Origin of the sequence: Cobetia sp. 29-18-1 (assembly GCF_029846405.1) — a bacterium.
Taxonomy (GTDB): domain Bacteria; phylum Pseudomonadota; class Gammaproteobacteria; order Pseudomonadales; family Halomonadaceae; genus Cobetia; species Cobetia amphilecti.
In genome coordinates this window covers 114,453-171,221 of record NZ_JARWKS010000007.1, presented here as the reverse complement: position 1 = coordinate 171,221, position 56,769 = coordinate 114,453, and the positions used below count along the sequence as shown (strand labels likewise).

Genomic DNA, 56,769 nt, shown 5'->3' with positions numbered 1-56,769 from the left:
ACGCCGGGTATTCGCCCGAGCTTCGCGCAGGCCGGTGATCAGCGGCGCACCATGACGCCCGGTGAAGCCATGGCGGCCGGTAGCACCCATCTGGTGATCGGGCGTCCTGTCACCCAGGCGGAGGATCCCCTGGCGGCGCTGGCGCTGATCGAGCAGGAGCTGGGCGCCTGATCGGCTGATTGTCTGCCTCATGGGCAAAAAAAGACGCCAGTCGCAGACTCTGCGGCTGGCGTCTTTTTCATGGCAGTGATCACTGCTGCTGATCACTCGCTCACGTTTTGCGCGACTGCCTCAATCGGCAGACTCGATATGCCAGCTGACCTGAACGCTGCTCTCGAGGCTCAGCTCGCCGGGGCGGTATTCGCTGCCGCTGCTCTTGGCCTCTGCCATGTCGGCACGCATTGCCATCATCTGCGGGCGCGGGCTATGTGAGGACTCATTGATCGACTGCACGCTGCCCAGGGTCGCGCCGAGGGTCTCGGCCATCAGTTGTGCCTTGTGGCGTGCCTTGGTCAAGGCTTCCTGCAATACCTTGTCTTCCAGGGCGTCCCGTTCACTGATCTGATACTGCACACCGGCCAGTTGATTGACGCCAGCGCCCAGCAGCAGGTCGATGACTTCCGGTACCTTGTCCAGGTCATCGAGAGAGAGGCTGATCGGGCGTTCGAGGTGTGTACGGCGCCATTGCTGGGGCTGCTGCTGACCATTGTTGCGCTCGTAGTACTGCTCAGGACGCAGGTTGAGGCTGCCGGCGCTGATCTGACGGCTGTCGATACCCGCTGTCTCCAGTGCCTGAATCAGTGTCGTCATGCGTGATTCCAGTGACTCGCGCGCCTTGCGGGCTGCCTGGCCCTCGGCCTTGCTGTCGGGAGCCTTGTCATCCACCTTGCGCGCGGGCGTCTTCTCCCACAGGCGCGCCTGGATGGTTGCCTTGTCGGGCGCCGCCTCCAGGCTGGCGCTGGCGCTGACATGCACCAGAGCCGGTGCGGGCGTCTGGTCGGCGCGGGCCAGGTGTGTGGCGCTGGTGGTGCATAGCGCCAGGCCGCATAGCATGGCGGTACGACGCAGGCGCTGGGCGAGGGGGGCGGGGCCTCTGGTGGCGTAGTTCATCAGCATGGGAATTCCCTTGAGTAAAGTGGCAACATTGTTGCCTGGCGCTTGGTGAGGGGCATGAATGCGGGCGCGATAGGCTTGAAAGTATCAGCAATGGGGGCGATGCGTGAAGGTACACGAGAGACTGCGCTGGATACGTGGCGCTGCACAGGCAGTGTTGGTGCTCGTCATGACATTGCTGATGGCGCTGCCTGCCCTGGCCGCAGGGCGTGAGGTGATCGACGATGCAGGCGACGTCGTGACGCTGTCACAGCCAGCGCAGCGGGTGGTCACGCTGGCCCCGCACGCGGCCGAGCTGGTGGCGGCGGCGGGAGGCTTGCCGGCCTTGATCGGTGTGAGCCAGGGCAGTGATCATCCCCCTGCGGTCAGCGAGCTGCCGCGCCTGGCCAGCTATCACGGGCCCAACCTGGAGGCGCTGCTGAGTGCGCGGCCTGACCTGATCGTGGCATGGGGCAGTGGGCTTTCCGATGAGATGCATGAGCTTCTGACAACGTTGGGGATGCCCGTCTTCATCAGCGAGCCCGCCACACTCGACGACGTGCTGTCCAATATCGCTCGGCTTGGCGCCTTGCTGGGCACCCGCGATATCGCGGATACGCGTGTGGCGGCGCTCGCAGCGCGAATCGAGCAGTTGGAGCGCTCCCGCGACAGCGCCCCCTTGCCGGTCTTCTTCCAGCTGGGGGAGAGCCCGATGACGACATTGGGTGGCAATCACCTGGTCAATGAGCTGATTCGGCGCTGCGGCGGTGAGCCGCTGCTGACGGACTCACCCGCCGTGGTGCCGCAGATCAACCGGGAAGCCTTGTGGCTGGCCAGGCCGCGCCTGATTCTGCATCCGGTCGCGAAGGGGCCGGCGCGCGAGGAGTGGATTGCCGCCTGGCGTGCAGATGAGGGGCCACTTTCCGAGGTGGCACTGGCGGGTCTGACTCCTGACCTGATCAGTCGTCCCGGCCCGCGCAGTGTCGAGGCGATGGCAGAGGTCTGCGCTGCCATCGCGACGGTGCAGGCGCCGGACTGAGGCATCGGAATAAGCGCGTCGGGCGCTCAGAAATCTATGCCGCGCCGCGCCTTGAGGCCATGCTTGAAGCCGTGGCGAATCTCGCTCATCTCGGTGACGGTATCGGCACAGGCAACGATCTCACGATTGGCATTGCGCCCGGTGATGATGACGGTCTGCTCCGCAGGACGATTCTCGAGTGCCGTCATCACTTCCTCCAGCGGCAGATAGCCGAACTTGACCATGTAGGTCAGCTCGTCGAGCACCACCAGATAGACGCTGTCATCGCGCATCAGGCGCTGCGCTTGCTGCCAAACGGCCTGACAGGCAGCGGTATCGGCATCACGATTCTGGGTGTCCCAGGTGAAGCCGGTGGTCATGGCATGCACTTCGAGATTGGCATCCTCGGCGAGCCGTTCGCGCTCGCCGCATTCCCAAAGCCCCTTGATGAACTGGATGACACCGACCTTGTAGCCATAGCCCAGCGCGCGGGTGATGGTGCCCCAGGCGGCGGTCGTCTTGCCCTTGCCATTGCCGGTGAACACCAGCAGCTGGCCGCGCTCCTCAGTGGCCTGTGCCACCTTGTCATCGACATGCGACTTGAGCTTTTCCATCGCGGCCTTGTGGCGGGTATTGCGGTCCGTCATGCATATGCTCCGTGAGTCAAAGGCACAGCACCGTCCCGGGGGCGGTGCTGTGATCGGTGCTGTGGTATGTGTGGCTGCTTGTCGCCCGAGGCTCTTCAAAAGAGGCATCCCGGGAAAGCCGATCAGAAGAAGAAGGTGACGCCGCCTTCTACATAACGGCCCTGGGTGTTGTAGCCATTGACCAGCTGATATTCGCGATCGAAGACGTTATCCAGCTTGGCGCTAAGCTTGACGTTCGGCATCACCTGCCAGCTGGTGCGCAGATCGACCACGCCATAGCCGGCAGTGCGCGTGTCGGTGTAGGTGTCTGCGTCAGTATCGCTGCGGCTGGCGCTGCCACGCAGCGTGGCACCGAAGCTCCAGTCGTCGAGTGCGTAATCGGCGTCCAGACGCGCAAAGCGCTGGGCGCGGCGCTTCAATTGCTCACCGGTATCGCGGTCCTCCGGGTCCTGCCAGGTCATGGCAAGGTTCACGCTCAGAGCCTCGCCTTGCCAGCCACTGCTCAGCTCGACGCCGCGGATACGTGAGCGATCGATATTGATCGGTGAGAAGTCGACTCCTTCGTAGCTGATCAGGTTGTCGATATCGGTCTGGAAGGCATTCAGGCCCAGATGCCAGTGATGTTGCTGCAAGCGCCAGAACAGTTCGGTCGTGGTGGATGTCTCGGCATCGAGGTCCGGATTGCCGGAGCCGTAGGGGCTGTAGAGGTCGATCAGGTTCGGTGCCTTGAATGCGCTGGAATAGCTGGCCCCGAGCTGTTGCGCGGCCGTCAGATCATAGGCGTAGCTGGAGCCGCCCGTCATCTGATGGCCATAACGATTGTCGTCGTCATAACGCAGGCTGGTCGTGACGTGGTGACGCTGTTGCTGAAGATGCCAGCTGCCGTAGACGCCGGTGGCATAGCGGCTATCGACGCTGTAGCCCTCGGCGGTGAAGTAGGGGCCATCGGCATCCAGGCTTTCCTCGCGATGGTCCACCCCCAGGCTGAGCGTGCCGAGGTCGGTGTAGAAGTCGTGGCGCAGGCCGACCTCGTTGCGGGTGCTGGCGACACGTCCGGCATCGCTGCCGGCTTCGGTGTTCTCGTACTCATCCCGCGTGCGCGTCACGCTGACCGTCATGTCCCAGTTCGGGTTCAGGTGCGTCAGCAGGCTGGCATCCAATACCATCTGGCTGCCCTCGCCGTGGCAGTCTTCCGAGGCACTGAAGCTGCTGTCGTAGCAGTCGTCATAGTCGTAATCGGTCTCGGTGTTGGCGACGCCGAGGCTGAGCGTGGCCTGCTGACCGAAGTCGTGGCCAAGACGCAGTTCGGCGCCCGTGGCCTCGTAGCCATCATCTTCACTGCCGGTATCGCGGGCCGAGAAGCCATCGCTCTCATCATGATGGAGATTGGCCGAGAGGCGCGTGTCGTCTTCCACCGAGCTGAACTGGGCGTTCTGGCGGAAGGTGCCATCGCTGCCGGCACGCAGGGTGACTTCTGCATGCTGACCGACTTCGTTGCCGCCACGCGTGATCAGGTTGATCACACCGCCGATGGCATCGGCGCCGTAGACGCTGGCACGCGGACCACGCACGATCTCGACACGCTCGACGGCGGCGAGTGGCAGGAACTCGAAATGCGCCAGGCCATCGGCACTGTTGGCAACACGCTGGCCATTGACCAGAATCAAGGTGTGGTCGGACTCGGTACCGCGCATGAAGAGGCTGGTCTGGCTGCCCATCGGGCCGCTGCGGGCGACCTCGATACCATTGCGTGATTGCAGCAGATCGACCAGCGAATTGGCCTGCAGGCGATCGATCTCGTCACGCGTGATGACGTCGGTGCTGGCCAGCACATCATTCTGCAGCTGCGGAATGCGATTGGCGGTGACCTGGACGGTGTCCAGGTCCTCGGATGAATCGGTGGTCAGCGCATCAGCAGCGACGGCGGGCGGGGTCAGCAGCAGGCTACCGACGAGGGTGAAGCTGGCCTGCGCGGATGCGCGACCACGAGTGTTGTTGTGTTTCATGAATGATCCTCAAGCGTCAGACGCAATGAGGAGGACAGCGTGACAGGGTGCGCGAGCACACGTCCCCCGCGCGCGCCCTGATCAAGCAGGCCCGTCGCGGGAGACTTGCCACTGGTGAGGCCCTCCGCATCAACCAGTGTGGAAGCGAGGGCCGGTCTCCGGACTGACGCCTGGTGGACTCCAATGGCAGGAGTCTCACCCCCTCATGCGCCTTCCCACCTCCTTCCCTTGGGGGAGGCCCGAATGACAGGTCCTCCCGGAGGCAGTGGCTGGCCGTGTCGATCCTGTCGATCGTGGTCGACCTGCATGAGCGTTGCGATCACCGTTGCGGGGGCAGTACGGGGTTTTCACCCGTTTCCCGAACACCCTGGCTTCAACGTGAACCATTGTCTGGGGCGGGGGGGAGGGAGTCAATCGGCAAACCGGCGTTGCGCTGACTGCCACCCAGGGCCGCTCAGGAGGGGGCATTCAGGGGGAGAAGTCAGAAAGCAAGTCTCAGGTTGTGCCAGATACGACAACGCCCGCACGGGGCGGGCGTTGTCGAGATGACGGTCTGGCCAGTTGGCGGTGTCTGCTCCATGGAAGCTCGTGCTACAGAAGCCAGCTCTCTGGAGACTGGCTCACAAGCGAGCGTCTCTAGAGAGACAGGAACAGGCCGGCAAGACTCGCTGACATCAGGTTGGAGAGCGTGCCGGCGAGAATCGCCTTCATGCCCATCTGCGCGATATCACCGCGACGGTTCGGTGCCATCAACCCCAGACCGCCCATCAGGATGGCGACGGAGGACAGGTTGGCGAAGCCGCACAGTGCGAAGATGATGATGGCTTCAGAGTGCTCGGACAGCTTGATCTGGTGGCTGGCGAGGTCGGCGAAGGCGACGAACTCATTGAGCACCAGCTTCTGACCGATGAAGCTACCCGCCTGGATGGCTTCGTGCCACGGCACGCCGATGACCCAGGCCACCGGGGCGAAGGCATAGCCCAGCAGCAGCTGCAGTGTGATGTCTTCATAGCCGAACAGGCCGCTGACCCAGCCGACGATGATGTTGCCCAGCGCGATCAACGCGATGAAGGCCAGCAGCATGCCGCCGACATTGATCGCCAGCTGCACGCCAGAGGCCGCGCCGGAGGCGGCGGCATCGATGACGTTGGTCGGGCGATCGATGTCCTTGCCCAGCGCTTCTTCGACGCTCTGGGTCTTGGTCTCGGTCTCCGGAATCAGCATCTTGGCCATCAGCAGGCCACCCGGCGCCGCCATGAAGGAGGCTGCCAACAGGTACTTGAGGTCGATGCCCAGCGAGGCATAGCCCACCAGGACGGAACCGGCCACCGAGGCCAGGCCACCGGTCATCACGGCGAACAGCTCCGAGCGGGTCATGCCGGCGATGAACGGGCGCACGACCAGCGGGGCTTCGGTCTGGCCGACGAAGATGTTGGCGGCCGCGGACAGGGACTCCGGACGGCTGGTGCCGAGCACCTTCGACAGGCCGCCGCCGAGCACGCTGATCACGACGTTCATCACGCGCAGGTGATAGAGCACCGCGATCAGTGAGGAGAAGAACACGATGATCGGCAGTACGCGCAGCGCGAACACGAAGCCGCCGCCGCCGAAGACTTCGAACATCTTGTCGCTGACCAGGCCGCCGAACAGGAAGTCCATGCCGACGTTGGCACTGGACATTACGGCCTGTACACCTTCGCTGAGCCCAAGCAGCATGCTCTTGCCGGCAGGCACGTAGAGCACGAAGATCCCCAGCATCGCCTGGATGGCAAAGGCACCCAGTACGGTGCGCAGGCTGATGGCGCGACGGTTTTCAGAGAGAAGGAAGGCAATCCCCAGCAGGGCGAAGACGCCCACCAGGCCCATGACGATCTGCATCAAGCAGCTCCTGAATGCGTAGGTGTTACGTTGAGGACAAGGCAATAGCGCTGGCCACAGGACGTATGGCCAAAACTGGCGCGTACTCTACCAGTATTTTTGCCCTCTGTCGGAGTCTGCCACTAACGTTTGACGCATTTTTTGTGAATCGCGCGAGGCGTGCCTGCGTCAACACGCACGAGGCCCGCCATGAGCGAGCCGCGTACCTTCCGTCGTGATGTTCCGACGTGATGCCGAGTCTGCCCGCTGTCAGGTGCCGGCGCCCGGCAGGCGGCTGGCCGGCAGGGGGCCTGACCCCGAGCCCGGCGGCGTCTGTGATGACTTGCTGGCCGCGCCCTTGTCGGCCTGGGGAGCGTCGGCCTTGTCGGTCCTGGGCTGGGAAGACTTGTTCAGCTCCGGCGAGTCGGCATGGATCAGGCTGATCAGCGTCTCGCCGGCCTTGGGTTCCAGCGCCACGGCCGTGTTGGCGATCCGGATGCGACCCTGACTGCTGATGCAGAACAGCGGCAGCAGGCGCTCTTCATGAATCCTGCGGTAATCCTCGAGGCTGAAGCTCTCGGTGATACGCGCACGCCGGAACTGAGCGCCCTGAGAGAGCAGGCTCGCCAGCTTGGCATAGGTGATCTTGCCATCGAACAGCAGCGGCAGATGCCCCAGCGCCTGGTCCTGCTGGCGCTTGGCATTCTTGCCATTGTCCTCGGCGAGTCGGAAGACACGCCCATGACCCAGGATGTGCTCGAAGTGCAGCGCGGCCAGGCTATTGAGTTCGCGATAGGGCGACAGCGGCATCAGGTGGCCGATGCCGGTCAGCTCGAGATGCTGGGCGGCATGCTCGGAGAGCGGATTGCCGTAGTAGACCGGCAGGCCCGCCATGCGCGCTTCCTGCACGGCGTCCCAGTTGGTATCGGTCAGGCGCACCGAGAAGCCGGCATCGACCAGTTCACGGGCGACCTGGCGCGACACCGAGTTGGCGCCCAGGATCAGGAACCCCGAGGGCGGTGGCTCGCCGACGCCCAGCACCTTGACGATGGGACGCGACAGCAGACTCTGGACCACCACGGTGCCGATGATGACCAGGAAGGTCATCGGCACCAGCATCTCGGCGCCCTCGATGCCCTGGGATTCGAGCTTGAGGGCGAACAGCGAGGCGACCGCTGCCGCGACGATGCCACGCGGTGAAAGCCAGGCCAGCAGGGCCTTCTCGCGCAGCGTCAGCCCGCTGCCCAGGGTGCACAGCCAGACCGTCAGGGGGCGTGCGACCCACATCAACACCGCCAGGAAGATCCACGCCGGCCACGACAGCAGGGACAGCTGCTCGACGGTCAGGCGCCCCGCCAGCAGCAGGAACAGTCCCGAGATCAGCAGGACCGTCAGGGTCTCCTTGAACTCTATGATCTGCTGGGTCGGCACGCCGCGCATGTTGGCCAGCCACACGCCCATCACGGTGACGGTCAGCAGGCCGGATTCATGGAACAGGGTGTTGGAGATGGCGAACAGCCCCAGCATCACCATCAGGGTGCCGAAGTTGTGCAGCTTCTGCGGCAGCCAGAAATGACGCAGCACCAGCCCCCAGCACCAGCCACCCAGTGCCCCCATGCCGAGCCCGAGGCCCACCGTCTGGGCGAACAGCAACAGGGTATGCGAGGCCGCATTGCCGGTCATGCCGAGCGCGACGTACTCATAGACCAGCACCGCCAGCAGCGCGCCGACCGGGTCGATCATGATGCCTTCCCAGCGCAGGATCTGGGTCAGGTTGCCGCGCGCGCGCAGCGTCTGCAGCAATGGCATCACCACCGTCGGACCTGTCACCACCAGCAGGGCACCGAGCACGGCGGCCATCTCCCAGCGCATGTCGAGCAGATAGTGGGCGGCCACGGTGCCGATCACGCCGGTGATCACCACGCCGGTGGTGACCAGTCGCCTGACGATATGGCCATGGCCGCGCAGGTCCTTGAAGTCCAGCGTCAGGCTGCCCTCGAACAGGATGACCGCCACCGCCAGCGAGACCAGCGGGAACAAGAGATCGCCGAGCAGCTCATCCGGCTTCAGCCAGCCCGTGACGGGGCCGGCGAGGATGCCGACGATCAACAGCGGCAGGATGGCGGGCAGACGCATGCGCCAGGCCAGCCACTGGCAGCCGAGGGCCATCAGACCGATCAGGGTCAGGGCCAGAGCAGGTTCGGTCATCGGGTGTCTTCCTTGGAGTCAGCGAAAATGAGCGGTGCCACTGTTGCGGTCACCGCTCATCGTTTCGTTGTGTCTCAGCCGTCTGCCAGTGGCCCTTGTCCCTGCTGGTCTGTACAGGCTTGAAGCAGGGGGCAGGCGCCACTCAGCTGCCGCGCGGCAGGCCGAAAGGGCGCAGCCTAGCGATTGATTCCGTGGTATGCAACGTCGCGTTGCCTTATCGCGCTCTCCTCATTTCCTTTCTCTCTCGTGCCCGCGTGATGGCGTCGGGCAGACGCGATCACTCATTGGGCGCGACGCAGCAGCGGCAGCAATGCCTGCAGCGGATGCGGCAACTGGCTGCCGGAGAAACGCTTGCTCTGACTGCGGCACGAATAGCCACTGGCGACCAGCTTGCCCTGATTGGCGTCGTCTTCGACCACGGCCTTCCACGACAGGTCATAGATGGCACGCGAGGTCTCGAGATTGCGCGCTTCGTGGCCGTAGGTACCGGACATGCCGCAGCAGCCGGTGGCGATGGTCTCGAGCTTGAGGCCGAAGGCGGAGTAGACCTGCTGCCAGGCCTTGGCCGAGCCCGGGGCATTGGTGCTCTCGGTACAGTGGCTCAGAAGCTTCATGCCCGGGTCCATCTTGCCCAGTACTGTCTTGGTGACGCCGACCGGCAGCAGCTTGCGCAGGCTGATCAGCCATTCCTGCAGCAGCAGGACATCGGGGACCGCGTCCGGGCCGAGGGTCTTCACGTACTCCTGACGATAGGTCAGGGTCATCGCCGGGTCGATGCCGACCAGCGGCACGCCGAAGTCGGCGATCGCCTTGAGACGCTCGGCCTGGGTACGCGCGGTACGCTGGAAGGCGCCGGTGAAGCCCTGCACCTGCAGCGGCTTGCCGTTGGGGGCAAAGGGCGCGACGAAGACATGGATGTCGAGTCGCGACAGCAGCTCGATGATGTCGATCACCAGCTGGGCCTCGAAGTGGCTGGTGAAGGCGTCCTGCACCAGGATCACGCTTCTGGCCTTCTGGGATTCGGTCAGGCGGCCCAGCTGGGTCGGCGTCGCCTCGGACACGCCCCAGCTCTTGAGCTGTCTGCGCAGGCTGGCGCGTGACAGGCGCGGCGCATCGACCATGCCGATCGGGCCTTCCAGCAGACGATTGACCAGCTTGTTGGTCAATAGGCCGTTATAGAGCGGCGTGACGCGCTCGGCCCACGGCAGCACGAATTCGAGGCTGCCGATCAGGTAATCGCGCAGCGGACGCTGATAACGATGGTGATAGACCTCAAGGAAGCGGCTGCGGAAATCGGGCACGTTGACCTTGATCGGGCACTGGCCCGCGCAGGACTTGCACGCCAGGCAGCCGGACATGGCTTCATAGACCTGCTGGTCGAAGTTGGCGTCAGACTGACCCTCAGCCTGTGCGGTGCCGGCACGGCGTGCCTTGAGCGAGGCGCTGATGCGCGCCGGCAGACGCGCCAGCCACATGGCGGTGCCCTTGAGGCCCGGGGTACGCGCGGCCTGGGCTTCGGCGATCACGTCGCGTCCGGCGTTGCCTTCCAGGCGCAGCCACTCACGCATCAGGCTGGCACGTCCCTTGGGCGAGTGGATGCGCTGGCGGGTCGCCTTCCACGACGGGCACATGGCGTCGTTGGGGTCGTAGTTGTAGCAGGCGCCATTGCCATTGCAGTAGACGGCACTGGCGTATTCCTGCCACACGCGCTCATCGATCTGACGGTCGAGATCGCCGCGCATGGTCACGTCATCGATGCGCATCAAGCGGGGATCGAAGGCTTCGACGGCGCTGTCAGCGTGATCACGCTTGTCGCTTTCGCTGCTCCCTTCGCTGCCCCCTTCGCTGGCGCCAGCGTCACGCGTGCCAGCGTCGTCGACCAGCGCCACTGACAGGCGCGGGGAGGCGATCTTGCCCGGATTGAGCTGGTTGTGCGGGTCAAAGGCTGCCTTCACGTCCTGCAGCGCGCCGTAGAGACTGCCGAAGAAGCGAGGCGAGTACTCGGAGCGCACGCCCTTGCCGTGCTCGCCCCACAGCAGGCCACCGTACTTGTGGGTGAGGGCGGCGACCTCATCGGAGATCTCGCGGATCATCGCCTGCTGGGCGGGGTCCTTCATGTCCAGCGCCGGGCGCACGTGCAGCACGCCGGCATCGACATGCCCGAACATGCCATAGCGCAGGCCACGGGCATCCAGCGCGGCGCGGAATTCGGCGATGTAATCGGCCAGATGCTCCGGCGGAACGGCGGTGTCCTCGACGAAGGGCAGCGGGCGGGCTTCGCCGTCGACATTGCCCAGCAGGCCCACCGAGCGCTTGCGCATGCCATAGACACGACCGATCTGCGCGCGACCGCGGGCTTCGGTGAAGCCGAGACGCTCGACGCTGGTATCGCTGGCCAGGTGCTCGCTGAAGGCGCGGACCTTGGCATCCAGCACCTCTTCGCTGTCGGCATTGAATTCGATCAGGTTGATGCCGCCGATGGCCGGGGTGCCTTCGGCGCTGGCCGGGAAGAATTCCTCGACGCTGTCCCACACGAAGTCCTGCATGGCGAGGTTGAGCACGGTGTCATCCACCGTCTCGATGGAGGTCGGGCGATTGCCCTCGACCGCCATCAGCGCCTTGGCGTCGCGCAGTGCATCCATGAAGCTTGCGTAGCGCAGGTTGATCAGCGTCGAGCAGGGCGCGATGGGCAGCGCATTCAGCTCGGCCTCGACCACGAAGCCCAGCGTGCCCTCGGCGCCGCACAGCAGGCTGTTGAGGTTGAAACGCCCATCGGCCTCGCGCAGGTGGGCGAGGTCGTAGCCGGTCAGGCAGCGGTTGAGCGGCGGGAAGATGTCGGCGATTTCCTCGGCGCGCTCATCGGCGATCGCGCGTGCGGTGCGGTAGACCTCACCGACGCGGTCATCACGTGCGCACAGTGTCTCGAGCTCGGCATCATCGATGGCATGGCTCGACAGCCGTGTCCCGTCGAGCAGAACGCTGTCGAGCGCCAGCACGTGATCACGCGTCTTGCCGTATTCGCAGCTGCCCTGACCGGAGGCATCGGTATTGATCATGCCGCCAATGGTGGCGCGGTTGGAGGTCGAGAGCTCCGGGGCGAAGAACAGGCCATGCGGCTTGAGCGCGGCATTCAGCTGGTCCTTCACCACGCCGGCCTCGACGCGCACGCGGCGGTTCTCGACATCGATCTCGAGAATGCGGTTCATGTGCCGCGAGACGTCCACCAGCACGCCGTCATTGAGCGACTGGCCATTGGTGCCGGTACCGCCGCCGCGTGGCGCCAGGGTGACGCCCGAAAAGCGTGGCTCGTGGGAGAGGCGCGCGATGCGCTGGACATCCTCGGCATGGCGCGGGTAGACCACGGCCTGAGGCAGCACCTGATAGAGCGAGTTGTCGGTCGACAACACGGTGCGGTTGGCATAGTCCGGACTGATGTCACCGGCAAAGCCTGCATCTCGCAGGGCGGCCAGGAAGTCCAGATAGAGGGAATCGACGGGGGCGGGCATATCCAGCAGGCGTTCGGTCATGATCTCGCTCGGGCAGTGAGTCGCGTCAGGCAGGCATCCAGGGCCAATGGGCCTAAGCTTACCTGAGCTGGGCGTGTGGCCCCAGCCCAGCGCGGCATTGCGTCACTCGCGAGACGGGAATTCAGGTGAAAGGAGTGAGGAATGACTACGCTGTGAGGAGTCATCAAATCAAGGCGTGTGCGCCCGAATGCAAGCAGCAAGGGGGATGATGTGCACATGCTGCGGGCGATTGTCAGGCGTCAGTCGCCGCTTCAGTGGTACCGTCAGCCATCGCAAGGCAGGCCGTCATGGCGTATCCCCTCCGTTTCTTCCCTTGAAGCTGTCTTCCCTCTTCCGCTGAGTCATCAGGAGTTAGCTCATGGCATCGTCCACCTATTCCTCGACCTCCACCTGTCATCGCGAGTCTCGCCAGCCGCCCACGCGATTGGGAGTGCTGGGGGTGGGGGAGTTGGCGGAGTCATTGCTGGTCGCGTTGGCGCGCGGTTGTCAGCGCGAAGGCCGCTCGCGGCATGATCTGGAATTTCATCTCTCGCCGCGCAACGACGTGCGCAGTCACCGTCTGGGCTGGCGTTTCGGTGCCATCCGCCACGCAAGCAACGTCGCGGTGTGTGAATCGAGCCTGTGCCTGCTGGTCGGGGTGCGACCAGAGCAGCTCGAGGCACTGGCAAGTGAACTGCGTGAAAGCCACGCGCTGAGCAAGGACCATCACCTGATGGTGCTGGCGGCCGGGGTGCCACTGCAGCAGCTGCAGCGCTGGTTCGCGCCGGCGCGAGTGGTGCGGGTGATGACGGGGCTGGCGGTCTGTGAAGGGCAAAGCGCCCTCACGCTCTATCCGGAAGACCCGCTGACGCGCGACCTGCTCGGGCCGGCGGTCCGGCAGATCATCGCCTTCGATGATGAAGCGGCCTTCGAGGCCAGCATGCTGGCGGTCTGCGTGAATGCCTGGCAGATGGCGCAGCAGCAGGCGTTGCTCGACTGGTTCCAGACGGTGCCCGGCATGAGCGGCCCCCAGGCGCGCCTGTTGCTGATGGCGCAGTTGCGTGATGCGCTGGCCTTGATGGAAGCCCACCCCGATACCCCGCCCGGCGAGCTTGCCTCGCGTATCGGCACCCCCGGCACCTGGACGGCACGCGGTCTGGAGCAGCTCGGGGGCAAGGAAGGCGCGCATCGCCAATGGCAGCATGTGCTGGAGCAACTGCGCGCGGAGATCGAGCAGGGCAGTGTGTCCCCCGGCAGTGAATGAGTCGCTCTGACGCCTGATGCCTTTCGCTCTCAGCCACCCTCAGACACCCGCGATGCCCATTGGTCAGGAGGCGCATCGCGGGTGTCGTGCTTTGTTCAACCTGCCTTTCGTGAGTCGTGGATTCCCCGTGGCTGGCGATTTTCCTACAATGGAGCGCTAGGCGGCACCCTCGGGTGCCAGAGTGGCTGGCGGCCGATCCATGGCGTTGCCCAGCGCTCACTCGCAATGAATCGAGCACGGGGCATACAAGGCACATGGGAACCTGGTTGGCAGTAGCAGCGGGCGGCGCCATCGGGGCGCTGGGACGGTATCTTGTCAGTGGCTGGATCGTCGGCGCCGCCGGGCGTGGTTTCCCGTGGGGGACCCTCGGCGTCAATCTGATCGGCAGCTGCCTGATGGGGTTCCTGTTCATCTGGGTGACCCAGGAGCTCAAGCTGGCCCCCGTCTGGCAGGCGATCATGGTGGCCGGCTTCACCGGCGCCTTCACCACCTTTTCCACCTTTGCCCTCGAGGCGCTCAATCTGATGATGAGCGGACGCATGCTGGCGGGGCTGGTCTATGTCGCCGTCAGTGTGGTGGCGTGTCTGGGCATGGTCGCGCTGGGCATGAAGATCGCACGCGTTCTGCTGTGATTCCCGCGCCCGAGCGCGCCATCCTGTCGCCTGGGCGGCTGCGAAGCAGGGCATGGCTGAGGTAGACTAGTGCGCATAACCTTTCCGCGCCGCGATGCGGCCTGAGTGATCCGACGAGAGAGCCTTCCCACATGCTGGACCCGAAACTTCTGCGCGCTGATCTTGAAGCGACTGCCGAGCGCCTCGCACGTCGTGGCTATCAGCTGGATACCGAAGCCTTTGCCGCGCTGGAAGCGCGCCGCCGTGACCTGCAGGTCGAGACGGAATCCCTGCAGAACGAGCGCAACACCCGCTCCAAGTCCATCGGTAATGCCAAGGCACGCGGCGAAGACATCGCGCCGCTGCTGGCAGAAGTCAGTGATCTGGGCGAGCGTCTCGACGCCGCCAAGTCCGAGCTCAATGAGCTGCAGGCCAAGGCCGACGCCATGGCGGCCAGCCTGCCGAACCTGCCGGACGCCGAAGTGCCGGAAGGCGCTGACGAAAGCGACAACGTCGAGCTGCACCGCTGGGGCACGCCGCGTGAATTCGATTTCGACGTGCGCGACCACGTCGACCTCGGTGAGCTCAAGGGCCAGCTGGACTTCGAACTGGCGGTCAAGATCACCGGTTCACGTTTCGCCGTGATGCATGGCTCCATCGCGCGCCTGCACCGTGCGCTGGTGCAGTTCATGCTCGACAAGCAGACGCTGGAGCATGGCTACGAAGAATATTACGTACCCTATATCGTCAACCGCGACTCCCTGATGGGCACCAGCCAGCTGCCCAAGTTCGAGGAAGACCTGTTCAAGCTCAACGACGATCGTGATTTCTTCCTGATCCCGACCGCCGAAGTGCCGCTGACCAACATGGTGCGTGACGAGATCATCGACGCCGGCAGTCTGCCGCTCAAGTTCACCGCCCATACCCCGTGCTTCCGCAGTGAAGCCGGTGCCTATGGCCGTGATACCCGCGGCATGATTCGCCAGCACCAGTTCGACAAGGTCGAGATGGTGCAGGTCGTCGCGGCGGAGAAGAGCGACGAAGCCCTCGAAGAGATGCGCGGCCACGCCGAAGCCATCCTGCAGGCGCTGGAACTGCCGTACCGTGCCGTGACCCTGTGCACCGGCGACATGGGCTTTGCCGCCGCCAAGACCTATGACCTGGAAGTCTGGCTGCCGAGCCAGGCGACCTACCGCGAGATTTCCTCCATCTCCAACTGCCGTGACTTCCAGGCGCGCCGCATGCAGGCGCGTGTGCGTGTCGAAGGTCAGAAGAAGCCGCAGCTGGTGCATACCCTGAATGGGTCCGGTCTGGCCGTGGGCCGCTGCCTGGTCGCCGTGCTGGAAAACCATCAGAACGCCGATGGCTCCATCACTGTGCCGCAGGCGCTGCGTGGCTACATGGGCGGGGTGGAAACCATCAACGTCTGAGGTGCGTGAATCGCCGTAGTGGATTCTCGTAGTCAAGGCCCCCGCTTTCCCATGGAAGCGGGGGCCTTCGTTTATCGCGGAGACAGAGGCCTCGCCCGATCGCACCACTCGTTATTCCCTCTGCGCGACTACAACGTAGCATCAGGGTTGTTATTCTTATTGGTTATTTTAGAGAGTGGTTTTTATGCTCTAAAATGCGACCCATCGAAGGCTGCTCCCCAGCCTCGCCGCGTTTGTGGATGTGCCCCATGGAATTTCTCAATCTCTCCTGTGACCCCTCACGACTCCAGCTGTGCCTGATCGGTGGCGGCCAGGAGGCTGTCGCGCTGGCCGAGCGTTTCGCCGGTCTCGGTGCAGACCTGTGTGTCTACGGTGATGCCCGCATGCCGATGCTGGAGACCCTGTGTGGTCGTGAAGGTTGGGAGGTTGCCGATACCCTGTTACCCGTGCCGGCCCCCGGCCAGCTATGGCTGGTCGCCACCGGCAGCGAAGGGCGCGATCGCGGCATCCTGCGTCATGCGCGCGAGCAGCACGTGATGGTGTTCGCGCCGAGCCACCCCCGGGACTCCAGCGTGCGCCTGCCGCCGCGTCTGGTGGCCGGCGAAGCGGTATTGCCCGTGAAGGAGGAGGACCGCTTCACGGGCACGCATGGCCAGGTGGCGTTGGTCAGCGCGGGGCCGGGTGATCCGGAGCTGCTGACGCTCAAGGCGCTGCGCCATCTGCAGCAGGCCGATGTCATCATTCATGATCGCCTGGTCAGTCACGAGATTCTGGCGCTGGCCAATCCGGAGGCGCGTCGCCTGTATGTCGGCAAGGCGCGCAGCGATCACAGCGTGCCCCAGGAAGGCATCAATCAGGCGCTGGTGGATTACGCCCGCGCCGGGCATCGCGTGGTGCGCTTGAAGGGCGGTGACGCCTTCATCTTCGGACGCGGCGGGGAAGAGCTCGAGACCCTGGCCGGCGCCGGCATCAGCTTCGAGGTGGTGCCGGGCATCACGGCGGCTTCCGGTTGCGCGGCTTACGCGGGTATCCCGCTGACTCATCGCGACCACGCCCAGTCGGTGCGCTTCGTCACCGGCCACTTGAAGGATGGCAGCTGTGACCTGGATTGGGAGGCGCTGGCGCGTCCGGCCCAGACGCTGGTCTTCTACATGGGACTTGGCAGCCTGGGGCTGATCTGTGAGCAGTTGATCGCCAATGGTCTGGCGGCGTCTACGCCGATTGCGCTGGTCGAGCAGGGCACCACCGCGCGTCAGCGTGTGCATGTGGCAACGCTGGCCGACATGCCGGCGCAGATCGCTGGTCAGGGCCTCAAGCCGCCGACGCTGATCATCGTCGGGGATGTGGTCAAGCTGCACGATTCGCTCAAGTGGTTCTCGCCGAATGCCAACAGCAGCCTGGGGTGGGAAGATGGCAAGCACCCGACGCCGCTGGCCAATGTGGTATCGGTCTAGAGCGACCGTAGCGAAAGCGCTAAAAGCAGCGACATGAGCAGTGACAAGACGCCGCCTCGGTAACTCCGGGGCGGCGTCTTGCGTTGTTGGACTGGTTATCGCGGGCCTGATCATCGTGCTGGCGCATGGCTGGGCGGCTCTTGGGCCAAGGTCGAGATGACGTGGCATCTGATTGCGCCTATTGTTTCAAGCAATCGTTTGAATTCTGCTGAGCGAAGCCCGTCGTTCATCACGGGGTGAGAGGCAAGTCTTTCGCGAAAGCCCTAAGCACATGAGTCAGTGAGGACAGTGATATGGCCAAGTATCAGGCGCCACTCAAGGATGCACGCTTCATTCTCGATGAGGTGTTCGCCGCCGAGCAGGAATGGGCGGGCATGGCAGCCACCGAAGAGGTGAATATCGAGCTGGCCGAGGCGATTCTCGAGGAAGGTGCGCGCGTGACCCAGGCCGAGCTGCTGCCACTCAACCTGAGCGGTGACGCCGAGGGTGCGCGTTTCGAGAATGGCCACGTCACGACACCCAAGGGCTTCAAGGAGGCCTATCGGGTGCTCGCCGAAGGCGGCTGGATGGGGCTGGGCGGTAATCCTGAATACGGTGGTCAGGGCATGCCCAAGATGCTCACCGTGGCCTTTGAAGAGATGCTCTACGCCACCAATACCAGTTTCGCGCTCTATCCGGCACTGAATGCCGGCGCCTGTCTGGCGGTGGATAGCCATGCGCCGGAGTCCGTCAAGCAGGTGTTTCTGCCGCGCATGTATGCCGGCGACTGGCTGGGCACCATGTGTCTGACCGAGCCGCATTGCGGCACGGATCTCGGCCTGATCCGCACCCGTGCCGAACCCCTCGAGGGCGATGACCCGCTGCTGGGGCTGCCGCGCTATCGTCTCACCGGCACCAAGATCTGGATCACCGGCGGCGAGCACGACATGGTCGACAACATCGTGCATCTGGTGCTCGCCAAGCTGCCGGATGCGCCGCCGGGGACACGCGGCATCTCGCTGTTTCTGGTCTCCAAGCACCTGCTTGATGCCGATGGCCAGCCGACGGCACCGAATGCGGTCAGCTGTGGCTCCATCGAACACAAGATGGGCATCAAGGGCAGCGCGACCTGCGTGATGAACTTCGACGGTGCCGAAGGCGTGCTGATCGGCGAGCCGCATCAGGGGCTGGCGGCGATGTTCACCATGATGAACTACGAGCGTCTTTCTATCGGCCTGCAGGGGCTGGGGTTGGGCGAGGTGGCCTATCAGAGCGCGATGGACTTCGCCGCCGAGCGTCTGCAGAGCCGGGCACCGACAGGCGCCAAGGCGCCTGACAAGCCGGCCGACCCGATTCTGGTGCATCCTGACGTGCGGCGCATGGCGCTTGAGGTGCGCGTCTGGAACGAGACCGGGCGCGCCTTTGCCGTCTTCGTGGGCCAGCAGCTGGACCGCGTCAAATATCACGCCGATGACGCGGTGAAGGCCGACGCGGATGCGCTGGTGCAATTCATGACGCCGATCGCCAAGGCGCTGCTGACCGACCGTGGCTTCGATGCCACCGTCATGGCGCAGCAGCTCTATGGTGGCAATGGCTACTGCGTGGAGTGGGGCGCCGAGCAGTACGTGCGCGATGCACGCATCGCGATGATCTACGAAGGCACCAACGGCATTCAGGCGATGGATCTGGTCGGGCGCAAGCTCTACCGCAACCGTGGCGCCCATGTGGCGAGCTTTGCCGCCCTGGTGCGAGCCGAGCTTGAGCGTCAGGCCGATGACGCCCAGACCCGCCCGTTCGCCGAGGCCTGCAAGACGGAGCTGGCGCGCCTGGAGCGAGTGTCCGAGCAGTTGCTGGCCCGCGCCGATGACAACCCGGAAGAGCTGGGCGCGGCGGCCTGTGACTACCTCAACCTGGCGGGGCTGTGTGTCTACAGCTATCTGTGGCTGCGCATGGCGCGTGCTGCGGCGCGTGGACTGGCGCAAGCAGGTGCCAGCGGTGAGGGCTTCTATCGCCGCAAGCTGGCGCTCGGGGAGTACTTCGTGGCACGCGTTCTGCCGCGCGCCGTCGCCCTGGAAGCCCAGATCACTGCTGGCGCAGCGCCATTGATGGCCTTCAGCCTCGAGGATTTCGCGCCGGAGCAATGACGCAAGCCACAAGTCACAAGTCACCGTGACCGTCAGTAGCGTCCAATGAAAAGCCCAGCGACCGTGTCAGGTCGCTGGGCTTTTTGTGTTGTCGGAATCCCTGTCCACCGGGCCGTGTCGGCAAGCTTGCATGCCCACTGGCCGCTCATGACCGCTCGGTCGGCTCATCCTGCTTCAGCAACCAGTCACGCATGGCGGGGAACAGCTCGACCAGCACGAACAGCGGCCCGATCAGCAGCTGCCGCAGGTCATCGAGGAAGGCCGGTTTGCGGCCCTCGATACGATGGCCGACGACCTGACCGATCCAGGCGACCACGAAGGCTGCCAGCATCATCGGTGTTACCGGCCAGTTGAGCCCGAGCATCACGAACATCAGCGCCAGGCTTGCCAGGGCCCAGACGGCCATCACGCCAAGTACCCTGGGAGAGAAGCGCGCATAGACGGCCAGGACCGCCAGGGTGACCACGCCACCGGGCAGCATCCACACACCCAGCCCCGGTTCACTCGATAGCCCCTGCCCCCCGAGCAGTCTCCACAGCAGGATCAAGCTGGCAGTGAAGATGACCGGCACGCAGACAAGATGCATGCGGATGTTCTCACGATGCTGATGACTGGCCGCGTAGTGCTCGAGAGCTTCATGCAGACGCCGGTGAGCGGCTGTCTTGACATGAGGGTGCGATAATATACCCATGAGACATTCTCCAGACAGACATTGAAAATGCCCGCATGCGCAGGTGCGCAGCGGGATCGATGGCGTGTTATGTCAAGGAGCAATGGCGTGAGCCAGCAGGGTCCGGCAACCCTGCTGGCTCCTGTCAGCGTAGCGTATTGCCACGCGGACAGCCTGTGTCAGCACAGGGCTGACTGTCGAATCCGGCACTTTTCAGACGTGAATCAAGTGGCCCTGGCCCTTCAGAGATGGAACTGACCGCAGGCTTCCGGCTGATGCAGGATGGCTTCCAGGCGGATGACGTCACTCTGGCCATCTTCCCGGGGCAGCGTGATCTGCTCGCCGACCGCCATTCCCAGCAGCGCGATGCCCAGCGGTGACATGATGCACAGCGCCAGTGAGGTCTCTTGCTCTTCGGGTTGCGGCAGGTGGCTGCGCAGCGACATGCATTCGCCATCCTCCGGGGTAGGGTAGTGCAGTGTCAGCTCGCTATCGCCGGAGCGCGACCCCTTGAGACGCAGGCGGCTACGCATGCTGACGCGGTCTTCGGGGAAGTCATCGGGGGGCACGATCTCTGCCTGGATCAGGCGGCTTTCGAGGCGAAGGGACAGCTCATCATCGTGTTGCTGAGCGTCGATCAGGCGCTGGAGGCGGTCAGCGTCCAGGCGATTGATGATCAGTCGTTGCCGAGTCATCGTGGGGTTCCTTGTTATCGAGTCACTGCGCGATATCATGCGCAGCAAGACGGCGCCAATCCTGGCTTGGTCAATACGGAGAGACGGACAGGGAATCCATCGGCCGTGATTGTCCATGGATTGTCCGCTAATTAATCCTAGCGGCTTTTGATGGGAGGCGGGAGTCGTCTGTTGCCGACAACTTTCATGGCGCTGTCACCCAGGGCTGCCAATCTCACGCGAGACTCATCGATGTCGATTCTCTGGATATATCCGCTGGCGGCGCTCGCCGAGATCGCCGGCTGCTTCAGTTTCTGGGCCTGGTGGAAACTGGAACGCAGCCCCGGTTGGCTGATTCCCGGCATGCTCAGCCTGGCGCTGTTCGCCTGGCTGCTTTCACTGGTCGACGTCAGTCACGCCGGGCGCGCCTTTGCCGTCTATGGCGGTGTCTATATCGCCGCGTCAGTGGCCTGGCTGTGGCTGGTCGAGCAGCAGTTGCCCAGTCGCTGGGACCTGCTGGGGACACTGGTCTGCCTGGCGGGCAGCGCCATCATCGTGCTGGGCGCCCGTGCGCAATGAGCGCAAATGTCTTGTTTATTAGTATTTTATTAAATATGTCGGGCGTTGAGCATGAGAGCGCTCATTGTTGGGTATACTGCGCCAAGATGAGGCAATGACCCTCGGGATTCGATCTGACGCAATGAGGCACCAGCATGCAGTGGGAATGGTTATGGGGGCTGGGCGGCCTTGGCATCGGCGGTTTCATTGGCTTCTGGCTCGGTCGCTGGCGGCCGCGCAGAGAGGAATGGAATCAGGCCGTGCAACCACTGCTATCGGCATTGGTGGAGGCGGAGCCAGACGTTGCGCGTGGTGAGCGGCTGGCGCTTGATCCCTCGCTGCTCGACGCCTTTCGCCAGGTGGCCTCGCGTCGCGAGTTCTATCGCTTCACCAGCGGAATCGAATACGTGAACCTGCAACTCGCCGCGGCGCATGCCGCGCATCATGACCGTGAAGAGCGCCAGCTGTTGCTGGATCAGGCGCGTGTCAGCCTGGCCAATCTGCAGGACAGCCTAAGACGACGCTGAGGTTCGTCCAGACGCGCGAATGCCTCACCGCAGATCGCCGGGGGCGCAAGGCAGAGGAACGCAGAGCAGGAGAGCGTAGAGCAGGTTGTTTGCAAAGCAGAGCGCGGGCGTGAAGCGGATATAGCAACCGACGGGAAGGCACTGACGATGATGATGGGTGCAGAAGGCATCAGATGACACGACGCATGCACGACAGACAAAAGCGGGAGGACTTGCTGACTGCGCGAGGCAGTTGGGGAGCATCAGCAGAGTATGCTGATGGTGCGGAAGGGGGGACTCGAACCCCCACACCTTGCGGCACCAGAACCTAAATCTGGCGTGTCTACCAATTCCACCACTTCCGCGAGAAGCAGGGCTGCATTTTACCTGTGATGCCTTTCAAGTCAATCGCTTGTGTCGATTATCCCCTGAAATTCCCCGCCTTGTGCTGCGCCTTCAGCGCCTCACTCCTGTACGACATGCACGCTGCGTGATTCCAGCCCGCAGGGCAGTTGCAGATAGCTGGCGGCGCGCTCGGCGGCGTGGCGTGTATTGGAAAGATCTTCATCGCACATCCACGGCACGACGCCCAGGCAGGGGGCCCGCAGCGTGCGTGACAACGTCGCCATGTTGTCTTCGCTGACCTCGATATCCGCTTCCAGATGGTTGATGACATAGCCGGCGATCTCCAGCCCATCGCGCTCGATGGCCTCAAGCGTCAGGCGCGCATGATTGATGCAGCCCAGGCGCAGCCCGACGACCAGAATCACCGGCAAGCCCAGCTCGATGGCCAGGTCCGAGAAATCCTCATCGTCATTCAGAGGTACCCGCCAGCCGCCAGCGCCTTCCACCAGCAGCAGGTCGCGCGGTGCGCTTGTCTGCTGGCCCCGCACATGCGCCGCGATTTTCGCCACCTCGAGATTGACGCCCACCTGACGCGCGGCAATGTGCGGCGCGATGGCCGGCGCGAAGCGCCAGGGGTTGATGCTTTCATAATCCGCTTCCGGTTCGCACTGCGCCTGCAATGACAGGGCGTCGGCGTTGACCAGTCCATCGTGATTCTCGAAGCAGTCAGAGGCCACGGGCTTGAGGCCCAGCGTGGTCAGGCCGCGCAGGCGAGCACGTGCCAGCAGGGCGCTGGCGATGAAGGTCTTGCCGATTTCGGTATCGGTACCGGTCACGAAGGCGGCGATGCCATGTTCGGCTCGCGCAGGCAAAGCAGTGTCCCGTGACGAGCTATCCGCGGTTTTCATATCAGTTTTCATTGTATCCGAGCGAGGCAGGTAATTGCCTTCAAGCAAAGTATCAGTGTTATCCGTACGCAATTCTGAACGGTTTTTCGAGCACAAGTTCAATGACTTGATAGCTTACAGGCAATCCCTTCGCGGTACGTAACGTTTCATGCCGCGCCTTGGCCTGCTGCACCTCGGCACGTGTCAGGCGCCGGCCAGTGGCGGTCTGTGCCCCGATGCCCTTGATCGAGGCCATGACCGCAGCGACATCGGGATAGTGAAATATCCGCGGGCGTAACTGCCAGTGGCAGCGCAATCCGGCGGCTTCTGCATGGCGTGCAAGATGGGCGGCGCTGGGGAAGTGGCGCACGGAATCATCCGCGCGCTGCCAGGCATGGCGTACTTCCTTGAGGGTGCCGGGCCCCAGGGTGTTGATGTGCGCTCGAGCGCCGGGTTTCAAGGTGCGTGACAGTTCCGCGAGCCATTGCCGAGGGCTGTCGCACCATTGCACGGCCAGGCTCGAGAAGACCAGGTCCAGACTCGCATCGGCCAGTGGCAGGCGCTCGGCATCGGCGCGTAGCCAGTGCAGGCGTTCAGGGCTGCCACTCGCAAGCTCGCTCGTCTGGCGTGCGGCTGCACGCAGCATCTCAAGCGAGAGATCCAGCCCCATGCAGCAAGCCTCAGAGTAGCGCTGCGCCAGTTCGAGGGTCCAATGTCCGGGCCCACAACCGAGATCGAGCACACGGGCATCGGCCGGCAGCCGCTCAGGGAGCGAGGCGAACAGGGAGGCCGCCATGGCGTGCTGCGCCTGCGCCAGCGTGAGGTAGTCGGCAGCGCCGCGATCAAAGGCGCGGGCAACCTGCTGACGGCTCGTGGCAGGCGTGAGCGGGGGCGTTGCAAGCTCTGCAGGCGGCACGCTGGCGGCAATCGACATCTCAGGCCTCCTCGCTGATGTGCGTGACGTGGGTGGCGAGGCCCATGCGTGTAAGCAGGGCATCGGCAAGCGCCTCGGTCGCGCTCAATGGCAGGCAGTGGCCACCCTCGAATTCGGCAACCACCTGGCCCTGCGCGCGCAGCGCCGCACTCAGGCCCGGTGCCAGCAGCGGGTCCTGCTTGCCGAGCCAGAACTCGAGCGGTAACTCTGATTGAGGTGCCAGCGACATCTGGCGGCTGGCCAGTTCCGACAGTCCTGCCGCCAGCACCGCTTCGCGACTGACGGGGTGGTGACCGATCAGTTCGCGCAATTGCCTGAGGCAATCACGCGCAGAGGCCTCACCACTGGCCTGCCAGCGCAGAAAGTGTTGCCAGCTGGCGGTGGGGTTGCGCGCGAAGGCTGTGCGAAAGGTGTCCAACACCTCTGGTGCCAGGGCGGGAATCATCTGCTCCGCTGCGGCCTGGTCGATGAAGCTTGGCCCCATGGCCAGCGAGACAAGGGCGGCCGGTGCCTGCTCCTTCGCCAGCGCCTCGGCCCGCAGGGCGCCCAGCGACCAGCCCAGCCACAGGGTATCGGCGCCGCCCAGTGAGGCTCGCGAGGTAGTCGGTTCTGAGCCTGCCTGTGACTCGGCTTGCGGGCCTTCTTCTGGCCAATCCGGCGCGATGATCTCCAGCGGGCGACTCCTTGCCTCGTCAGCTGCCTCATCATCCGTCTCAGTGACGTGAGCGAGGCGTGCATGCAGGCAGGCGATCAAGGGCTGCCAGATGCGCGCATCGATGCCCCAGCCGCTGAACAGCACCAGACGAGTCAGTGTCATGGCGTGACTCCTTCTGGGCTGATGGTTGGGGAAGCCGAGCGGGGCTGGGCCTTTTCCGCTGCCAGTACCGCTTCGAGAGCCTCGAGCAGTGTCGCGATATCCTCGGCCGTGTGCTCGGCGGAGAAGGTGAAGCGCAGGCGCGAGCTGCCGGCGGGCACCGTGGGCGGGCGGATGGCCGAGACCAGTACGCCACGCTCGCGCAGTGCCGTGCTCCAGGCCAAGGCCCGCGCCTCGCTGCCCAGAATCAGCGGCTGAATCGGTGTCAGCGGGGCGGAGGGTGAAATGTTCGTGTCGGCTGACGACAGCCCGAGCGCGAGCCCACTGCCTGCCAGCAGATGCGTACAACCCTCACGGAACTGCTGCACGCGGGCCTGCAACTGCTCACGGCGTTGAGGTTCGTGCGCGACGATTTCCAGCGCCGCCAGAGTAGCGGCGGCGACATGCGGCGGTTGCGCGGTGGTGTAGATGTAGGGGCGCGCCAGCTGGATCAGGCTCTCGATCAGCGCATCGCTGCCGGCGACGAAGGCGCCGCTGCTGCCGAGCGCCTTGCCCAGGGTGCCGACCAATACCGGCACGTCAGCCAGCGGGGTATCGCGCCCGACCAGGCCTTCGCCATGCTCGCCCAGCACGCCCAGCCCGTGGGCATCATCGATCATCAGCCAGGCGCCGTGCCGGGCGCAGGCCTGGCTCAGGCCCGCGATATCGGCGCAGTCGCCATCCATGCTGAACACGCCATCGCTGATCACCAGCTTGTCATCGGCCCGGGAGCGCGCCAGCTGGCGCTCGAGGTCCTCAAGATCGCGATGGTGGAAGCGACGCGAGCGCACGGCAGTGGTGCCGGAGGACGCCAGGCGCGCGCCATCGAGGAGGCTGGCGTGATTGAGGCGATCATGGAAGATCTCGAGGCTGCGACCGGCCTCGCGCGAGGCGCTCGCCAGCGCATCGATCACGCCCAGATTGGCCATGAAACCGGTGGAGAACAGCAACGCGCGTGGCCGCCCGGTCAGCTCGGCCAGACGAGCCTCCAGCTGGTGGTGAGCGCGCTGGTGGCCATTGACCAGGTGAGCGCTGCCGCTGCCGACACCGAATTCACGCGCCGCGCGACAGCCGGCCTCGACCAGCGCCGGGTGGTTGGCCAGCCCCAGATAGTCGTTGGCGGTGAAGTTGAGCAGCGGGCGCGCCTCTGCATCGGCTGCCTGCCCGGCGAGGCTGACGTGGGGCCCTTGTGGGGAATCCAGTGTCAGGCGTCGGCGATAGCGACCGACCCGCTCACGCTGAGTGAGCAGGTCCTCCAGATGCGTGAAGCTGGCGCTGGACTGAGGGCTTAAGCGCGGGCGGGCGGGCGTGTCGGTGGCCACGAGCGATCAGACCACCAGGCCGCAGGGCTTGCGTTCGCGGACCTGGCCTTCGCTGCTGGCGGGCGTCGCCTCGCGCGTGGCGTCATAGAACAGGCTGCCCTCGACATTGGCACGTGCCTGTTCTTCCATGGCGGCCTTCAGGGCGGCTTCGCGCACTTCGTCGCTGGCGACTTCCTGGCGGGTCTCCGGGTGCAGACCGAGGCGCTCGAACAGCTCGCGGTCACGGTTGGCCTGCGGGTTGTCGGTGGTCAGCAGACGCTCGCCATAGAAGATGGAGTTGGCGCCGGCGAGGAAGGCCAATGCCTGGGTGGAATCGTCCATCTGCTCGCGGCCGGCGGACAGGCGCACGTGGCTCTTCGGCATCATGATGCGTGCTACGGCGATGGCGCGGATGAACTCGATGGGATCGAGGTCATCGACGTTCTCCAGCGGCGTGCCCGCCACCTTGACCAGCATGTTGATCGGCACCGATTCCGGCTGCGGCTCCAGATTGGCCAGCTGACGCAGCAGGCCGGCACGGTCGGTCGTGGTCTCGCCCATGCCGAGGATGCCGCCGGAGCACACCTTCATGCCGGCTTCGCGCACGCTGGCCAGGGTGTCCAGGCGCTCGCTGTAGCTACGCGTGGTGATGATCTCGCCGTAGTACTCCGGTGAGGTGTCCAGATTGTGGTTGTAGTAGTCGAGGCCGGCATCCGCGAGCTTTCTGGCCTGATCGGTATCGACCATGCCCAGCGTCATGCAGGTCTCGAGTCCCAGCGACTTCACCTGACGCACCATCTCGGTGACCACTTCGAGGTCGCGCTCACGCGGGCTCTTCCAGGCCGCACCCATGCAGAAGCGGCTGGCGCCGGCGTCCTTGGCGGCACGTGCCTGCTCGACCACCTTCTCGATCTCCATCAGCTTTTCCTTGCCAAGGCCGGTGTTGTAGTGGCCGGACTGCGGGCAGTACTTGCAGTCTTCCGGGCAGGCGCCGGTCTTGATCGACAGCAGGGTGGAGACCTGGACCGCATTCGGATCGAAGTGCTGGCGGTGCACCTGCTGGGCACGAAACAGCAGGTCATTGAAGGGCAGGGCGAACAGCGCCTCGATTTCCGCGACGCTCCAGTCATGGCGTACCACGCTGTCATCGGCAGGCGCAGGGATATTCGTGGCTTGTGTGGTCACGCGGGAGGCTTCTACGGTCATGAGCTTGAGGTCCTTCATCAGGCGGGCAGAGCGAGAGCGCGCTGAGCCGGTCATCCGTGGGTGAGTCCGGGAGTCGGCAGCCGAGCTGGCAAGTGGCCAGTCAACGCATCGAATAAGGTCAGGTTAACTGAGATGATAGAGTTTCCGCGGGCGCTGTCAACGATGAGAGCTATGCTGGTTGACCACTGGCAGCTGTCGCGACCCTGCGCCTTCTGTCAGCGTCAGCTGACGACAGCCATGCCCGGCGCGACCGAACGGCAGAGCGCTTCAGTTTCACCTCCCCCTTCATTTTCCTCTCTAGCGACTTGCTCGCCTCATGAGCGAGGGCTGTCATCGCGCCGCGAGTGGTGCGACGCCTGCGAGGCGAGAATCGCGCGCAATCAGCATGCCTGTCCGCGTTGTGCTGAGCCTGTCGCCTCATTGGCCTTGAGTCAGCAGGCCTGTGCGCGGTGCCTGTCGTCACCGCCCGCCTTTGCACGCTGCTTTGCGCCGCTGCGGTATGAAGGGTTGCTGGCGGGGCTGTTCCAGCGCTACAAGGACCAGCATCAGCGCCGCGCTGGGCGACTGCTGCGCCAACTCATGCAGCGGGAGCTCGTGCACTTCTGTCGCGAGTGGCGCCAGACGCACCCTCACGGCGCAGTGCTGCTGGTACCGGCAGATGCCTATCGTCGTCGCCAGCGCGGCCATGATGCGCTGGCAGAGCTGTGTCGCGGGCTGAGCCCCGCCATTGCTGGCCATCAGCGGGATATGGCGCGGGTGCGCGGCAGGCGCATGCCGCACGAGGCGTCAGTCGCGGTAGTCAGGGCAGCGCCGGATCAGCGCCTGCGGGATAGGCGCGGGCGTCTGAAAGCGCAGCGTGGGCGTTATGACATTGACGGCCTCTTGCCCGAGCACGTGCTGCTGATCGATGACGTCATGACCAGTGGTGCGACGCTCGACAGTCTTGCTCAGGCCTGCCTGCGAGCCGGTGCCCGTGAGGTCGATGCCTGCGTGCTGGCGCGGACTCCCCTGACCTTGCGCGGGGCGCTGTGACCCGCAAACGCGACACGAAGTAGAGCTGCCCGACACATGCCGCCGGGGCTGAGCCTCGAAACAGGCGTTGAACTCAGCGGGCAGGCGGGGTCAATCAGGGAGAAGACTGGCGTGCAGAGGGTCTAATCTCATAGCATGCAAGGTCCGGCAGCCGTTTGCTGGTCCATGCCCGAGGAATTGCCATGCCTATTGATCCTGTTTCCCCCGATGACTCGCAATCTTCCGGCACCTCGCGCGAGTTGGATGCGCGCTCCAATGGCAACACCTGGTCGACGACATCCGCGCCAGAGGGCCATGGAGACACGCGTTTTCATCCCTTCGATGCTCTCGCGCCGGACCGTGTCGTGGCCGCTGTCGAATCGCTGGGCTTCTGGTTGCCCGGCGAGCCGTTCGCGCTGAACAGTTACGAGAATCGTGTCTACCATCTCGCCGATGATGACCGACGTCGCTGGGTGGCCAAGTTCTATCGCCCCGAGCGCTGGAGTCGTGCCCAGATTCTCGAGGAGCACGCCTTCCTGGCCGAGCTGGATGAGGCCGGTGTCCCCGGCGCCCCCGCATGGGCGAACGAGGCCGGCGAGACGCTGCATCGATTCGAGGGCTTCGACTTCGCTCTCTTCCCGCATGTGGTGGGGCGCGCCCCGGAGCTTGAATCTGCCGAGCACCTCTATCAGCTGGGTGAGCTGATCGGTCGCGTGCACGCGGTGGGGCGCAAGAGCGCGTTTCGCGAGCGGGAGACGCTCTCGCCGCTGCGGATTCTCGAAGAGAGCTGCGCCAGCGTGCTGGCCTCCGAATGGCTGAGTGAGCGCCAGCGCGACAGCTACCAGCGCGTCATCGAGGCATTGCGCCCGTTGGTCGCGGAGCAGAGCTGGCCGGAAAGCGCCCTGATCCGTACCCACGGCGACTGCCACATCGGCAACATGCTGGGGCGCGATGACAGCTTCGCGCTGGTCGACTTCGATGACTGCCTGAGCGCCCCGGCGGTGCAGGACCTGTGGATGCTGTTGACCGGCCAGAGCGACCCGGAGCTGCACATGCAGCTGTCCGAAGTGCTGGAGGGCTACGAGCAGCATTGTGAGTTCAATCGCAGCGAGCTCAAGTGGATCGAGACCCTGCGCACACTGCGCATGGTGCGTCACAGCGCCTGGGTGGTGCGGCGCTGGTCGGACCCCGCCTTCCCGCAGGCCTTCTCGCATGTGGCAAGCCTGGGCTACTGGGACGACCACATTCGCAGCCTGGAACAGCAGCGCGTCGCGCTGTCTGCGCCGCGTTGGTTGGCCTAGCGATGGCGACATGGCCTGGTAGTCGTGACATGAGCTGGCAGTCGTGACTTGACCTGAAGGTCGTCGCGAGGCCTGAGCCCCTTTGGCGAAGTGAGTGACATCGCCCCTTCATGCGCCCCCATCGGTTACCGATGGGGGCGCATGTGTTGCATGGATACGACAATCGCGTGAACAGACCTGCGTTGACGGCATGCCTGAGGTAGAATCTGGCCCTGACATTGAACACGAAGTTATACGATTTCTTGCCATCTGATCGCTTGTGTATGACTTTTGTGCTTTACCCCTGCTATGCGTGCGCTAGTGCGCGCCCCTGACCGATACCATAGGCAGACGGATGACCGAAGAGATTGCCAACCACTACCGCCAGATCATCACCGCGTTGGGTGAGGATCCAGAGCGTGAGGGCCTGCTGGATACGCCCAAGCGCGCGGCCAAGGCCATGCAGTACCTGACTCATGGCTATCAACAGTCGTTGGAGGAGATCGTCAACGGCGCTGTCTTCACCTCCGATACGGACGAGATGGTGCTGGTCAAGGACATCGAGCTTTACTCGATGTGCGAGCATCACCTGCTGCCGTTCATCGGCAAGTGCCACATCGCCTATCTGCCGTCTGGCAAGGTGCTCGGTCTGTCCAAGTTCGCGCGTATCGTCGACATGTATTCGCGTCGCATGCAGATTCAGGAAAACCTCACCAAGCAGATCGCCGAGGCCGTTCAGCAGGTCACCGGTGCACGTGGTGTGGCCGTCGTGGTCGAAGCGCGTCACATGTGCATGATGATGCGTGGGGTGGAAAAGCAGAATTCCAGCATGAAGACGTCCGTGATGCTGGGCGCCTTCCGCGACAATCAGCCGACCCGTCAGGAATTCCTGACGTTGATCAGCTGACAGCAGAGTGAAGACGCCGCCTTTCGAGGCGGCGTTCTTGTCTGGGAGTCATCTCGCGCGTTTCCCTTGATCAGGAGTCCCTGCCGATGCCGATGCATGCCTTGCACGATGAACATCTCGATCACGATCTCGCCACCATTCGCATCAAGAATCTGCGCCTGAGAACCTATATCGGGATCAATGAAGACGAGATCCAGAACCGCCAGGATGTCGTGATCAACGTGGTGATCCGCTATCGCGCGGCACGCGCCGTGCAGTTCAATCACATCAGTGAAGCGCTCAATTACCGCACCATCACCAAGCAGTTGATCCGTCATGTCGAGGAAGGGCGCTTTGCGCTGCTCGAACGCATGACCCGTGAGGTGCTGGATATCGTGATGGCGCACGAACAGGTGCTGACGGCGCAGGTCGAGATCGACAAGCCGCATGCCTTGCGCTTCTCGGACTCGGTGTCCATCACCCTGTCGGACAGTCGCGAAGCGCATGACTAGTCAGCCGGGGCAGGTGTCGAGAAGCTCAGGTGTCGAGAAGCTCAGATATCGAGAAGCTCAGATGTCGAGAAGATCAGGCGCAGAAGCCTGAAGAGTCGGGAGACATGATGTGATCGGGGAAATCATCCATTTCGATGATGCAGAACAGCAAGGCACCATTCGGGACGAGAAGGGCGGTGAGCACGCCTTCGATCTGGTCGGCTGGCGCGGGCGTGGCTTGCCGGGGCCGGGACTGGCGGTGGACTTCGAGCTTCGCGACGGGCGTGCAGTGCAGGTCTTCAATGCACGGATCAAGCAGCAGAAGGCGCGGCGAGTCGTCTCGATGCCGCCCGAGAGCGAGGCCGGCGAGGCGCCCGGGCCTACGGATGACGCCGCCAGGCCTGCGACGCGCAAGCGCTGGTGGCTCACCGGGCTGGCCATCGTGGTACTAGTACTGGCAGGGTTGTGGATCTAGCGCCACGCCCGCATCTAGGCTATATCAGGTTAGTCTTGAGTAGTCTCGGTTAGCCGGGAATCACTGCCTTGACCCACAAGCACGCCTCGGGAGTCTTCATGGAACATCTCAACGATACCAGTCTGTTTCGTCCATTTGCCTATATCGACGGTGGCTGGGTAGCCGCGGATTCCGGCGAGCAGATCGAGGTCGACAATCCTGCCACCGGCGAGATCATCGGCCGCGTGCCTCGGCTGGGTTACGCCGAGACCGAACGTGCCATTGAGGCGGCGCAGCACTCCTTCGCGGACTGGAAGGAGACGCCGGCGCTGGAGCGCGCTGACATCCTGATGAAGTGGTACGCCTTGATGCTGGAGCACAAGGATGATCTGGCGCAGATCATGACGCTGGAGCAGGGCAAGCCCCTCGCCGAAGCCGCCGGTGAAATCCAGTACGCGGCCAGCTTCCTGCGCTGGTTCGCCGAAGAAGGTCAGCGCGTGTATGGCGACACCATCCCGGCCGCCAAGCGTGACCAGCGTATCCTGGTGCTCAAGCAGCCGGTCGGGGTAGTGGGGGCGATCACGCCGTGGAACTTCCCGGCCTCGATGATTACCCGCAAGGCGGGCGCCGCGCTGGCCGCGGGCTGCCCGATCGTGGTCAAGCCGGCCAGCCAGACGCCGTTCTCGGCGCTGGCGCTGGCGGTGCTGGCGGAGCGCGCTGGCGTGCCGCGCGGCGTCTTCAATGTCGTGCCGGGCTCGGCCAAGGACATCGCCAAGGCGATGACCGACTCCAGCATCGTGCGCAAGGTGACCTTCACCGGCTCCACGGAAGTCGGGCGTGGCCTGATGGCAAATGCCGCGCAGCACATCCAGAAGATCTCGCTGGAGCTTGGCGGCAATGCGCCCTTCCTGGTGTTCGAAGACGCCGATCTCGATGCGGCGGTGGAAGGCGCGATGGCGGCCAAGTTCCGCAATGCCGGCCAGACCTGCGTCTGCACCAATCGCTTCCTGGTACAGTCCAGCGTGGTCAATGCCTTCAGCGAGAAGCTGGCCGCCGCCATGAACGCCGAGCTGACCGTGGGCAATGGCCTGGAAGAGGGCGTCAAGGTCGGCCCGTTGATCGATGGCGACGCCGTCGAGAAGGTCACCGAGCACGTGCAGGATGCCCTCGACAAGGGTGCCGAACTGCTGTTGGGCGGCCATCCGCATCCGCTGGGGGGCAGCTTCTTCACCCCGACCCTGATCTCGCAGGTGACGCCGGAGATGAAGGTCGCCCGTGAGGAAACCTTCGGTCCGTTGGCGGCGATCTTCCCCTTCGAGAGCGAGGAAGAGGCGATCGAGATGGCCAACGACACCGAATTCGGTCTGGCCAGCTATTTCTACAGCAGCGACCTCAAGCGTGTCTGGCGCGTCTCGGAAGGTCTGGACTACGGCATGGTCGGTATCAATACCGGGCTGATCTCCAACGCCGCGGCGCCCTTCGGTGGCACCAAGGCATCGGGGCTGGGCCGTGAAGGCTCCAAGTATGGCCTCGAGGAATACATGGAAACCAAGTATCTGTGTCTCTCACTTGGCTGATCCATCGTCATCGGGTCCGCAATGTCGATCTTTGCTTGAGCCTTGCATCGCTGATTGATGGTCAACGCTCAATGCAATGATCGGACACGCCATCAGCTGGCAAAAAGCCCGCCCGGGAAACCGGGCGGGCTTTTTCATGCCATGCATTTATCCCACCGGTCTGCGCCGAGTGTGCCTGCCACTTGGCCAAGGAATTTTCGCTGCTGATGAGAGCGATCTTTTTGCTTCTGATGAGAGAACGGCATGCGCGAGAGGCGGGTAATCTCGTGACAAGAGGGGCATGAGTCATTGGTCGTAGAGATGGAGTGTCTCGCGCTGCGCGTGTCAGACCAAAGCGGTATATCGTGGTCTTTTGGCGCAGATCAGGGCCAAAGACAGGCGTGCTTTGTCGGCATTCTCTTACTTGTGCATATGCTTATTTACGCTACAGTCAAAGAGCGGGACCTGTGGTGATAGTCTTCAAGGATTGAAGACAGGGCGAGTGGCGTGGCGGACGCGACTCGTCCTTTTTTATTGCCGGATCTCTGATCTCTGATTTCTGATTTCTGATTTCTGATCTCTGATCTCGGGTTCGGATCTTGGCTCTCGTGCCGCAATCCTCATGCCGCAACGCTGACTTCTCAACCCTCCCATTTCAGTCCTCACTTCTCGGCTCGCATATCTCACCCCAGTGGCGAAAGCCCCATGCCCGCCACCAGGCCTTCCAGTGCATGCCGCCCGGCAATCGAGTTGCCGTAGCCGTCCAGGCGTGGTGACCAGACGCAGATGCTCATCTGTCCCGGCAGGATGGCGATGATGCCACCGCCGACGCCACTCTTGCCCGGAAGCCCCACTCGCCAGGCGAAGTCGCCTGCCGCGTCGTAAAGCCCGCAGGTCAGCAACAGCGCATTGAGCTGGCGTGTCTCCAGCGGCGAGACCACTTCCTTGCCATCCAGCGGATTGACGCCGCGATTGGCGAGGAAGGCGAAGCTGCGCGCCAGTTCCACGCAGTTCATCGACACCGAGCAGCTGTGGAAGTAGGTGTCCAGCAGGTCATCCACATCGGAATGCACATTGCCGTAGGCCTGCATTAGGTAGGCCAGCGAGGCATTGCGTGCCTTGTGGTCCATTTCCGAGCGCGCGACCTTTTCATCGAAGCCGATATCGTCGCTGCCGGACAGACGCCTGAGCTGCTCACGCAGGGTGTTCTGGATCGAGACGATGCGCGATACCAGCAGGTCGGTGATCAGCAGGGCACCGGCATTGATGAAGGGGTTGCGCGGAATGCCGTTCTCGACCTCCAGCTGCATGATCGAGTTGAAGGCCTGGCCGGAAGGCTCACGGCCGACGCGCGACCAGATCTCGTCGCTCTCCAGGCGCTGCATCGCCAGTACCAGCGCATGCACCTTGGAGATCGACTGGATCGAGAAGCGGGTATGCGCGCTGCCGGCGTACTGGACACGGCCATCCACATGGCAGACGGCGATGCCGAACTGGTCAGGGTCGACCTGCGCCAGTGCCGGGATATAGTCCGCGACCTTGCCCTCGTTGAAGCAACGGCTGGCGTCATCGGACAGGCGTTCGAGCAGTGTCTGGAGAGCATCGGGGTCGAGTGGCGGCGTCATGGCAACCTTGAAGCAGCGGTAGAGGGAAATGGGCGCGAAGCTGGCCGGGCCACCGTGACAACGGCGCCATCGGGCATCAGGCCGAGAGTGGCGCGAGGGGCCGGCAGGGCATTCTAGCGGATATGACCGCAGCTGGCGCGCTCGATGCCGCTGGCAGGGCGTGCCATCAGGCCGGCTCAATCGCGTGATAGTTGACGCTTATCAGCCAGGTAGTGCAAAGTGATTTCTACATGCAGTTGAGAATCGTTATTATTGGTTAATCAAGGCAGCACGCAGTTGCCTGACCCCATGACATGCGACGCGCTGAGGCTCAGCGTCTCGCTGAGTAGACCGCCCGGAGGGCAGCCAACATGATCAAGACATTGACCTTTGCCAGCATGCACTTCTCCATCGCCTTCGGCGTCACCTACCTGCTGACCGGCGATATCGTGGTCGGCGGCCTGGTCGCCATCGTCGAGCCGGCGGTCAACACCGTCGCCTTCTTCTTCCACGAGAAGGTCTGGAACCGTGTCACCGCGCGCCGCCAGCAGGCTGCTAAGAGCGAGGCGAACTCGCGAAACGCCATGAGCGGGGCGGCGCTGGCGGGCTGAGGCTGCTTGCGCGTGGCAGGGATGCGCCGCAGAATCGAGCGACCTTTTCTCGGAGCTCCCCATGCTGAAGCTTGCCCCTCGCATCGTCCGTGCCTCTCTTCCTGTCAGGGCCTCTTGTCCTGCCCAGCTCTCTCATCCTGCCCAGCTCTCTCATCCTGCCCAGCTCTCTCATCCTGCCCAGCTCTCTCATCCTGCCCGCGCCCGCCAACGTCCTCTCGTCCAGGGGGCGTTGGCATTGCTGCTGGGGCTTGCCGGCAGCCTGGCTGGCCTCGGATCCGTGTCAGCCGACGAAACGCGTGATTATCACTACAGCGACGCCCATCTGCACTTCGTGGACTTCTTCCAGCAGGGTGATGGTCTGGGGGCCTTGCTGGATGCCATGGACGAGGCGCAGGTCGATCACGCCCTGGTCACGGGCATCGGAGTCGCCAAGAAATGGCAGCAGGACGCACCCAAGAAGCCACGTTACTACATGGGCGATGATGCGCCGGTCTACTGGTATTCCGGTACCGATTACATCCTGGCCGAGGCGCTGACTCGCGCCCCCGAGCCGGTACAGGCGCGTTTCTCGCCGTTCATCACCGGCTTCAACCCCACCGACCTGAACGCTGCCGACGAGATTCGTCAGCTGATGGCGATCTATCCCGGCTTCTGGAAGGGCATCGGGGAGGTCTTCACGCGCCATGATGACCTGACGCGCCTGACCGAAGGCGAGACGCCGCGCGCCAATCACCCGGCCTTGATGAAGGTCTATGCGCTGGCGGCGGAGAAGGGGCTGCCGGTGATGGTGCATTCCAACATCACCAGCAAGCGGGAAGGGCATGAGGGCCTGTATCTCGAGGAATTCGAGAGTGCGGTGCGCGACAATCCGGACACGACCTTCATCTGGGCACACGCCGGGACCAGTGCCGAGCTCAATCGGCGTCTGGGGCGCATGACCTGGCTGCACGGCGAGATCGAGCGCATGCTGGAAACCTACCCCAACCTGAATATCGACCTGTCCTGGTCGGTGCTGGAACCCTACCTGCTGGATGATGAAGGGCAGCCGCGCTCGCGTTGGGTGGCGCTGGTCGAGCGCTTCCCGCAGCGCTTCGTGCTCGGCAGTGATGTGGTCGGGCGCTTCGGCTCGGTGGGCGATATCCTCGCCAGCTATACGCCCTTCCTCGATGCGCTGTCGCCACCGGCAGCGCGCAATGTCGCGCGCGACAACTTCCTGCGCTGGGTCGACCTGCCGGTTGAATGACCGCGTTTCTTGTCAGATGCGCATGAAAAAGCCCCCGCCAGCATGTCACTGGCGGGGGCTTTCTGCGTAGGCGCCAGCTTAGGCGCCCGTGCAGGTCAGCGATCTCTGATCAGTGACGGAAGTGACGCATGCCGGTGAAGACCATGGCGATGCCGGCTTCGTTGGCCGCATCGATGACTTCCTGATCGCGCATGGAGCCACCCGGCTGGATGACGGCAGTGATGCCGGCCGCCGCAGCGGCATCGATGCCGTCGCGGAACGGGAAGAAGGCATCGGAGGCCATCACGGAGCCCGGCACTTCCAGACCTTCATCGGCGGCCTTGATGCCGGCGATCTTGGCGGAATAGACGCGGCTCATCTGGCCGGCGCCCACACCGATGGTCTGGCCATCCTTGATGTAGACGATGGCGTTGGACTTGACGAACTTGGCCACTTTCCAGGCGAAGGTCAGGTCGTTGAGTTCCTGCTCGCTCGGTGCACGCTCGGTGACGACCTTGAGCTCATCACGGCCGACCATGCCCTGGTCGCGGTCCTGGACCAGCAGGCCGCCGGTGACACGCTTGAAGTCGTGACCGCCGGTACGCTCGGCCGCCCAGGCATCCGCGACGTCGAGCAGGCGTACATTGGCCTTGGTGGCGACGATGGCCGCCGCCTCTTCACTGATGCCCGGGGCGATGATCACCTCGACGAACTGGCGCGAGACGATCGCCTGCGCGGTCTCGGCGTCCAGCGGCACATTGAAGGCGATGATGCCGCCGAAGGCGCTGGTCGGGTCGGTCTGGAAGGCACGCTCGTAGGCGGCCAGGGCAGACTCGCCGATGGCGACGCCACATGGGTTGGCGTGCTTGACGATGACACAGGCGGTCTCGTCGAAGGCCTTGACGCACTCGAAGGCGGCATCGGTGTCGGCGACGTTGTTGTAGGACAACGCCTTGCCCTGCACCTGCACGGCCGTGGCGACGCTGGCCTCGGTGGCTCCGTCCTCGACGTAGAAGGCCGCCTTCTGGTGCGGGTTCTCGCCGTAACGCATGTCCTGCTTCTTGCTCAGGCTGACGTTGTACTGACGCGGCAGGCCTTCGCTGCCGCCTTCGACACGCTGGCCCAGCCAGTTGGCGATGGCGCCATCATAGGCAGCGGTGTGCTCGAAGGCGGCCACGGCCAGGTCGAAGCGCGCGCCATCGCTGACGGCGTTGTCGTTGGCATCCATCTCGGCGATCACGCGGTCATAGTCCGAGGCGTTGACGACGATGGTGGTGTGGGCGTGGTTCTTGGCGCAGGAACGCACCATGGTCGGGCCGCCGATATCGATGTTCTCGATGGCGTCTTCCAGCGAGCAATCCGGGTTGGCCACGGTAGCGGCGAACGGGTATAGATTGACGATGACCATGTCGATGGGGTCGATGCCGTGCTCGGCCATCACCGCATCATCCTGACCGCGACGGCCGAGAATGCCACCGTGGATCTTCGGGTGCAGGGTCTTGACCCGGCCATCCATCATTTCCGGGAAACCGGTGTGCTCGGACACTTCCGTGACGGCAAGGCCGTTGTCCTTGAGCAGGCGGAAGGTACCGCCAGTGGACAGCAGGGCGACGCCGCGGGCGTCCAGGGCACGAGCGAATTCGACGATTCCGGTCTTGTCGGAAACACTCAGGAGGGCGCGACGGATGGCTTGGGGCTTGGCTTGCATGATGCTCCACTCGTGGATCAACAAAAAGACGCCGGGGCACCTGTAAAGGTGCCCCGGCGGGGTCAGATCAGATCAAACTGCTTGAGCTTCTTGCGCAGTGTGCCTCGGTTGAGGCCCAGCATCTCGGCGGCGCGGGTCTGGTTGCCCTGCGCGTGGGCCATCACCGCCTCCAGCAGCGGCGCCTCGACCTCGGCCATCACCATGGCATGCAGGTCGGTGACCTGCTCGCCATCCAGGTGGGCGAAGTAGCGCGCCATGGAGTGCTCGACGGCCTCGCGCAGGGTCTGATGGTGCCGCACGGGCGTCATCAGGGTGGCCTGGCTTGCGTCGTCGGGTGAAAGAGGGTGCCTGCTGGTCATGCTGCGTGACTTCCTTGCGTCTCGGTGCGGGCGATGCCTTCCGGCTCGCCGAACAGGCGGGTCAGGAACTGGCGCTGTTGTTCCGGCTCCTCAAGGGGATTGAAGAGGCGCTTGAGCTCACTGCCATCCTCCCGCGTCGCCAGATACCAGCCCACATGCTTGCGCGCGATGCGCGTTCCCATGTAGTCACCGTAGAATTCATACAGGGCCTCGAGGTGGGTGCGCATCACGAGGGCGCGCTCCGCATCGCTCGGGCCACAGGCTACCTGGCCGGTGGCCAGGTAGTGATTGATCTCGCGGAAGATCCAGGGGTTGCCCTGGGCCGCACGGCCGATCATCACGGCGTCGGCGCCCGTATAGTCAAGCACATGTCGCGCCTTCTCGCCGCTGTCGATATCGCCATTGGCGAAGACCGGAATCGACACCGCGGCCTTCACGGCGGCGATGGTGTCGTATTCGGCCTCACCGGTATATTTCTGCTGGCGAGTGCGACCATGCACGGACAGCGCCTGGATGCCGGCGTTTTCGGCCATGCGCGCGATGGCGATGGCGTTGCGCGTCTCTTCGCACCAGCCGGTGCGCATCTTGAGCGTGACCGGCACGTCCACGGCGCGCACCACAGCATCGAGAATCTCGCCGACGAGCTTCTCGTCGCGCATCAGGGCAGAGCCGGCGGCCTTGTTGCAGACCTTCTTGGCCGGGCAGCCCATGTTGATGTCGATGATCTCGGCGCCCATCTCGGCGTTGAGCGCCGCGGCCTCGGCCAGCATGGCGGCGTCACCGCCGGCGATCTGCACGGCACGCGGGCCGGGTTCGCCGGCATGGTTCATGCGCGTGCGGGACTTGACGGTATTCCACAGCCGCTTGTCACTGGTCACCATCTCCGATACCACCAGCCCGGCGCCCAGCTCACGACATTGCTGTCGGAACGGGCGATCGGTGACACCGGCCATCGGGGCCAGAATCACGCGATTGGGAAGCTGATGTACGCCGATGCGGGGCAGGTCGGCGGGAAGCGGGGTATCGGTCATGGGTCTCGTGTCATGCGAGTGGTGTCAGGCGCGCGAGCCGCTGTAGTGTCAGGGGTTCGCGGGGGCGTCATGATACCTAGAGCGCCGCAGGGTTTGAAGGGCTATTTCATCCACAATGCATCGCGGATGCGTTCTCCCTGCGCGGCTGCGGCGCTCATGGCGTGGCTCAGCCCATCAGTGGACGCTGACCATTGAGGCGTACCCAGCCATCGCGCTCGGTGGGCTCTTCCATGATCAGGCCGGCCTCACGATAGGCGTCGAGCACCTCCCCCGCCTGGGGCGCGAGAATGCCGGAGAGCGCCAACAGGCCACCCGGGGCGACGCTGCCCGCGATCTGCGGAGCCAGTTCGACCAGCGGGCCGGCCAGGATGTTGGCGACCACGATCTGATAGCCCGCGTCCGGCAGGCGGTCCGGGTAGCACAGGGTCAGCTGGTCGCTGACGTCATTGCGCTGGGCGTTCTCACGCGAGGCCTGCAGCGCCTGCGGGTCGATATCGGTGCCCAGCGCATCCACCGCGCCGAGCTTGAGCGCGGCGATGGCGAGAATGCCGGAGCCGCAACCGAAGTCGAGCACGCTGTGCTGGGCGAGCTTGCCATCGACGGCCAGCCCATCGAGCCATTCCAGGCACAGGGCGGTGGTCGGGTGGGTGCCGGTGCCGAAGGCCAGGCCCGGGTCGAGCATCAGGTTGACGGCGTCCTGCTCCGGCGCATCGTGCCAGCTGGGCACGATCCACAGGCGCTGGCCCATCTTGAGCGGCTCGAAACCGTCCATCCATTCACGGGCCCAGTCACGGTCCTCGAGGATCTCGACCTCGATCTCCGGGCAGGGCTCATCGGGAATCAGCGCCGCCCAGCCGGCCTTGACCCGCTCGCGCATGGCCTCGATGCCTTCGGTGCCATCCCACAGGCCAGTGAGGACAGTCTCGCTCCACAGCGGCGTGCTGCCGAGGTCCGGTTCGAACAGCGGTTGGTCTTCTGCATCCTGCAGCGTGATGGCGCAGGCGCCTTCTTCCATCAGCAGATGCTCGAGAATCTCGGCGTGGTCGGGGGCGATACGCGCCTTGAGTTGCAGCCAGGACATGGTGACTCCTGTCGATGGGCGATAAGAAAGGGGAGGAGGGCACAGACGACAGAAGGGCAGCCGAGGCCACCCTTCTGTCGTGCGTCTATCGGCAACACGCGTCACCGATCTCAAGCGGGGCGCCTTACAGGCCCAGCTTCTTCTCCAGATAATGGATGTTGACGCCACCTTCCTGGAAGCCGGCATCACGCACCAGATCCTTCTGCAGGTCAGTGTTGGTCTTGATACCTTCCACCAGCAGCTCGTCGAGGGCATTGCGCATGCGCGTCAGTGCGATCTCGCGGCTCTCGCCCCAGGTGATCAGCTTGCCGATCAGGGAGTCGTAGTGCGGCGGAACGGTGTAGCCGGAGTACAGGTGCGAGTCCATGCGCACGCCCAGACCGCCCGGCGCGTGATAGAGCTCGACCTTGCCCGGAGACGGCATGAAGGTGCGCGAATCCTCGGCATTGATGCGGCACTCGAAGGCGTGACCGCGCAGCTCGATATCTTCCTGCTTCACGGACAGCGGCAGGCCGGAGGCGATGCGCAGCTGTTCCTTGACGATATCGATGCCAGTGACCATTTCTGTCACCGGGTGCTCGACCTGAACACGAGTGTTCATCTCGATGAAGTAGAAGCCGCCGTTCTCGTACAGGAACTCGAAGGTGCCGGCGCCACGGTAGCCGATCTCGATGCAGGCATCGGTGCACGACTTGAGTACCTTGGCACGCGCTTCTTCGTCCAGCTGCGGCGCCGGTGCTTCTTCCAGCACCTTCTGGTGACGACGCTGCAGGGAGCAGTCGCGGTCATACAGATGGATGGCGTTGCCCTGGCCATCGGCCAGTACCTGGACTTCGACGTGACGCGGGTTCTGGAGGAATTTCTCCATGTACACCGTGCCGTCGCCGAAGGCCGCGGCCGCTTCACCCTGGGTGATGCTCACCGAGGACAGCAGGCTGGCCTTGGAGTGCACCACGCGCATGCCGCGACCACCACCGCCAGCGGCGGCCTTGATGATCACCGGATAGCCGATGCGCTCGGCGATGGCGTACATCTCGTCTTCGTCTTCCGGCACCGGGCCGTCGGAACCCGGCACGGTCGGAACGCCGGCCAGCTTCATCGCCTCGATGGCCGCGACCTTGTCACCCATCATGCGGATGGTGTCAGCGCGCGGACCGATGAAGGCGAAGCCGGAACGTTCGACCTGTTCGGCGAAGTTGGCATTTTCCGACAGGAAGCCGTAGCCCGGGTGGATGGCGTCGGCGTCCGTCACCTCGGCGGCTGCGATCAGCGCCGGGATGTGGAGATAGGATTTGGCAGAGGAGGCCGGGCCGATGCACACAGCTTCATCCGCCAGGCGGACGTGCATCAGGTCGCGGTCGGCCTTGGAGTGCACCGCTACCGTCTTGATGCCCAGTTCCTTGCAGGCGCGAAGGATGCGAAGGGCGATCTCGCCGCGGTTGGCAATCAGTACCTTGTCGAGCATGGTGACGTGTCCGTTGGGATCAGGAAATGACGATCATGGGCTGGTCGAATTCAACCGGCTCGCCGTCTTCGATCAGAATGGCTTCGACGACGCCATCCTTGTCGGCTTCGATCTGGTTCATCATCTTCATGGCTTCGACGATGCAGACGGTATCACCTTTCTTGACGCTCTGGCCGACTTCGATGAAGGCCTTGGAACCCGGCGCCGGAGAACGGTAGAAGGAGCCGACCATCGGGGAATTGATGGTGTGACCCTGCGGCGCAGCCGGTGCTGCCGGAGCGGCCGGTGCTTCAGCGGCGCCAGCGGCAGCCGGAGCGGCCTGCTGCATCGGCTGCTGCTGCATCATCATCGGGGCCTGCATCATCGGCTGCTGGGCGAAGCCCTGCGGATGGCGGCTGATGCGAACGGACTCTTCGCCTTCCTGGATCTCGATTTCGCTGATGTTGGACTCTTCGAGCAGCTCGATCAGCTTCTTGACCTTGCGGATATCCATGAAATTAATCCCGATGTAAATGTGGCTGGAAATGGGGGTGTGCAGCCGTGATAGCGGCGGCTGCGGGCGACAGCCCCGACGGCTGTCCCGACCATGGCGATGGCCGGTGAATCCTGGTATCAGGCAGTGATGAGGCCTGATGGCGGCGCGTGAACACCGCTCTGGACGTGCCCTTACTGCGCGAGATCGTCCAGGGCGGCGTCAAGCGCCATGTCATAGCTTCGAGCGCCAAAGCCCATGATCACGCCGCGTGCCACATCGGAAAGATACGAATGGTGGCGGAACGGCTCGCGGGCATGGGTGTTGGAAAGGTGCAGCTCGATGAACGGGAGTGCGACGCCGAGTAGCGCATCGCGCAGCGCAACGCTGGTATGGGTAAAGGCCGCCGGATTGATCAGGATGATGGCGGTGCCATCTTCACGGGCAAGGTGAATACGCTCGATCAGCACATGCTCGGCGTTGGACTGCAGCCAGTCCAGCTGATGGCCGGCCGCGCTGGCGCGCTGGACCAGACGCTGGTGGATATCCTCCAGCGTGGTGGTGCCATACACCTCGGGTTCACGGGTCCCCAGAAGATTGAGATTGGGGCCGTTGAGTACCAGGATGCGCGCCATGAAAGTCCCTTGTGTCAGCCGTGCTCGAGCACCAGGCTCATTGAGCTGTTAACCCATGAAGAAAATGCAAAGATACCGTCACTATCCACGACGTTTACCTATTGAGCGTAGGCTGTTGCCGTAGTGACGCGGATTCTGCCGAAATTCTCGAACGCTGTCCAGTTTGGCACTGAACCGAGGATTTTGCCGCATTCTTCGTCCTCGCGTGCGTCTCGGCAGCAACTGCCCTGCGCCGGGCCTGTGCAGACACGCCGCTCAGTTCGCGCGCTGCGAGGTGCCGCGCAGCTGATCCAGCACCGCTGTCAGGTGCTGGCCGAGCTGACTGGCGTTGACCTCCCCCTGAATGCGCGCCGCCTTGAGCTCGCGTTCATCGGCGAAGAACAGCAGGCTGGGGGGGCCAAACAGGCCGAATTGCTTGAGCAGCGCCTGGGTCGCGGCCCCGGTACTGGTGACGTCGGCGCGAATCAGGTGGAACTGGCGCAACTGGCTGGCGACTTTGGGGAAGACCTCGCGCTCCATCACCTTGCAGGAGATGCACCAGTCGGCGTAGTAGTCGACGAACACCGGCTGGCCGCGGCTGGCGGCCAGTGCCAGTTCTCGCTCGAGCTCGCTCATGTCGCTGACGGTGGTGAAGTCCAGTGACGTCTCGGTAGCCTGCCCGGATGATGTGCCGCCAGAGAAGGGGGCCAGCGGGCGCAGCGGGTCGCTTGCGCCGCCTGCCACGCCCAGCAGGCTGATCATGCCCCAGCCCAGCGCGACCAGTCCCAGTGCCTGACGGGCACGCGCCCAGCCTCGGGTCTGTGTGCTGAGCGCCCCCAGCGCCACGCCGGTGCCGATGGCCAGAATGGCCCAGCCCAGCACTGCCAGTGAGGCCGGCAGCAAGCGCTCTACCAGCCACAGCGCCACCCCCAGCAGCAGGATGCCGAAGGCCTGCTTGATGCCCTCCATCCAGCCGCCGGCCCTGGGCAGCAGGCTGGCGCCGAAGGTGCCGACCAGAATCAACGGCACGCCCATGCCCAGCCCCAGCGCGAAGAGTGCCAGTCCGCCGGTCATGGCATCGCCACTGGCGGAGAGATAGACCAGCGCACCGGCCAGAGGTGCCGAGACGCAGGGCGATACCACGAGTACCGATAACGCGCCCGCCAGCGCCAGTCCGCCGGGGCCGGCGTTCATCAGGCGCCCTTGCAGCGCGTCGAGCCGTGAGTGCATGCCGCTGGGCAGTCGTAGATTGAAGGCGCCGAACATGGCCAGCGCGAACAGCACGAACAACGCAGCGAAGGGGATCAACACGGCCGGCGCCTGCAGATGCGCCTGCAGGTTGAGCCCCGCGCCGAACAGGCCCATCAAGGTGCCGGCCGCGGCGTAGGTCAGGGCCATGCCCAGGGCGTAGCTCGTGGACAGCAGCAAGGCGCGCGGGCGGCTGGGGCGCTGGCCGACGATGATCGAACTCAGGATCGGAATCATCGGCAGCACGCAGGGCGTGAAGGTCAGCCCGAGGCCGGCGAGGAAGAACAGCCCCAGAGCCGTCAGCAGGCTGGCATCCGCGAACAGTGCGCTGAAGCCGGAATCGGTGCCGCTGATCGGGGCTGTTGTGGTGCGACTGTCCGTCGACGCCGTCGTACCGCTCGCCTGGCCGGCGGTCGGCATCAGCTGCGCGAAGGGGGCAGGGGCACTCTGCTCACCGGCCTGCAGAGTGACGGTCTCCGGCGGATAGCAGAGCCCGGCATCGGCGCAGCCCTGGAAGGTGATGGAGAGCGGGATCGGGCCGCTGGCCGGTGTGTCTTCATGCACTGCCTTGCCAGTGGAGGCGCTCATAAGCGGGATGCGAATGACCAGCGCATCATGGAAGACATGCACCTCGCCCATATAGGGATCGTTCTTCAGCTCTCCCGGCGGCAGGTCGGCGTCGCCCAGAGCGACCTGGTCGCTGGTGGTCGCGAAGCTGAACTGATGACGATAGAGGTAATAGCCTTCGGCGCTGGTGAAGCCGACATACAGGGTGTCGCCCTCGCGCCAGCTGCGCGGCTTGAAGGCTTCACTGACCGGCAGGAAATCGCCCTGATTGCCGCCGCCGAACAGGCTGGACGCCGCACTGCTGGAGCCGCTGTCAACGCCTGAGCTCGAACTTGAGCCTGAACCTGAGTCTGAGCTGAACAGACCGGCATTGGCGGGCAGCGCCGTCATCGCCTGTGCGACCACCAGCGCGATTGCCAGCAGGGTTGCCAGCAACTCAGAGCCCAGCAGGCGCGAGAACGCGGAGGGGCGTGCGCGGCCCGTTGGCAGCGCCATGCGGACTTTCAAGAACGAACGAAGCACGAAAGCATCCTTATACAGTGCCGAAAGAACATCCTGCAGGCCTCAAGGCACCGCAGTCTCGCGCCGCCTTCATCCTGCTCGGGGGCAAGCGCTGGATCGAGAGCAGGCCCATCATCGCCGCGCACGACTTGCACGCGGATGAATGTGCCACCATGTAGCAGACATCCCGTTCGTGTGAGGGCGTGTGAGGACGTATCGGGCTCGAGTGGTGAAGCCGCCTGCGCGGGTGGCAGTCTGGCCCTCGGCTCGTACCGCGACTCACTCCGCAACTCGGTCCACGACCAGGCCCGTGGCCCGGCCCGCAATCCGGAGCGCATCGCACCTTGCCACAGAACCGGCACTTCACCGAGTGCGACTGGCACGTGCAGGGGCGCATGATAGGATAGGACGTACGTCATGAGTACCGGCGCTGGATGCATCGGCGCGGCTCACATCCGTTCAGGCAGGTCTGACTCGTCTCTCACACGGCTTTTTCTACAAGGCTTCATACAAGGAAGAACGCATGGCCCTATTCGGTAAAGGCAGCAAGCGCGGCGCCAATCGCGATGTGCTGGAAACGCCTCAGTATGGCTGGATCTGGAAACCACTGATCGGGCTGTTCGTCATTTACCTGCTGGTCTGCGTTGGCCTTGGTATCTACTGGAGCAGTGAACCGGACGAGTTCAACATCGATCAGGCCACGCGCACCGAACTGGCTCGCGTGCACGGGCTGGCCGCACCGGTGGCCAAGGTCGAGGGCGAAGAGCCGGCACCGGCTTTCGAGACCCTGCCGACAGGCACCGCGACCGTCGCCACCCTGATGAAACTCAATGACACCCTGCTGCACAAGCCGGGCGGCTATCTCAAGAATGATGTGGCGCCGCCAGGGCTGATGCTCGACAACATGCCCAACTGGGAATATGGCGTGCTGGTACAGGTGCGTGACATGACGCGTGAGCTGCGCAAGGAATTCAGCCGCTCGCAGTCCCAGTCCAGCGATGACAAGGCACTGGGCAAGGCCGAATCCCTGCTGTTCATCGATGCCAATGCCTGGATGCTGCCGGAAGCCGAGCACGAATATGCCGACGCCAACCGTGAGCTGGGCGACTACCTCAAGCGTCTGAGCGATGACACCCAGAACAACGGCCAGTTCTACGCGCGTGCCGACAACCTGGTGGCCTGGCTGTCGGATGTCGAGAATCGCCTCGGTTCCCTGTCCCAGCGTCTGTCGGCGAGTGTCGGCAAGTCGCAGCTCAACCTGAGCCTGGCCGGCGACAAGAGCGCCACCTCGGCCAAGAGCACCCAGACGGAAGAAGAGATCAAGACGCCGTGGCTCGAGATCGACGATGTCTTCTATCAGGCACGCGGCACCTCCTGGGCGCTGATCCATCTGCTCAAGGCAGTGCGTCATGACTTCCAGGGCGTGCTGGAAGACAAGAACGCGCTGACCTCCATCGACCAGATCATCCGTGAGCTGGAAGCGACCCAGACCGATATCGGCAGCCCGATCATCCTCAATGGCTCCGGCTTCGGCTTCTTCGCCAACCATTCGCTGGTGATGGCCAACTACGTCGCGCGTGCCAACTCCGCGATCAGTGACCTGCGCAGCCTGCTCGAGAAGGGCTGATCCCGTGACGCCCGATGCCGGCTGAGGGCTGTCCTCATCGGTGTCGGGCGTGAGCCGGAAACGAAAAAGCCCCCGTCAATGACGGGGGCTTTTTTGCATCGTGATGCCTGAATCGCGCATCACTTCAGAAGGACTCAGTCCTTCTGGTAGGCAGCGGCTGCCTTCTCGATCGCGGCACGGGCGGCATCAGCACCGTCCCAGGAATCGATCTTGACCCACTTGCCTTTCTCGAGATCCTTGTAGTTCTCGAAGAAGTGCGCGATCTGCTGACGCAGCAGTTCCGGCAGATCAGTGACTTCCTGGACGTCGTCGTACAGGGAGGTCAGCTTCTGGTGCGGGACGCAGACCAGCTTGGCGTCTTCACCGGCTTCGTCGCTCATGTTGAGCACGCCGACCGGACGCGCACGGATGACGCTGCCCGGTGCGACCGGATACGGGGTCACGACCAGCGCGTCGAGGGCATCGCCATCGTCGGCCAGGGTGTTCGGGATGTAGCCGTAGTTGGCCGGGTAGAACATCGGGGTGGCCATGAAACGATCCACCATGAGCGCATCGATGTCCTTGTCGATCTCGTACTTGATCGGCGCGTGATTGGCCGGAATCTCGATCGCTACGTAGACGTCGTTCGGCAATTCCTTGCCAGCGGGGATCTTGTCGAAACTCATTGTCGAGTCCTTGGGTTTGCGGGTTGAAGGCCTGCGGGTCAAAATTCCGCTGAATTATACGAACTGGCAGACCGTTTTGCCATTATGCCACGCTCGATCGCCTTGCGTTGCACCAACGAGTGGTGGCACTGCAGGCTGACTCGGGTAACACTTGGGGCCGTCCAGCGCGGCGCAACGGCGATTGCGCGTTCAGCGTCGGGCTGGCGCAGCGTCACCACCGCATGCATGAAACGTAACGGCAGGATCGAGACGCAAGGAGACCGCCTTGGCGGATGCAGAGCTTTCACTCAGTTACGGTCAGGCCTTCGTGGCTCCCGACCGCAAGCGTCATCGCAGCTCGATGTCGCTGGAGATACCGCTGGAGCGCGGCCCGCTGGCGGCCAAGGGCGGCTGTGCGCTGATCGCCGACACCACCAGCAAGAACGCGATTGCCAAGCAGGCCGGTGACCTTGCCGTGCGTGGCTTTCTGGCCGATTACTTCGCCACGCCCGACAACTGGAGCGTCAAGTATTCCGCGACCCGCGTGCTGCGGGCGCTGAACAGCTGGTGTTACAGCCAGAGCCGCTTCGTGCGGGGCGGCAGTTACGTGACCTCGATTTCCGCCGTCGTCTTCCGGGGCCAGTCGGCGCATCTGTTCCATGCCGGTGACACGGTGGTCTTCCGGCTGCGTGGCGGCGAGTTCGAGCAGATCTCGCGCGACCATGTCACCGATCTCGGCGGCTATCGTTATCCGTCGCGGGCGCTGGGCATGGATGTCAGCCTCGACATCGACTACATCGAGCTGCCGCTCAAGCAGGGCGATATCTTCCTGTTCACGACCCAGGCGGTGCGCGGCACCCTGCTGCCTTCCGATTTCGTGTCACTGATTCGCGATGACGTCTCGGATCTCGATGCCGCCAGTGAGCGCCTGGCGCATGCCGCGGCGGACCGCGCCGATGAGCGCGGCTACACGGCCGACCAGTTCTGCTTCCAGCTGGTGCGCATCGATCGCCTGGCGACTGCCTCTGACGATACGCCGGGGCGCGTCTATGGCGACCTGCCGGTGCCGCGTGAGCTGGAGCCGGGCGACCGCATCGATGGCCTGGAAGTGATGGAAGTCATGTCGCGCAGCGCGCGGGTGCGCGTCTACAAGGTGCGTGACCTCAAGAGCCGGCGCGTGATGGTGATGAAGGCGCCCAGCCCGGAGCTGTCGCTCAAGAATGCCTATCTCGAGCACTTCCTGCTCCAGCAGTGGGTGGTGGACCGCGTCAGCTCGCCCTTCGTGGTCAAGGTGGTGGAGCCGTCACGCCCGCGTGATCACCTCTACTACCTGCTCGAGCATCTGGAGGCGCAGACACTGACCGAATGGGCACGCATGCACCCGCAGGCCAATCTCGAGCAGCGTCTCGATATCGCGCGTCAGCTTGGCAAGGCCGTGCATGCCCTCAATCGTCGTGAGGTGCTGCACCAGCTGATTCACCCCGACAACGTGATGATCGACCGTCATGGCAAGGTGGTGCTGGTCGATTTCGGTGCCTGCCATCTGCGTGAGGGGGATGGCCATGAGAGCGCCGGTCCGCTGGCGCGTCAGGTGGGCCTGACTGAGCACAGCGCGCCGGAATATGCCCTTGGCGCCGATGTCAGTCGACGCAGCGATCAATACGGCCTGGCCTCGGTGATCTACTGGCTGCTGACCGGCATGCAGCCCTATGCCCAGTCGATGGAGCAGCTGCGCACCCATACCGACCTCGAACTACTGGAATATCAGCCAGCCCGCATGCGCAATCCCCAAGTGCCACAGATCCTGGACGACGCCCTCAGGCGCGCCCTGGACCCGCAGCGCACCCTGCGCTATCGCCGCCTGTCTGAGCTGCTCTACGCGCTGCGTCTGCCGCAGCAGGACCCCGGCAAGGCGCTGACGCCCTCGGAGGCGATACGTGAACCGGCCAATTTCTGGCAGGGCGTCGCCGGCATCCTGCTGTTGCTGCTGGTGCTGTCCTGGCTGCTGAAGTGAGTGCAGAGACTGATGGCGCTCAAGGCCATGGTGGAGGGAAGAGGTGTATGGGACAGACCGCGATCGTGATCGGGGCGACCGGCGTGGTCGGGCGCGAGGTGGTGGCTGAGCTCATCACCTGCGAGGCCATCGCCCGAGTCATCACGCTGACGCGCCGGCCGGTGCCTGGCGACTCTGACAAGGTCGAGAACCATGTGGTCGACTTCGCGCGCCTGGAAGACTGGACCCACTGTTTCCAGGCGGACCTGCTGTTCTCGTGCCTGGGCACCACGCTCAAGCAGGCGGGGTCGCTCGAGGCCCAGCGGCGTGTCGACATCGATCATCAACTGAGCGCCGCCCGGCTGGCGGCCGCCCAGGGAGTGACGCACTACCTGCTGGTCTCCTCCAGCGGTGCCAATCACGCGAGCCGCAATGGCTATCTCAGGATGAAGGGCGAGCTGGAAGTGGCCATCAAGGCGCTGCCCTTTGCGCGTATCAGTATCTTCCAGCCGTCATTGCTGGTGGGGGAGCGCAGCGAGTTCCGCCTGGGCGAGACGCTGGGTCGCTATCTGTTGCCGGCGCTCACCCGCTTGCCGGGCTTGCAGCGCTATCGACCGATCCGTGGCGCTCAGGTGGCGGCGCGTATGGTCGAGGTCAGCCAGCGTCAGCAGCAGGCGCATGCGGTGTACCGGCTGGAGGAGGTGTTTCCCCCTGCATGACAACTGACAGCCATCAAAAAGCCCCGCACAGTTGCCTGTGCGGGGCTTTTTTACACTCGCTTCACTGTCAACGACCGGCTCTGTCAGCGACCGGCTCTGACAACGACCGGGACAGTCAGCGACCGGTACTGTCAACGACCGGCTCTGTCAGCAGCTGGCTGTGTCAGCGACGGACCAGTCAGTCGCATCAACGCCAGGCGATCAGATCGTGAACGGTGTCAGCTTCTTCTCGACCTTGGCCAGCGTGAGCCTGGCGACCGCCGGCAGACCATTGACGAACGGCGGGAAGTCCTCACCCTGGATCAGCGGCGACAGATATTCGCGGCAGGCGTCGGTGATGTAGAAGCCATCTTCGGTGATGAACTCCAGCGGCATGAACTTCTCGTGGTTGGCGATCTGCTCCAGCGGCGCCTCGATGATGTCCCAGGCGTAGTCAGCGCCATCGCCGAGGCGACGGATCGCCGGCATCACGGCATTCTTGCCGGCCAGGGCCATCTCGACGGCGGCACGGCCAGTGGCGTAGGCCTGCTCGACGTCGGTCCTGGAGGCGATGTGACGCGCTGCGCGCTGCAGGTAATCGGCCACCGCCCAGTGGTACTTGTAGCCCAGGTCCTGCTTGACCATGCCGGCCAGTGTCGGCGCGACGCCGCCCAGCTGCCGGTGGCCGAAGGCATCGGTGTTGCCGGCATCGGCCAGGAAGGTGCCATCTTCGTAACGCGCACCTTCGGAGACCACTACCACGCAGTAGCCGTGTTCCTTGACGCAGGCATCGACGCGCGCCATGAATTCCTTGCGGTGGAAGGCGACTTCCGGGAAGACGACGATATGCGGCGGCTGGGTGGCATCTTCACCGGCCAGAGCACCGGCAGCGGCGATCCAGCCCGCGTGGCGACCCATGACTTCCAGGATGAACACCTTGGTGGAGGTGGCGCACATGGAGGCGATGTCGAGACCGGCTTCACGGGTGGAGGTGGCGATGTACTTGGCCACGCTGCCGAAGCCCGGCGAGTTGTCGGTGATCGGCAGGTCGTTGTCCACGGTCTTCGGCACGTGGATGGCCTGGATCGGATAGCCCATGGTCTCGGCCAGCTGAGAGACCTTCAGGCAGGTATCGGCGCTGTCGCCGCCACCGTTGTAGAAGAAGTAACGGATGTCGTGGGCCTTGAACACCTCGATCAGACGCTCGTACTGGGTACGGTGGTCCTCGATGCTCTTGAGCTTGTAGCGGCAGGAGCCGAAGGCACCGCCCGGCGTGTGGCGCAGCGCGGCGATGTTCTCGTCGCTTTCCTGGCTGACGTCGATCAGGTCTTCGGTCAGGGCACCGATGATGCCGTTGTGACCGGCATACAGCTTGCCGATCTGGTCGCCGTTTTCACGAGCGGCTTCGATGACGCCACAGGCACTGGCGTTGATGACGGCGGTAACGCCACCGGACTGGGCGTAGAAGGCATTGTGCTGGGGCATGGGCTTCTCGTCTCTGCTTCCTTGTCATGGTCTTGAACGGGCTGGCGCTTACCCGCCGCATCATATCCGAAAGACATGACCCCTGCACGACGCCCGAATGCCACTGGGGGTGTCGTCCATCCCTGACAGGCCGCGCGCTACTCGCCGCCTGGCGGGCATGCTAGGCTGCTCGGGCTTCCGGATTGGAGAAACAGATGCACCTTCACGTCATCGGTATTTGCGGTACCTTTATGGGCTCTCTGGCGCTTCTGGCGCGCGCACGCGGTCATCGCGTCACGGGGAGCGATGCCAACGTCTATCCGCCCATGAGCACACAGCTGGCCGAGGCCGGTATCACCCTGATGGAAGGCTATGCGGCCGACAATCTCGTCCCCGCGCCTGATCTCACGGTGGTCGGCAATGCCGTCTCGCGCGGCAACCCCGAAGTCGAGGCGCTGCTCGAGCGTGGGCTGGCCTATACCTCCGGCCCGCAATGGCTGTGTGACGAGGTGCTGACCGGCCGTCCGGTGATCGCCATCGCCGGCACCCACGGCAAGACCACCACCGCGACCATGACCGCCTGGATTCTCGAATGTGCGGGTCTCGCGCCGGGCTATCTGATCGGTGGCGTGCCGCCGCAGCTGGGCGATTCCGCGCGTATCGGCGACCCCCGGGCGCCCTTCGTGGTCGAGGCCGATGAATACGATACGGCCTTCTTCGACAAGCGTTCCAAGTTCGTGCATTACCGGCCGCGCATCGCCGTGCTCAATAACCTCGAGTTCGATCACGCCGACATCTTCCCGGATCTCGCCGCCATCGAGCGTCAGTTCCACCACCTGGTGCGTACCGTGCCGGCTGGCGGCAAGCTGGTGGTCGCGGCGGACGCCGTCGCCGGTGCCGAGGCGCTGGAGCGCGTGCTGGATCAAGGCTGCTGGACGCCGGTGACGCGCTTCGGCGATGAGAGTGGCATCGAGAATGCCGGTGGCGACTGGCGCTATCGTCTGATCAGTGCCGACGGCAGCCACTTCGCGCTGGCACCGCCGTTTGGTGACTCAGGCGAGGCGGATCGCTTCGTCGAGTGCCAGTGGGCGATGCGCGGGCGCCACAACGTGGCCAATGCCTGCGCCGCCGTGGCCGCGGCCGTCGAATGCGGCGTGAGTCTTGCGGTGGCACTGGAGGCGCTTGCACGCTTCGCGCCGCCCCGACGTCGCCAGGAGCTGCGCGGTGAGGTAGCGGGCGTCAAGGTCATCGATGACTTCGCGCACCACCCGACCGCCATCGCCACCACGCTCGAGGGCCTGGCGCCGGGCGTGGCGGCCGAAGGTCAGGGCGGCCGCCTGTGGGCGGTGATCGAACCGCGCTCCAATACCATGAAGCTCGGCACCATGAAGGCGCGTCTGCCGGCTTCAGTGACCGCGGCCGACCGCGTCAGCTGGTTCGCGGGCCCCAGCCTCGGCTGGTCATTGGAGGAGACGGTCAGCGAGTGCCGCGCGCTCGGCGTGGAGGCGGAGGTCGAGCAGGACCTCGACACCCTGATCGCGAAGATCGCCAATCAATCCCGCGCCGGCGACTGGGTGGTGGTGATGTCCAATGGCGGCTTCGGCGGTATCCACGAGCGCCTTCTGGCGGCGCTGGCAGCACGTGAAGGTGAAGCATGAAGACGCAAGCGACAGCCCCAGAGGGCGAGTTCAAGTCGGCGGTCACCGTCGCGCTGACCGGGGCCTCCGGTGCCCAGTACGGCCTGCGCCTGATCGAGTGTCTGGTCGCGGCCGGTCATGAAGTGATGGTGATGGTCTCCAAGGCGGCGCACATGGTGATCGCCACCGAGACCGACGAGGAGCTGCCGGCGCGCCCGGCGCGTCTCACCGAGGTGCTCACGCAGCGCTACGCCGCCAGACCCGGCCAGATTCGCTGCTTCGGGCGCGAGGACTGGATGGCCCCGGTGGCTTCCGGCTCCGGCGCGCCGAGCGCCATGGTGGTGTGCCCGTGTTCCACCGGCTCACTGTCCGCGATCGCGACCGGGGCCAGCAACAACCTGATCGAGCGCGCCGCCGATGTGGCTCTCAAGGAGCGCCGCACGCTGATTCTGGTGCCGCGCGAGACGCCGTTCTCGGCCATCCATCTCGAACACATGCTGAGTCTGACGCGCATGGGCGCCGTCATCCTGCCCGCCGCGCCCGGCTTCTATCATCGCCCGCAGACCCTCGATGACATGATCGATTTCATCGTCGCGCGCATTCTCAACCAGCTGGGGGTCTCGCATGCGCTGATGCCGCGCTGGGGCGAGGGGCATGTCAGCGGCGATTGAAGGGCGGTCAGTCGATCCGTTCGGGTGAGAGCTTGTCAGAGGCATCCCTCTGGCACTGCATCAGACTGTGCAAGGAGAGCAGGGAATGCTGAATTGGTCATTGTTGTCGGTGTTCGTGCCGACATTCTTTCTGGTCTCGCTGACGCCGGGCATGTGCATGACGCTGGCGATGACTCTGGGCATGACCCAGGGCGTCAAGCGCACGCTGTGGATGATGGTGGGCGAACTGCTGGGCGTCGGGCTGGTGGCGGTGTCGGCGGTGATCGGCGTCGCGACCATCATGCTGCGCTATCCGATGGTGTTCTCGGCCTTCAAGCTGGCGGGGGGCGCCTACCTGGCCTGGCTGGGGATCCAGATGTGGCGCTCACGTGGCCGCCTGGCTCTGGGGGTAGCAGGGGAGGATGCGGCGGCACCGCGCGCCTCGCGCCGTGCACTGGCCGCACAGGGCTTCGTGACGGCGATTGCCAACCCCAAGGGCTGGGCGTTCTTCATCGCCCTGTTGCCGCCATTTCTGGATGCCAGCCTGCCGCTGGCGCCGCAGCTGATCGCGCTGGTCGGCATCATCCTGACGCTGGAATTCACCTGCCTGCTGCTCTATGCCGGCGGTGGCAGCAGCCTGGCGCGCTGGCTGGGGCGTGGCTCGCGTGTGCGCCTGATGAACCGCGTGGCCGGCACGCTGATGATCGGCGTGGGAATCTGGCTCGCGACCGGTTGATGTCGGCATGACTGAGCCAGGCATTGCAGCTTGTAAATACATCAAGGCCCGCCATAGGCGGGCCTTGATGCGTTCAGGGGCGCGGCTTTGTTTTAGCTGCGGCGCTGATTCAGCTGCGACTTCGGTTCAGTTGTGACTTGGATTCAGCTACGGCGCAGGGTCTCAAGTGCTGCCGCCGCCACGATGAAGCTGCCGCCGACCAGCGTCAGCCAGGTGGGCACCTCGCCGAGAATCAACCACGCCAGCAGCACGCCGTAGACGGGTTGCAGGCAGCCGATCATGCCGACGGTCTTGGCCTTGAGGCCGCCGAGGGCGAAGGTCATCAGTGCATGCGGCGCTGCCGTGAAGACGATGGCCAGCACCAGCATGGCGATCCCCGTCGAGGGGCTGGCATCCATGATCTCGCCGGAGACGAATGGCAGCGTCAACACCACGACGCCCAGCGCCTGCAGGCTCATCGACAGTACCGGATTGAGATGGCTGAGACGGTAGCGCACCAGTAGATTGCGCGCCGCGAACAACAGGCCCGAGAACACGCCCCATAACACTCCCGCCAGGCTGTCGCCCTGCGTACTGCTGTCGCCGCCGGGGACGAGCAGCCAGACGCCGATGCAGACCAGTCCCGCTGCCGCCAGGTCCTTCGCTTTCAGGCGCGTGCCTTCCACCCAGGGCTCCAGCAGCACGATGAAGATGGGATAGGTGAACAGCGCCAGCATGCCGGTGGCCACGGAAGACACCTGCATCGAGTGAAAGTAGCTCACCCAGTGCGCGGCCATCAGCGCGGCGGCGATGCCCAGCAAGGCCCAGTCGCGCCCGCTCAGACGCAGCGAGACATGCCACTTCAGGCGCGCCAGCCACAGCAGGAACAGCCCCGCCAGCAGGCTGCGCCAGGTGGTGATATCTAGCGCCGAGAGGGGCACGCCTTTCGAGAACAGCGCCGTACCGCCGAGCAGCGCGATGCCGAGATGAATCGACATCAGTGCCTGGGGCTGGTTGGCGGGAGGGGCAGCAGGGCCGGGCATGAGGTTCCTCGTCATCAGGGGGTAGTGATAAAGCCGCCATCTCAGGCGGCTCATCGGTTTACAGCGCTATCACGGCAACGTTATCGCGACGGCCTGAGCGGCAGCAGTCTGATCGCGACAGCCTAGAGCGGCAGCAGTCTGATCGCGACAGCCTAGAGCGGCAGCCAGGCGAAGCGTGCCGCCAACAGCAGCAGGCTCGCCATGCTCAACCACAGCAGCGGGGCTGGCGATTCCAGGGGGGCAGAGGGCTGGCGCACGAAGGCGGGATAGCTGATGCGCACCAGCGCACAGACCAGCAGACCCACGCAGGCACCGCCCAGCACATCACTGAGGTAATGGACGCCAAGCGTGATGCGTGACAGGCCGACGAGCGTACAGGCGGCGATGGCTGCCCAGTAGATCCAGCGACGTCGCGAGGAGGGCTGGCGCTCGGCGATGAAGGCGGCGGCCAGCCCGAACACTGCCACGCTGCCGGCGGCATGGGCGCTGGGAAACGACATCGATCCTTCCAGGAAGGCGGGGGTATCCGGACGCGGGCGCTGGATCAGGTGCTTGAGCACGGTATTGGCGCTGGCGATGCCCAGCCAGGCGGCCGTCAGATGCAACCACACCGCGTGGCGACCCTTGAGCAGCAGCCATACCAGCCACGGAGCCACGAGCGCCGCCAGGCCGGTGCCATCGGCGAGGCGAGACAGCACGAGGCTTGCCTCGCGCAGCCAGTCCTGGGGCATCAGTGAGGAGAGGCTTGCGGCCAGCGAGGCGGCCACGCGGTCGATCCACCACGGCTCGGGATGGGCCAGCACCGCCAGGCTTATGGCGGGCACGCTGATCACCGCGAAGATCAGCAGCGCCATCGAGGCGAGCGGGAATTCGCCCTCGGGGTCGGGATGGCGCAGCTGCCACCACAGACGCCGCCCGGAAGGGCTGCGACGCATGCGACGAGCCAGCCAATGATAGAGGCGGCCCTCGCGGCCCAGCTGGCGGCGC

General features: G+C 64.3%; 49 protein-coding genes, 1 tRNA gene and 1 riboswitch (2 of these 51 running past the window's edge). Of the genes, 23 read left to right on the top strand and 27 right to left on the bottom strand.

What is annotated here, in order from left to right; genetic code table 11:
- Positions 1 to 171: the end of an orotidine-5'-phosphate decarboxylase gene (pyrF, locus tag QD208_RS07785; protein WP_153635206.1), read on the top strand. 531 nt of this gene lie to the left of the window's left edge; the window shows 171 of its 702 coding nt (coding positions 532-702); its start codon lies off the left edge, out of view; it ends in the stop codon at positions 169 to 171.
- Between the two features lie 120 nt (positions 172 to 291).
- On the opposite strand, the gene QD208_RS07780 is transcribed toward pyrF, so the two are convergent.
- A complete protein-coding gene (locus tag QD208_RS07780) occupies positions 292 to 1,116 on the bottom strand; it encodes an SIMPL domain-containing protein (protein ID WP_279836449.1) in 825 nt (274 codons plus the stop codon).
- Positions 1,117 to 1,282: 166 nt separating this feature from the next.
- Here QD208_RS07780 and QD208_RS07775 point away from each other — a divergent pair, with 166 nt between their 5' ends.
- Positions 1,283 to 2,131 (top strand): helical backbone metal receptor, encoded by an 849-nt coding sequence (locus QD208_RS07775; RefSeq protein WP_279836448.1) that lies wholly within the window; start codon positions 1,283 to 1,285, stop codon positions 2,129 to 2,131.
- Positions 2,132 to 2,157: 26 nt separating this feature from the next.
- On the opposite strand, the gene cobO is transcribed toward QD208_RS07775, so the two are convergent.
- From cobO to QD208_RS07750, 5 genes are all read right to left on the bottom strand, one after another.
- Positions 2,158 to 2,757 (bottom strand): cob(I)yrinic acid a,c-diamide adenosyltransferase, encoded by a 600-nt coding sequence (gene cobO, locus QD208_RS07770; protein ID WP_279836447.1) that lies wholly within the window; start codon positions 2,755 to 2,757, stop codon positions 2,158 to 2,160.
- A gap of 122 nt (positions 2,758 to 2,879) precedes the next feature.
- Positions 2,880 to 4,763, bottom strand: coding sequence for a TonB-dependent receptor (locus tag QD208_RS07765; protein WP_279836446.1), 1,884 nt, complete (start codon positions 4,761 to 4,763; stop codon positions 2,880 to 2,882).
- A 131-nt stretch (positions 4,764 to 4,894) separates the two neighbouring features.
- A riboswitch (cobalamin riboswitch) is annotated at positions 4,895 to 5,166 on the bottom strand.
- Between the two features lie 233 nt (positions 5,167 to 5,399).
- Positions 5,400 to 6,641 (bottom strand): NupC/NupG family nucleoside CNT transporter, encoded by a 1,242-nt coding sequence (locus QD208_RS07760; protein WP_043332439.1) that lies wholly within the window; start codon positions 6,639 to 6,641, stop codon positions 5,400 to 5,402.
- A gap of 249 nt (positions 6,642 to 6,890) precedes the next feature.
- Positions 6,891 to 8,828, bottom strand: a complete 1,938-nt coding sequence (locus QD208_RS07755; protein WP_279836445.1) for a sodium:proton antiporter — start codon at positions 8,826 to 8,828, stop codon at positions 6,891 to 6,893.
- Positions 8,829 to 9,109: 281 nt separating this feature from the next.
- Positions 9,110 to 12,355: an FAD-binding and (Fe-S)-binding domain-containing protein gene (locus tag QD208_RS07750; protein WP_279836444.1), complete on the bottom strand. Its 3,246-nt coding sequence runs from the start codon at positions 12,353 to 12,355 to the stop codon at positions 9,110 to 9,112.
- A gap of 358 nt (positions 12,356 to 12,713) precedes the next feature.
- Between QD208_RS07750 and QD208_RS07745 the strand changes: the two genes are divergently transcribed.
- The 5 genes from QD208_RS07745 (at position 12,714) to QD208_RS07725 (ending at position 19,216) form a co-directional block, all read left to right on the top strand.
- A complete protein-coding gene (locus tag QD208_RS07745; RefSeq protein ID WP_279836443.1) occupies positions 12,714 to 13,598 on the top strand; it encodes a hypothetical protein in 885 nt (294 codons plus the stop codon).
- A 254-nt stretch (positions 13,599 to 13,852) separates the two neighbouring features.
- Positions 13,853 to 14,230: a fluoride efflux transporter CrcB gene (gene crcB, locus QD208_RS07740; RefSeq protein WP_054555054.1), complete on the top strand. Its 378-nt coding sequence runs from the start codon at positions 13,853 to 13,855 to the stop codon at positions 14,228 to 14,230.
- A 131-nt stretch (positions 14,231 to 14,361) separates the two neighbouring features.
- Positions 14,362 to 15,639 carry a serine--tRNA ligase gene (gene serS, locus QD208_RS07735; RefSeq protein ID WP_043332430.1) on the top strand — a complete coding sequence of 426 codons (1,278 nt, stop codon included), beginning with the start codon at positions 14,362 to 14,364 and terminating at the stop codon, positions 15,637 to 15,639.
- Positions 15,640 to 15,887: 248 nt separating this feature from the next.
- Positions 15,888 to 17,093 (top strand): uroporphyrinogen-III C-methyltransferase, encoded by a 1,206-nt coding sequence (cobA, locus tag QD208_RS07730; RefSeq protein WP_318833285.1) that lies wholly within the window; start codon positions 15,888 to 15,890, stop codon positions 17,091 to 17,093.
- Between the two features lie 293 nt (positions 17,094 to 17,386).
- Complete coding sequence (locus tag QD208_RS07725) at positions 17,387 to 19,216, top strand: acyl-CoA dehydrogenase C-terminal domain-containing protein (protein ID WP_279836441.1); 1,830 nt, start codon at positions 17,387 to 17,389, stop codon at positions 19,214 to 19,216.
- 145 nt (positions 19,217 to 19,361) lie between these two features.
- On the opposite strand, the gene QD208_RS07720 is transcribed toward QD208_RS07725, so the two are convergent.
- Together QD208_RS07720 and QD208_RS07715 are read right to left on the bottom strand one after the other, a co-directional pair.
- Positions 19,362 to 19,907, bottom strand: a complete 546-nt coding sequence (locus tag QD208_RS07720) for an Mpo1-like protein (protein ID WP_279836439.1) — start codon at positions 19,905 to 19,907, stop codon at positions 19,362 to 19,364.
- A 221-nt stretch (positions 19,908 to 20,128) separates the two neighbouring features.
- Positions 20,129 to 20,581 (bottom strand): nucleoside diphosphate kinase regulator, encoded by a 453-nt coding sequence (locus QD208_RS07715; protein WP_153635215.1) that lies wholly within the window; start codon positions 20,579 to 20,581, stop codon positions 20,129 to 20,131.
- A gap of 231 nt (positions 20,582 to 20,812) precedes the next feature.
- On the opposite strand from QD208_RS07715, the gene QD208_RS07710 reads away from it, so the two are divergent.
- Positions 20,813 to 21,139 (top strand): YnfA family protein, encoded by a 327-nt coding sequence (locus tag QD208_RS07710; protein ID WP_043332424.1) that lies wholly within the window; start codon positions 20,813 to 20,815, stop codon positions 21,137 to 21,139.
- Positions 21,140 to 21,273: 134 nt separating this feature from the next.
- Positions 21,274 to 21,645, top strand: a complete 372-nt coding sequence (locus QD208_RS07705) for a hypothetical protein (RefSeq protein WP_043332422.1) — start codon at positions 21,274 to 21,276, stop codon at positions 21,643 to 21,645.
- Between the two features lie 259 nt (positions 21,646 to 21,904).
- Here QD208_RS07705 and QD208_RS07700 read toward each other — a convergent pair.
- The 6 genes from QD208_RS07700 to bioB form a co-directional block, all read right to left on the bottom strand.
- Positions 21,905 to 21,989 (bottom strand) — tRNA-Leu (locus tag QD208_RS07700).
- A 99-nt stretch (positions 21,990 to 22,088) separates the two neighbouring features.
- Positions 22,089 to 22,877, bottom strand: a complete 789-nt coding sequence (gene bioD, locus QD208_RS07695; protein WP_279836437.1) for a dethiobiotin synthase — start codon at positions 22,875 to 22,877, stop codon at positions 22,089 to 22,091.
- Between the two features lie 58 nt (positions 22,878 to 22,935).
- Complete coding sequence (locus QD208_RS07690) at positions 22,936 to 23,790, bottom strand: methyltransferase domain-containing protein (protein ID WP_279836435.1); 855 nt, start codon at positions 23,788 to 23,790, stop codon at positions 22,936 to 22,938.
- Between the two features lies 1 nt (position 23,791).
- Positions 23,792 to 24,607 carry a hypothetical protein gene (locus QD208_RS07685; protein WP_279836433.1) on the bottom strand — a complete coding sequence of 272 codons (816 nt, stop codon included), beginning with the start codon at positions 24,605 to 24,607 and terminating at the stop codon, positions 23,792 to 23,794.
- A complete protein-coding gene (locus tag QD208_RS07680) occupies positions 24,604 to 25,965 on the bottom strand; it encodes an 8-amino-7-oxononanoate synthase (protein ID WP_279836432.1) in 1,362 nt (453 codons plus the stop codon). Before QD208_RS07680 ends, QD208_RS07685 begins: the two co-directional genes overlap by 4 nt.
- A gap of 6 nt (positions 25,966 to 25,971) precedes the next feature.
- Complete coding sequence (bioB, locus tag QD208_RS07675) at positions 25,972 to 27,150, bottom strand: biotin synthase BioB (RefSeq protein WP_279836431.1); 1,179 nt, start codon at positions 27,148 to 27,150, stop codon at positions 25,972 to 25,974.
- 420 nt (positions 27,151 to 27,570) lie between these two features.
- Here bioB and QD208_RS07670 point away from each other — a divergent pair, with 420 nt between their 5' ends.
- From QD208_RS07670 to QD208_RS07645, 6 genes are all read left to right on the top strand, one after another.
- Positions 27,571 to 28,182: a ComF family protein gene (locus QD208_RS07670; RefSeq protein ID WP_279836430.1), complete on the top strand. Its 612-nt coding sequence runs from the start codon at positions 27,571 to 27,573 to the stop codon at positions 28,180 to 28,182.
- Between the two features lie 182 nt (positions 28,183 to 28,364).
- Positions 28,365 to 29,462, top strand: coding sequence for a serine/threonine protein kinase (locus QD208_RS07665; protein ID WP_279836428.1), 1,098 nt, complete (start codon positions 28,365 to 28,367; stop codon positions 29,460 to 29,462).
- A gap of 334 nt (positions 29,463 to 29,796) precedes the next feature.
- Positions 29,797 to 30,348 carry a GTP cyclohydrolase I FolE gene (folE, locus tag QD208_RS07660; protein WP_043332418.1) on the top strand — a complete coding sequence of 184 codons (552 nt, stop codon included), beginning with the start codon at positions 29,797 to 29,799 and terminating at the stop codon, positions 30,346 to 30,348.
- An 86-nt stretch (positions 30,349 to 30,434) separates the two neighbouring features.
- Positions 30,435 to 30,839: a dihydroneopterin triphosphate 2'-epimerase gene (gene folX / locus QD208_RS07655; protein ID WP_043332416.1), complete on the top strand. Its 405-nt coding sequence runs from the start codon at positions 30,435 to 30,437 to the stop codon at positions 30,837 to 30,839.
- 109 nt (positions 30,840 to 30,948) lie between these two features.
- Entirely contained in the window at positions 30,949 to 31,293 is a 345-nt protein-coding gene (locus QD208_RS07650; RefSeq protein WP_279836426.1) for a hypothetical protein, read from the top strand.
- A 98-nt stretch (positions 31,294 to 31,391) separates the two neighbouring features.
- Positions 31,392 to 32,849, top strand: coding sequence for an NAD-dependent succinate-semialdehyde dehydrogenase (locus tag QD208_RS07645; RefSeq protein WP_043332412.1), 1,458 nt, complete (start codon positions 31,392 to 31,394; stop codon positions 32,847 to 32,849).
- Between the two features lie 662 nt (positions 32,850 to 33,511).
- Here the strand turns inward: QD208_RS07645 and glsB are convergent.
- On the bottom strand, positions 33,512 to 34,453 hold the full coding sequence (glsB, locus tag QD208_RS07640; RefSeq protein ID WP_054555045.1) for a glutaminase B: 942 nt from the start codon (positions 34,451 to 34,453) through the stop codon (positions 33,512 to 33,514).
- A gap of 350 nt (positions 34,454 to 34,803) precedes the next feature.
- Between glsB and QD208_RS07635 the strand changes: the two genes are divergently transcribed.
- Entirely contained in the window at positions 34,804 to 35,043 is a 240-nt protein-coding gene (locus tag QD208_RS07635; protein WP_279836425.1) for a DUF2061 domain-containing protein, read from the top strand.
- A gap of 277 nt (positions 35,044 to 35,320) precedes the next feature.
- Positions 35,321 to 36,286, top strand: coding sequence for an amidohydrolase family protein (locus QD208_RS07630; RefSeq protein WP_279836423.1), 966 nt, complete (start codon positions 35,321 to 35,323; stop codon positions 36,284 to 36,286).
- A 109-nt stretch (positions 36,287 to 36,395) separates the two neighbouring features.
- Here the strand turns inward: QD208_RS07630 and purH are convergent, their stop codons facing one another.
- The 8 genes from purH to dsbD all read right to left on the bottom strand — a co-directional run bounded on the left by purH (position 36,396) and on the right by dsbD (position 45,332).
- A complete protein-coding gene (gene purH / locus QD208_RS07625; protein ID WP_107335370.1) occupies positions 36,396 to 37,973 on the bottom strand; it encodes a bifunctional phosphoribosylaminoimidazolecarboxamide formyltransferase/IMP cyclohydrolase in 1,578 nt (525 codons plus the stop codon).
- 62 nt (positions 37,974 to 38,035) lie between these two features.
- Positions 38,036 to 38,281 carry a DNA-binding transcriptional regulator Fis gene (gene fis, locus QD208_RS07620; protein ID WP_279836472.1) on the bottom strand — a complete coding sequence of 82 codons (246 nt, stop codon included), beginning with the start codon at positions 38,279 to 38,281 and terminating at the stop codon, positions 38,036 to 38,038.
- A gap of 47 nt (positions 38,282 to 38,328) precedes the next feature.
- Positions 38,329 to 39,363 carry a tRNA dihydrouridine synthase DusB gene (gene dusB / locus QD208_RS07615; protein ID WP_279836422.1) on the bottom strand — a complete coding sequence of 345 codons (1,035 nt, stop codon included), beginning with the start codon at positions 39,361 to 39,363 and terminating at the stop codon, positions 38,329 to 38,331.
- Between the two features lie 166 nt (positions 39,364 to 39,529).
- Positions 39,530 to 40,444, bottom strand: coding sequence for a 50S ribosomal protein L11 methyltransferase (gene prmA, locus QD208_RS07610; protein WP_043331989.1), 915 nt, complete (start codon positions 40,442 to 40,444; stop codon positions 39,530 to 39,532).
- Between the two features lie 124 nt (positions 40,445 to 40,568).
- Positions 40,569 to 41,909: an acetyl-CoA carboxylase biotin carboxylase subunit gene (gene accC / locus QD208_RS07605; RefSeq protein WP_043331987.1), complete on the bottom strand. Its 1,341-nt coding sequence runs from the start codon at positions 41,907 to 41,909 to the stop codon at positions 40,569 to 40,571.
- A 19-nt stretch (positions 41,910 to 41,928) separates the two neighbouring features.
- Complete coding sequence (gene accB, locus QD208_RS07600; protein ID WP_043331985.1) at positions 41,929 to 42,402, bottom strand: acetyl-CoA carboxylase biotin carboxyl carrier protein; 474 nt, start codon at positions 42,400 to 42,402, stop codon at positions 41,929 to 41,931.
- Positions 42,403 to 42,575: 173 nt separating this feature from the next.
- Positions 42,576 to 43,016: a type II 3-dehydroquinate dehydratase gene (gene aroQ / locus QD208_RS07595; protein ID WP_043331983.1), complete on the bottom strand. Its 441-nt coding sequence runs from the start codon at positions 43,014 to 43,016 to the stop codon at positions 42,576 to 42,578.
- A 255-nt stretch (positions 43,017 to 43,271) separates the two neighbouring features.
- A complete protein-coding gene (gene dsbD / locus QD208_RS07590; protein ID WP_279836419.1) occupies positions 43,272 to 45,332 on the bottom strand; it encodes a protein-disulfide reductase DsbD in 2,061 nt (686 codons plus the stop codon).
- A gap of 502 nt (positions 45,333 to 45,834) precedes the next feature.
- Between dsbD and QD208_RS07585 the strand changes: the two genes are divergently transcribed.
- The gene (locus tag QD208_RS07585; protein WP_043331981.1) at positions 45,835 to 46,938 is read left to right on the top strand and encodes a DUF2333 family protein; all 1,104 of its coding nucleotides are present in this window, start codon (positions 45,835 to 45,837) and stop codon (positions 46,936 to 46,938) included.
- A gap of 134 nt (positions 46,939 to 47,072) precedes the next feature.
- Here QD208_RS07585 and ppa read toward each other — a convergent pair whose 3' ends face one another.
- Positions 47,073 to 47,603 (bottom strand): inorganic diphosphatase, encoded by a 531-nt coding sequence (gene ppa / locus QD208_RS07580; protein ID WP_043331979.1) that lies wholly within the window; start codon positions 47,601 to 47,603, stop codon positions 47,073 to 47,075.
- A gap of 265 nt (positions 47,604 to 47,868) precedes the next feature.
- Here ppa and QD208_RS07575 point away from each other — a divergent pair, with 265 nt between their 5' ends.
- Together QD208_RS07575 and QD208_RS07570 are read left to right on the top strand one after the other, a co-directional pair.
- Complete coding sequence (locus QD208_RS07575) at positions 47,869 to 49,596, top strand: bifunctional protein-serine/threonine kinase/phosphatase (RefSeq protein WP_043331977.1); 1,728 nt, start codon at positions 47,869 to 47,871, stop codon at positions 49,594 to 49,596.
- Positions 49,597 to 49,643: 47 nt separating this feature from the next.
- On the top strand, positions 49,644 to 50,294 hold the full coding sequence (locus QD208_RS07570; protein WP_279836417.1) for an NAD-dependent epimerase/dehydratase family protein: 651 nt from the start codon (positions 49,644 to 49,646) through the stop codon (positions 50,292 to 50,294).
- A gap of 201 nt (positions 50,295 to 50,495) precedes the next feature.
- On the opposite strand, the gene QD208_RS07565 is transcribed toward QD208_RS07570, so the two are convergent.
- Entirely contained in the window at positions 50,496 to 51,758 is a 1,263-nt protein-coding gene (locus tag QD208_RS07565) for a 6-phosphofructokinase (protein WP_043331973.1), read from the bottom strand.
- A gap of 194 nt (positions 51,759 to 51,952) precedes the next feature.
- On the opposite strand from QD208_RS07565, the gene mpl reads away from it, so the two are divergent.
- The 3 genes from mpl (at position 51,953) to QD208_RS07550 (ending at position 54,760) form a co-directional block, all read left to right on the top strand.
- Entirely contained in the window at positions 51,953 to 53,395 is a 1,443-nt protein-coding gene (gene mpl, locus QD208_RS07560; RefSeq protein WP_279836416.1) for a UDP-N-acetylmuramate:L-alanyl-gamma-D-glutamyl-meso-diaminopimelate ligase, read from the top strand.
- Positions 53,392 to 54,045 (top strand): flavin prenyltransferase UbiX, encoded by a 654-nt coding sequence (locus QD208_RS07555; protein WP_213113370.1) that lies wholly within the window; start codon positions 53,392 to 53,394, stop codon positions 54,043 to 54,045. Before mpl ends, QD208_RS07555 begins: the two co-directional genes overlap by 4 nt.
- Before the next feature lie 85 nt (positions 54,046 to 54,130).
- Positions 54,131 to 54,760: a LysE family translocator gene (locus QD208_RS07550; protein WP_192838401.1), complete on the top strand. Its 630-nt coding sequence runs from the start codon at positions 54,131 to 54,133 to the stop codon at positions 54,758 to 54,760.
- Positions 54,761 to 54,903: 143 nt separating this feature from the next.
- Here the strand turns inward: QD208_RS07550 and QD208_RS07545 are convergent, their stop codons facing one another.
- Together QD208_RS07545 and QD208_RS07540 are read right to left on the bottom strand one after the other, a co-directional pair.
- Positions 54,904 to 55,782 carry a DMT family transporter gene (locus tag QD208_RS07545; RefSeq protein ID WP_279836415.1) on the bottom strand — a complete coding sequence of 293 codons (879 nt, stop codon included), beginning with the start codon at positions 55,780 to 55,782 and terminating at the stop codon, positions 54,904 to 54,906.
- Positions 55,783 to 55,934: 152 nt separating this feature from the next.
- Positions 55,935 to 56,769, bottom strand: the 3' portion of a protein-coding gene (locus tag QD208_RS07540; RefSeq protein ID WP_279836414.1) for a bifunctional DedA family/phosphatase PAP2 family protein. Its footprint extends 638 nt past the window's final position; the window shows 835 of its 1,473 coding nt (coding positions 639-1,473); its start codon lies off the right edge, out of view — the gene reads right to left on this strand; its stop codon occupies positions 55,935 to 55,937.

What these genes read in the sequence shown, in the direction of transcription:
- QD208_RS07565 (WP_043331973.1), bottom strand. Translation starts at nt 51,758, where the DNA reads ATGCCCCAGCACAATGCCTTCTACGCCCAGTCCGGTGGCGTTACCGCC.
- QD208_RS07690 (WP_279836435.1), bottom strand. Translation starts at nt 23,790, where the DNA reads ATGTCGATTGCCGCCAGCGTGCCGCCTGCAGAGCTTGCAACGCCCCCG.
- QD208_RS07585 (WP_043331981.1), top strand. Translation starts at nt 45,835, where the DNA reads ATGGCCCTATTCGGTAAAGGCAGCAAGCGCGGCGCCAATCGCGATGTG.
- QD208_RS07545 (WP_279836415.1), bottom strand. Translation starts at nt 55,782, where the DNA reads ATGCCCGGCCCTGCTGCCCCTCCCGCCAACCAGCCCCAGGCACTGATG.
- QD208_RS07775 (WP_279836448.1), top strand. Translation starts at nt 1,283, where the DNA reads ATGACATTGCTGATGGCGCTGCCTGCCCTGGCCGCAGGGCGTGAGGTG.
- dusB (WP_279836422.1), bottom strand. Translation starts at nt 39,363, where the DNA reads ATGACCGATACCCCGCTTCCCGCCGACCTGCCCCGCATCGGCGTACAT.
- QD208_RS07555 (WP_213113370.1), top strand. Translation starts at nt 53,392, where the DNA reads ATGAAGACGCAAGCGACAGCCCCAGAGGGCGAGTTCAAGTCGGCGGTC.
- glsB (WP_054555045.1), bottom strand. Translation starts at nt 34,453, where the DNA reads ATGACGCCGCCACTCGACCCCGATGCTCTCCAGACACTGCTCGAACGC.
- fis (WP_279836472.1), bottom strand. Translation starts at nt 38,281, where the DNA reads ATGACGCCCGTGCGGCACCATCAGACCCTGCGCGAGGCCGTCGAGCAC.
- ppa (WP_043331979.1), bottom strand. Translation starts at nt 47,603, where the DNA reads ATGAGTTTCGACAAGATCCCCGCTGGCAAGGAATTGCCGAACGACGTC.
- cobO (WP_279836447.1), bottom strand. Translation starts at nt 2,757, where the DNA reads ATGACGGACCGCAATACCCGCCACAAGGCCGCGATGGAAAAGCTCAAG.
- prmA (WP_043331989.1), bottom strand. Translation starts at nt 40,444, where the DNA reads ATGTCCTGGCTGCAACTCAAGGCGCGTATCGCCCCCGACCACGCCGAG.
- accB (WP_043331985.1), bottom strand. Translation starts at nt 42,402, where the DNA reads ATGGATATCCGCAAGGTCAAGAAGCTGATCGAGCTGCTCGAAGAGTCC.
- QD208_RS07760 (WP_043332439.1), bottom strand. Translation starts at nt 6,641, where the DNA reads ATGCAGATCGTCATGGGCCTGGTGGGCGTCTTCGCCCTGCTGGGGATT.
- bioB (WP_279836431.1), bottom strand. Translation starts at nt 27,150, where the DNA reads ATGACCGTAGAAGCCTCCCGCGTGACCACACAAGCCACGAATATCCCT.
- QD208_RS07645 (WP_043332412.1), top strand. Translation starts at nt 31,392, where the DNA reads ATGGAACATCTCAACGATACCAGTCTGTTTCGTCCATTTGCCTATATC.
- QD208_RS07715 (WP_153635215.1), bottom strand. Translation starts at nt 20,581, where the DNA reads ATGACTCGGCAACGACTGATCATCAATCGCCTGGACGCTGACCGCCTC.
- QD208_RS07685 (WP_279836433.1), bottom strand. Translation starts at nt 24,607, where the DNA reads ATGACACTGACTCGTCTGGTGCTGTTCAGCGGCTGGGGCATCGATGCG.
- serS (WP_043332430.1), top strand. Translation starts at nt 14,362, where the DNA reads ATGCTGGACCCGAAACTTCTGCGCGCTGATCTTGAAGCGACTGCCGAG.
- accC (WP_043331987.1), bottom strand. Translation starts at nt 41,909, where the DNA reads ATGCTCGACAAGGTACTGATTGCCAACCGCGGCGAGATCGCCCTTCGC.
- folE (WP_043332418.1), top strand. Translation starts at nt 29,797, where the DNA reads ATGACCGAAGAGATTGCCAACCACTACCGCCAGATCATCACCGCGTTG.
- cobA (WP_318833285.1), top strand. Translation starts at nt 15,888, where the DNA reads ATGGAATTTCTCAATCTCTCCTGTGACCCCTCACGACTCCAGCTGTGC.
- QD208_RS07780 (WP_279836449.1), bottom strand. Translation starts at nt 1,116, where the DNA reads ATGCTGATGAACTACGCCACCAGAGGCCCCGCCCCCCTCGCCCAGCGC.
- QD208_RS07755 (WP_279836445.1), bottom strand. Translation starts at nt 8,828, where the DNA reads ATGACCGAACCTGCTCTGGCCCTGACCCTGATCGGTCTGATGGCCCTC.
- mpl (WP_279836416.1), top strand. Translation starts at nt 51,953, where the DNA reads ATGCACCTTCACGTCATCGGTATTTGCGGTACCTTTATGGGCTCTCTG.
- bioD (WP_279836437.1), bottom strand. Translation starts at nt 22,877, where the DNA reads ATGAAAACCGCGGATAGCTCGTCACGGGACACTGCTTTGCCTGCGCGA.
- aroQ (WP_043331983.1), bottom strand. Translation starts at nt 43,016, where the DNA reads ATGGCGCGCATCCTGGTACTCAACGGCCCCAATCTCAATCTTCTGGGG.
- QD208_RS07750 (WP_279836444.1), bottom strand. Translation starts at nt 12,355, where the DNA reads ATGACCGAACGCCTGCTGGATATGCCCGCCCCCGTCGATTCCCTCTAT.
- QD208_RS07725 (WP_279836441.1), top strand. Translation starts at nt 17,387, where the DNA reads ATGGCCAAGTATCAGGCGCCACTCAAGGATGCACGCTTCATTCTCGAT.
- folX (WP_043332416.1), top strand. Translation starts at nt 30,435, where the DNA reads ATGCCGATGCATGCCTTGCACGATGAACATCTCGATCACGATCTCGCC.
- QD208_RS07710 (WP_043332424.1), top strand. Translation starts at nt 20,813, where the DNA reads ATGTCGATTCTCTGGATATATCCGCTGGCGGCGCTCGCCGAGATCGCC.
- QD208_RS07705 (WP_043332422.1), top strand. Translation starts at nt 21,274, where the DNA reads ATGCAGTGGGAATGGTTATGGGGGCTGGGCGGCCTTGGCATCGGCGGT.
- purH (WP_107335370.1), bottom strand. Translation starts at nt 37,973, where the DNA reads ATGCAAGCCAAGCCCCAAGCCATCCGTCGCGCCCTCCTGAGTGTTTCC.
- QD208_RS07665 (WP_279836428.1), top strand. Translation starts at nt 28,365, where the DNA reads ATGCCTATTGATCCTGTTTCCCCCGATGACTCGCAATCTTCCGGCACC.
- QD208_RS07570 (WP_279836417.1), top strand. Translation starts at nt 49,644, where the DNA reads ATGGGACAGACCGCGATCGTGATCGGGGCGACCGGCGTGGTCGGGCGC.
- QD208_RS07745 (WP_279836443.1), top strand. Translation starts at nt 12,714, where the DNA reads ATGGCATCGTCCACCTATTCCTCGACCTCCACCTGTCATCGCGAGTCT.
- QD208_RS07635 (WP_279836425.1), top strand. Translation starts at nt 34,804, where the DNA reads ATGATCAAGACATTGACCTTTGCCAGCATGCACTTCTCCATCGCCTTC.
- crcB (WP_054555054.1), top strand. Translation starts at nt 13,853, where the DNA reads ATGGGAACCTGGTTGGCAGTAGCAGCGGGCGGCGCCATCGGGGCGCTG.
- QD208_RS07765 (WP_279836446.1), bottom strand. Translation starts at nt 4,763, where the DNA reads ATGAAACACAACAACACTCGTGGTCGCGCATCCGCGCAGGCCAGCTTC.
- QD208_RS07550 (WP_192838401.1), top strand. Translation starts at nt 54,131, where the DNA reads ATGCTGAATTGGTCATTGTTGTCGGTGTTCGTGCCGACATTCTTTCTG.
- QD208_RS07720 (WP_279836439.1), bottom strand. Translation starts at nt 19,907, where the DNA reads ATGGGTATATTATCGCACCCTCATGTCAAGACAGCCGCTCACCGGCGT.